Genomic DNA, 52,237 nt, shown 5'->3' with positions numbered 1-52,237 from the left:
TCGCCAAAGACGCTTATGTCCTTGGACGAGGCGAGCGAGTTAGTGTGGATTTTTATAACGAGCTTTTCCATCCCCGCTATCGGGTCGTCCCTTATTGCAACGATATCTATTCCCCACCGGTTTTGGTCGCTGACGCGCTCGTAGTTCTTAAACCCCATCCTCCCAAGGGCCTCTATGATGTAATCGATGAGCGTCTCGCGGGGGAGCTTTCTCGCAAGCTCAGGTGTCCACTTCATGCCGTCCACCTTCCGAGGGAATGTTTTCACTTCCCCTTAAGAACTTACTTGAGCCCGATTATTCACTGAGAGTGTCCAAATAAGCTTTATTAATGGCCATATTTAACACTTTCCCGGTGATGGAATGTTCAGGCTCACCGATTTCAACTTTCACGGAAAAACCGTGTTTCTGAGGGCTGACCTGAACTCCCCGGTGGAGGACGGGCGGATTACGAGCGACGCGCGCTTCAGGGCAGTTCTGCCGACGGTTAGGCACCTCGTCGAGGACGGGGCAAAGGTGGTCGTCGGCACCCACCAGAGCAGGCCCTACAAGGGCGACTACATAACCACCGAGCAGCACGCTCAGATTCTCGGTGAGCTCCTCGGCCAGGAGGTTGAATACGTCGAGGACATCTTTGGGAAGCTTGCGAGGGACAGAATAAAGTCCCTGGAACCGGGCGAAGTCCTTATGCTCGAAAACCTCCGCTTCTCAGCCGAGGAAGTCTTCTACAAGCCGCTTGAAGAGTGCGAGAAAACGTTTTTCGTGAGGAAGCTCGCCCCGGTAATCGATTACGTTGTCAACGACGCCTTCGCCGCCGCCCACAGGAGCCAGCCCTCGCTCGTGGGGTTCGCGAGACTGAAGCCGATGGTGATGGGCTATTTGATGGAGAACGAGGTCACGGCCCTGAGCAGTGCCTACGAGAGCGACGAGAGGCCGAGGGTCTACGTCCTTGGTGGTTCAAAAGTTGACGACTCGCTGAGGGTCGCCGAGAACGTCTTGAAGAAGGGGAAGACCGACCTCATTCTCACTGGCGGCCTCGTGGGCCAGGTCTTCACGCTCGCCAAGGGCTTCAACCTCGGCGATGCTAACATCGAGTTCATGGAGCGAAAGGGTCTGCTTGACCTCGTGGACTGGGCCGAAAAAATTCTCGACGAGTTCTACCCCTACGTGAGAACCCCTGTGGACTTTGCCGTTGACCGGGACGGGAAGAGGGTGGAGGTTGACCTCCTCAGCGATGAGAAGTGGCTCTTTGACCGCTACCCAATTCTCGACATCGGCTCCAGGACGGTGGAGAAGTACCGTGAAATCCTTCTGGGGGCGAAAATTATAGTCGCCAACGGGCCGATGGGCGTCTTCGAGCGCGAAGAGTTTGCCGTAGGAACTGTCGGCGTTTTCAGGGCGATAGGTGAGAGCCCGGCCTTCAGCGTCGTGGGAGGGGGCCACTCGATAGCGAGCATCTACCGCTACGGTATAACGGGCATAAGCCACGTATCCACCGGCGGCGGTGCGATGCTGAGCTTCTTCGCGGGCGAGAAGCTCCCTGTTCTTGAGGCGTTCAGAATAAGCTATGAGACCTTCAAAGATAGAGTAAAAGAAGAGAAAGCTCCATGATGCCTTTCTCGCGGGATTTTCTGATTTTTTCGCTTCTCTGTCCTTTATCCAATCGTGGCCCTCTCGAACTCGACCATCGCCAGCCCGACGAGTATGGCAGCCAAAACGGCAAGCACGCCGATATCAATGCCGAGCGAGAACCTTGCCACGCTCGCCCCCACGAGGAAGTGCCTCGCCCCGTCCACCGCGTATGTGAGCGGGTTCACGTAGGCGAGCGCCTTCATCCACCCCGGCATTGTCTCTATTGGATAGATTGCGCCGCTCAGGAAGGTCAGCGGGAGCATTAGAACCATCATTATCATCTGGAAGCCCTCCATGCTCTCCATCCTCAGGGCGAGGCTGACGCCGAAGCCGGAGAATGCCATAGCTAAAAGGAAGCCAACTCCGAGGGCGGGAATGAAGCCGCTGGGTTTTAAGTTCTCCGCGAGGAGGAAGGTTAGCGCGAGGATTATGGCGCCCTGCGTGAGCGTGACGAGTGAGTCCCCGATTATGCGCCCCAAGATGGTCTCCTTCCTCGACGCCGGTGCTACAAGAACCTCCTTGAGGAAGCCGAACTGCTTGTCCCAGATGACGCTTACTCCCGCAACGAAGCTCTGGTTGAAGACGGTCATAGCGAAGATACCCGGGGCCAGGAACGTGAGGTAGTCAACGCCCCCGAAGACCGTCCTCGCCATGGGGTTGTCGAAGACCTTGCTCCAGCCCATTCCGAAGAAGACGAGCCAGAGGAGAGGGTTGATTATCATGCCCGCGACCCTCGACTTCGCCCTCGCGAACCTCTTCAGCTGCCTGTATGCCATAGTGGTAAGCGCCTCCATGCCGTCACCTCCTCATCCTCATTCTCACGAAGGCAGCCATCGGGTTCTCAGCGCCCTCGTCCCTTATCTCTCTCCCCGTCAGGTGGAGGAAGACGTCATTGAGCGTCGGCCTGTGGTATGTCACTTCAAGGATTTTGATGCCCTTCTCAGCGACCAGCTCGAAGAGCCTTGGGAGGGCCTCCGCGGCGTTCTCGACTTCGAGAGCCACTCGACCGTCCGCGAGAACCCTGCACCCCCTTATGAACTCGGCCTTGATGCACCTCAGCTCCTTGGGCGCTTCGAGCTTGAGGTAAATCACATCGTTGCCCACGAGCTTCTTCAGCTCCTCCGCGGTACCCTCAGCGATTATCTTCCCGTGGTCTATTATCGCTATTCTGTCGGCCAGCTGTTCCGCCTCGTCCATGTAGTGCGTCGTGAGGAAGATGGTCATGTTGTGCTCCTCCTTCATCGCCTTTATGTAGTCCCAGATGTGGGCCCTCGTCTGCGGGTCGAGGCCTATCGTCGGCTCGTCGAGGAAAAGAACCTCCGGCTCGTGGAGGAGGGAGCGCGCTATCTCAAGCCTCCTCTGCATACCGCCCGAGAACGTTTTGACGGGCTTATCTTTGAACTCCCATAACTCAACGAACTTGAGGAGGTGCTCTATCTTCTCTTTCAGCTCGCTCCCCTTCAGCCCGTATATCCTCCCGTGGATGAGCATGTTCTCGTAGGCGGTCAGCTCCCTGTCGAGGCTCGGGTCCTGAAACACGATGCCTATCCGCTTCCTCACTTCCACCGGCTCCTCGACGATGTCGTGGCCCGCAACTACCGCCCTGCCTGAGGTCGGCCTCAGCAGAGTGGTGAGCATGTGAACCGTGGTGGTCTTTCCGGCTCCGTTCGGCCCGAGGAAGGCGAATATCTCGCCCCGCTTCACCTTGAATGATACTCCCTTGACTGCCTCAAAGTCCCCATACCTCTTCACGAGGTTCTCAACGAGGATTGCCTCACTCATTTCCATCCCCTCTGGGTATTTCGCCGAGGAGAATCAGCCTGACCCTCTTCGTGAACTCGGAGAACTCCCTTGCAAGTGCGGTTTTCTGCTCGTCGCTCAGCCTGTCAAGCGAGAGGAAGACCTCCTTAAGAAGTGCCGCGAGCTCCTTTCCACCGAGCCTCGCGAACTCCCTGAAGAGGGCCGCCATGCGGAGTACCTCTTCCAGCTCCTCCGCGTGTTCTTCAAGGTACTGTTTGCCCCTCTCCGTCGCCCGGTAAAGGCGTTTGTCCCTCTTTCCTTCGCCGACGGTCTCTATCAAACCACTGCGCTTTAGAGATGAGAGTATCGGGTAAATCGTTCCGGGGCTGGGGTGGGGTATGCCGTAAGAGCGCTCCAGCTCGGCCATTATGCCGTAGCCGTGCATCGGCTTCTCCGACAGTATCTTGAGGACGAGGAGTTTGAGGTGTCCCTTATACTTCGGCCTCTCCAAATTCACCACCAATATATCGAGCGATATATCAGCTTAAAAGGGTTGCGGTGGGAAGGCTTAATTACTCTGCCCGAGAAAGGGAACTGGGTGGTAAGATGAGGGTGGTTCTAAAGCCCCTCTTCGAGGCCGAGCTTCCTCCTGACTTCAGCGAGGTCATAAAAAACAAGCTCATGGGAAAGGAAGTCCGCACGGGCGAGGAAATAGGTATTGAGATACTTGGAAAACCGCTACGCTTCAAGGTCGTTCTGGCCGAGCCGTCACCGCTGGAAGTTGGGAAGGAAACGAGAGTAGAGTTCTCTCACGGTGAGATTGAGGTTCTCGATTTTGAGTTTGATGAGCCGGTGAAAGAAGTACTCCCCTTCGAGAAGGGGTTCGTCGTCGTGCTCAACAACAAGGTTCTGATTCTGAACCACGACGGGCAAAAGGTTTATAGCGATGAGTTCGAGGAGCTTAACGAAGTTAGGGCTTCCAAAGGGGCAGTGGTGATAGTCCATGACAAAAACAAGCTCAGGCTCGTTAAGCCTTGAGGGCTTCACTTTCAAGGAGAGCTTGGAGGAAAAGAGGAAGAGGGCAGAGAAAATAGTTGAAATCCTCATGAAGACCCACCCGAGGGAAAAGCTCCTCATAGGTGACCCCTACAGGACGCTGATCCACTGCATAATATCCCAGAGGATGCGCGACGAGGTGACATACAAGGTCTGGGAAAAGCTCTTTGAGAAGTACAGGGGCATCGAGACGATAGCCAGCACGCCGGTTGAAGAGATGCAGGCATTCCTCCGGGAGAACGGCGTCGGCCTCTGGAAGACGAAGGGCGAGTGGATTGTCAAGGCCTCCCGGATAATCCTTGAGAAGTATGGCGGAAAGGTTCCGGACGAGGTAAACGAGCTGATGAAGCTCCCCGGCATCGGGAGGAAGTGTGCCAACATTGTCTTGGCTTACGGTTTCGGCAGGCAGGCTATTCCAGTAGATACTCACGTGAACAGGATAAGCAAGCGCCTCGGCCTCGCTCCGCCGAGGGTTCCCCCGGAGAAAGTCGAGGAGTACCTGATGGAGCTGATTCCGAAGGACAGGTGGATTTACGTTAACCACGCGATGGTCGACCACGGAAGAACAATATGCAAACCTATAAGACCTAAATGTAACGAGTGCCCGCTGGGGGAGCTCTGCCCCTATGCGAAGGGGCTGGTGACAGATGAGGATATAAAGGGGAAGGCTTAGGGCTCGCACTCGTAGGGGCAGTCCTCAAACCCATACAGGCGGTAAACGGCAGGTATCTCTATTCTGAGCTTTCTTTTCTTCGACCTGAAGGGGTCAGTCCTCACGAGGTACTCAACTTCTATTCTAAACCTCACCTTTGCCTCGATAGTGGCTCCGTCATTTTTCCTATCGATGTCGAGTGGGATAATGGGCGTTAGCTCGAGGGGCTCTCCCCACGCTGGTCTCAGGGCCTTGGCCCGGATTGCCTGCCATACTTCGAGGCCCGGCACGCGAGCTTCAGTGACCTCAAAATTGCCGTCCGGAGTTTTGAAGTACATGACTCCTTCCTGGTTGGGAAATATCGGGTCAACGGAAACCTCACTCAGGTTCTCCACCACGAAGAGGACTTCCCTTATTGCGACCGAATCGTTAACCGGTCGAAGGTACAGACGAAAGCGGCCTGTTATCATGAAATAGTTGCACCCAACGTTTCTCATGCCCTCCGGGGAGTAGGACATCCTTATGAAAACGTCGCTCTGGTTTTTGAAAGAGTAGACGCCGAGGAGCTTCCAGTGTCCCATAATGCAGGAGAGGTCGCTTGCGTTGACATCGAAAGTCCAGGGGCCTAACGTGCTTTCATTTGTCTGTCCCGGGAAGGAGACAGTCCTCTCATGGAGCCAAGATGCCGAATAGGCAAGAAGCACCGCGATTAGTATCCCGTACAGGAATGCTTTATCTCTCCGAGTTGGCATCAAACTAAGAACATTCAAAAGGATAAAAAGTTTTCGAGCGGCAGGAGTCAGTTCTCCTCTTCCTCAACTTCTTCCCCGGCGAGCTTCCTGAGCTTGTCAAGGTCGGGACTTACCGCTATGAGCACGTCGCCCTCCTCTATGACGTCGTCCTTGCCCGGGTTGTAGATGTACCTGCTCCCGCGCTTTATGGCAAGGATGCGCGTCCCTATCTTGCTCGGGAGCTTGAGCTGCTTGAGGCTCTTTCCGATGAGGACTGAGCCCGGCCGGACGGTTACCCTGCCGAGTTCTTCCTCGGTGTCCTCCATAATCTTCTGGATTATCGGGTGGGGTTCGATATCGCGGAGGATTATGTCTGCTATGGCGTAGGCCGCATCGCTGATGCGCTCGTTGATGTCGGCCAGGTCTATTATGCTGAGAAGACTCTCGGGGTCCTCCTCGGTCTTCGCCGCGCGGAGGGCGAGCTTCTTGACCTTAAGGGTCAAATCGTCCATCTTCTCTTCAAGGAGGTATACCTCCTCCGCTATGTCCTCGCTGTTGTAGAGAACCGATGAAAACGCGAGGTCTACCATGAGCGCCGATACGTCCTTCATCTCGATCAGGCAGTTCCTGATTTCGTCGAGCTCACTCATTCCGCATCACCTTGAGGATTCCACGCGCTATCTCCTTCAGGTAGTCGAGGGCCGTCCTCGTGCCCCTGCCGATGATTATGTCTCCGGGCATGATTTTGGTGTCCTCGTCAGGGTCGAATATCCAGCGCTTGCCCCTCCTTATGGCCGACACCCAGACGCCGGTGTTCGTGGCCAGGTCGAGCTCTTCGAGGGTCTTGCCGACGAGGATTGAGTCAGGGGACACTTCAACCTTGCCTATTGTCTCCTCGCTCTCAAGGATGACGTCCCTTACCACTGGGTGGAGCTTCTCCTCAAGAACCATCTTGGCGAGGTCTGCCGCGGCGTTGGATATCTCGTCTATTGCCCTCCCCATCTGCAGAATAGCCGTTATCTGCTCGGCCTCTTTTGGACTTCTTGCCGCGAGGACTGCCTTGACCATCAGGTGGTAGTTGAGCAGGTCGAGGTATTCCTCAAGCTCAAGGACCTCCTCAGCTATCTCCTTTTCCTGGAACAGGAGGGAGGAATACGCGAGGTCAACCATGAGCTCCGCGGTGTTTTTCATCTCTATGAAGATGTCCTTAACGTTATTCGGAACGTCTATCTCGTCCCATTCTTCCACTCCTCTCTCACCGAAGGGGGAAGGGGGAAAACTCTTATTTAGTTTTCGCAAAAGAAAAAGGTTTAATACCAAAGACGCCAACGCCTTGGGGGGTGAAATGATGGAGAGTGATACCAGTGATCGGCAGGGAAGTCGGAAGAGAGCTGGGAAAGAAAGTCAGAGAAGCCTATCGGGTTACGCTACCGTCTCTGCTAACCTCTGAGGTGTTTGGGCTTTTCGGGGGCACTTTTCTGGGTAAGTACTTTGAGTCGATAAGAACCCAGCTCCCCGGTCTCCTTGTGGTTCTGCCGGGCATAATGGGGCTCCGCGGGAACGTTTTCGGGTCAATGGCGTCCCGCTTCTCCACGATGCTCTACCTCGGTGAGCTCAGCCCGTCGGTCAGGGACAGGAAAGTCCTCAAGGAGATAGTCCTAAGGATGCTCCTCTCCCTAATCCCTGTCTTTCTGCTCTGGGCGGTCGGTGTGCTGACCGGCATCAAGAAGAACGCCTTCGAAGTCCTGTTAATCGTGATAACCTCCACGATACTCGTCTCGTTTATCCTCGGGTACTTCACTTCCGCGGTTACAATCCTCTCCTTCCGCAGGGGCATCGACCCGGACAGCGTTGCGGCCCCGCTCGTGGCCTCGATGGGGGACTTCCTCACAGTTCCGTCGCTGGTTCTCTTCATCCTCCTCATCGAGCGCTCGCCCGAGGGGTTCAGGGCCTTCAACTACGCCACGATTGCGCTCTTCCTGTTCGTGACTGCCCTCAGCAGGGTGCGGCTCAAAGAGCTCGCCGAGCTCAAACAGGTGTTCGTAACGGTGACTGCTTTAGCGCTCCTCTCAACGGTATCCGGCTCGCTCCTCGCCAGGTTCAGCGGGATAATCCAGGCCTCGGTCATACTGGGCTTCATCTACCCCGCTATCTTAAGCTCGTTCGGAAACTACGGTTCAATAGTGGCGGCAAAAACCTCAACGAAGCTCCACCTCGGTGAGATTGAGGGCTTTATCTGCCCCAAGGCGTTCACCGATATCCTGGCCCTCTTCACCACGACCCCCGTTGTCGGTGCCGTGAAGCTCTTACTGGGCATCGCGCTTGTGAGCCTGACAACAGGTATGGGGGTTCCCGGCTCCGTGTGGGTAATAGCCCTCACTTACCCGTTCATGGCGCTCTTCATAATGCTCTACTCGTACTCCCTCTCCTACCTGCTGTTCCGCCATAACATTGACCCCGACAGCGTGGCGATTCCTCTCATCTCGAACAACAGCGACATATTTGGAACCCTCTACGTCGTATTAATGGCCAAGCTGATGGTGGGAGCATGATAGGGCTTTCCATGACATCTTACAATGGGAGAACGCCTGGGGACTTCGAAAGGTGGCTTGGGAAAGTTGAAAGCCTCGGCTTTGACTTCGTGGAGCTCGTGAGCGAGTGGCCGAACTTCCTGACGAGGGAAAACTGGAAACCCTACGCTGATGTTCTGGCGAGTTTTAAGCTCGAAGTCACAATCCACGCTCCCTTCAGCGACGTGAACATCGGCTCTCTAAACGAGAGAATCAGGGGGGCTTCCCTTGAAGTCCTGAGGGAGGCTCTGGAGGTTGCATCTCACTTGAATGCCCTCGTTGTAACCGTTCACCCCGGCCACTGCTCCCCCGCGAGCAGGAGATTCCACGACGACTACAACCGGGTTCACAAGGCCTCTCTACGGGAACTGGAGCGCTGTTCTGAGGAGTTTGGAATTAAGGTAGGCGTCGAGAACATGCCAAGGTTTCCAATCCTTGACGCCCAGACACCGGAGAGGCTGAGCGAGTTGCTCGAAGGAACCCGGCTGGGAGTTACCCTCGATGTCGGCCACCTCAACACGGTCGGCTTCCCGTTTGAGCGGTTCTTTGAGTTGCTGGGCAAAAGGATAGTCCACGCCCACCTGCACGACAACAACGGCGGGAGGGACGAACACCTCCCTCTGGGTGCCGGCACGGTTCCCTGGCGGGAAGTTCTTTCCCGTATCGGGGACGTTACGATGGCCCTTGAGGTATCGAGCCTTGACGATGCGCGCGCTAGTCTGGCCTTTCTCAGGGACATTGGTGAACTTTGAAGTCCATTAAAGCTCGTTTTTACAAAACGCAACCCTTTTATACATCTCAGGGAAACTTTAACTGAAATTAAGATTTCTGGAGGGACAGCGATGGTGGAAAAAATAGTTGAAGAACTCAGGCCGTTTTTCGACCCGAAGGCTGTTGCTATCATCGGTGCAACGAACAAGAAGGGAAAGGTCGGCAACGTCATTTTTGAGAACTTCAAAACGAACAAGGAGCGCGGGATTTTCAAGGGCAATATCTACCCGGTGAACCCCAAGCTCGACGAGATTGACGGCTACAAGGTCTATCACAGCGTCGAGGAGCTCCCGGACGACACCGAGCTGGCGGTCATATCTATCCCAGCCCCCTTCGTGCCGGACACGATGAGGCAGATAGCGAAGAAGGGCATCAAGGCGGTTATCATCATTACGGGCGGTTTTGGTGAGCTCGGTGAGGAAGGCAAGAAGATGGAGCGCGAAATCCTTGAGATAGCCAGGGAGAACGGAATAAGGGTCATCGGCCCGAACTGTGTCGGTGTTTACGTCCCCGACACCGGTGTTGACACGGTCTTCCTGCCAGAGGAGAAAATGGACAGGCCGAAGAGCGGGCCCATAGCGTTCGTCAGCCAGAGCGGTGCCTTTGCCGCTGCGATGCTCGACTGGGCGGCCGGCGCTGGCATAGGAATAGGAAAGATGGTCAGCTACGGCAACAAGCTCGACGTTGACGATGCAGACCTTATGGAGTACTTCATCCACGATGAGGGCATAAACGTCGTCACCTTCTACATTGAGGGTGTGAAGGACGGAAGGAAGTTCATGGAGGCCGCGAAGAAGATAACCAAGGTCAAGCCGGTCATAGCCCTCAAGAGCGGAAGGAGCGAGTACGGAGCAAAGGCGGCATCCTCTCACACCGGTTCTCTTGCCGGTGCCGATACAATCTACGACGCCGTCTTCAAGCAGACCGGAATCATACGTGCCGAGGACTTCGAGCACATGTTCGACCTCGCCAAGGCCTTCGCCGCCCTCAAGGACAAGCTCCCGAAGGGCGACAGAATAGGAATAATCACCGACGGCGGTGGTGCTGGAGTTATGGCTAGTGATGCCGTCGCAAGGTTCGGCCTCAAGATGGCCGACCTCAGCGAGGAGACCCTCAGGTACCTGAAGGAGAACTTCCCGCCGCACGCCGTGGCAGGAAACCCGACCGACGTCGTAGGCGACACCGACGCCGAGAGGTACAGGATAGCCATTGAGGGCTTCGTGAACGACCCGAACGTCGACGCGATAGTCGTCATAGTCCTCTTCCAGGTTCCGCTCCTTGAGGAGGAGAAGATAATCGAAATCCTTGCAGAGTACCAGAAGAAGAGCGACAAGCCTATTGTTGCCGTTGCAATGGGCGGTGAGAAGACCGAGCGCTACGCCAGAATGCTCGAAGAGAGGGGCGTTCCCGTTTATCCGACCCCTGAGAGGGGAGTCAGGGCCATGGCAGGCCTTGTTAAGTACGCTGAATATCTGAGAAAGGGGGCGTGACCCCCTTAATTTTTCGGGTGGTGGTACCATGAAGGAGGAAGCCCTTAAAGTTATCGAGTCCGTCCTGTCCCAGGGCAGGACGGCTATGGTTGAGTACGAGGCAAAGCAGGTTCTTAAAGCCTACGGCCTCCCCGTCCCGGAGGAAAAGCTCGCCAGGACCCTTGACGAGGCACTCAAGTATGCTGAGGAAATCGGCTACCCCGTTGCCCTGAAGCTGATGTCGCCCCAGATTCTCCACAAGAGCGACGCCAGGGTTGTTCTTCTCAACATAAAGAGCCCGGAGGAGCTCAAGCAGAAGTGGGAGGAGATACACGAGAACGCGCGCAGGTACCGCCCGGACGCGGAAATCCTCGGTGTTCTCGTTGCCCCGATGCTGAAGCCAGGCAGGGAGATTATCATCGGTGTTACCGAAGACCCGCAGTTCGGCCACGCTATAATGTTCGGTCTCGGAGGAATCTTCGTCGAAGTCCTCAAGGACGTCACCTTCCGCATAATCCCGATAACCGAGCGCGACGCCAGGAAGATGGTTCGGGAGATAAAGGGCTACCCGATTCTGGCCGGCGCCCGCGGTGAAGAACCAGCGGACATAGACGCAATAGTCAGCATGCTCCTCAAGGTCAGCGAGCTTGTTGACGACCTCAGGGACTACATCAAGGAGATGGACCTCAACCCGGTCTTCGTCTACGAGAAGGGCAAGGGCGCCGTTGTCGTCGACGCCAGGATAATCCTCAAGGAGCCGAAGAAGGAAAACTGAAGCAGTTCCTCGGAACTGACTGCTAATCGGCGCCTTTTGTTTTTCACTGTTTTCTGCAATTTTAGTGCTCTTGTGGCAATGACCTTTTGTGACCAATTCTTTGTCTCCACTAGCCGTTGGGCCCGATAAAGCTACCCTCCAACCCTGTCCGCCCTATAATCGTACGGGATTATGGCATTAACATCTCTGCCGTTACTGTAGCCCCCTATTATGTACACCCACCTTCCGTTCCAAACGGCCGGGGCCTGAGCAACGCCGAATGGGAGCTCACTCTTCATTTTCTCCACTAAACCCTTCTCTGGAACGAATTTGAAAATTTCCCTGCTGAAGTCGTCCCACGTGAGGAAGCCGCCGAATATGAAAATGCCCTCCTCCGTGGCCACGGCACTGCGGGCGTAGTACTCCGTGGGCAAAGTTGCGTTGGACCACCTGAACGAGAGTGAACTGGGGTCAAACACTGCAATTTTATCCCTGAAGACCAGATAGCCGAGGCCCTTATACCACACCGCCGAGTAGAGACATGTCCCGGGGTTGCCGAATCCCTCCGGATACGTGACGTTTAACTTTTCAAACCTCCCCGTTTCCGGCTCAAACCTGTAAACGAACTTTTCCTCCGACCTGTCAGGTTGTATGAAGAGATAACCATATCTCCCGTCCCACAGGGCCGCTTTGCCAGAATTTGGGTAAGGTATTGAAGCGTTCAAAAGCCTGAGCTGATTCGTGTCCGGACTGTATGAATACACATCGGGCGTTTGATACGCGGTTCCTTCATTTTCAGTCCCTCCGAAAATCAGGATTTCCTTTCCAGTCCAAACGGCAGTATCGCCGGGAATTGGCCTATCCCCGATTGGGATTCTCAAAGCGACCTCTTTCTTATCCCCTGAGATTCTGTAAATCCGGAACTCATGGGCATCTTCTTCCTCCACGAAAAGAACTGCCCCAACGATAATTTCTTTCCCAGTCCACACTGCAAAGCGCACGTTGAGAGAAACGCTGTCATCTATTTTTTGGGCTTCTTTGAGAGTGCCATTCTCCGAAAACCCGATAACCGCGATGCCAACCAGAATGACGGCCAGAACTGGAAGAACTAGGAGAGACTTCTTCATTCTTCGTCCTCCTGGCTACCGCTGTTTGTTATCTATTGGACAATTTACCCTTATAAACATGTCCCTATTGAAAGGAGGAATTTTCTGATGCCTTCTCGACACCTGCAAAGGCTCGAAAATTCAAAACGTCGGTTTGTTGGTGTGGTTTAAGGTTGTGCTCCGGGGCATTGCAAGGCGTTTAATCAACGTCTTCGGTCTCTTCTTCGCCCGCAACTTCCTTGATGTACCCCATGATGTCGTGCAGTATGAAGAAGCTCACTGCGGCATCGACGGCAGAGAATACGTTGCCTGCCATCAGGAACAGCAATGCAAAGAAGAACTCCGCCGCGGCGTAGATGAGGGCGACCTTTATCGCGGTTCTGTTCTCGAGCCCAACGCCGTAGGCGAGCAGAAGGCTCAGGAGGGCGAATGTCAGGTAAACGGGCGAGCTCAGGGCGTAGGCGTAGTACAGGAGCATTATTCCGTTGACCGAAAGAAGGAGAGTGGCGAGGGCAAGTCTCTTCATGTTATCCCCAGGTAGCCCTCAAAGGCCTCGACGTATTTAAACCCATCGTCTGGGAATATGAGGACGTAGGTCTTCTCGCCGAGCTCTTCCGCGAGCTTCTCGTACGCCCTGAACACTGCCCCCGAGCTGAGGCCTATGAGAAGGCCGTCCCTTCTGGCGACGCGGATTGCCCCCTCTATGGCCTCGTTCCTCGTTATTTCCACCACGCGGTCTATCTCTGTCTGGAAGTACCACTTGGGCTTCGTTTCCAGCCTCTTGATTCCCGGTATCTTCTCTCCCTTCGCTGGGACAACGCCGATGACCTCCGTGTCGTAGCGCTCCTTCAGGTAGCTCGCTATGCCCGCTATGTGGCCCGAAGTCCCTATGCCCGCTATCAGCACGTCCGGCTTCTTGCCTATGCTCCTCAGCTGTTCCTCGATTTCTCTGGCCGTGGAGCGGTAGTGCGCCTCAAAGTTATCGTCGTTTTCGTACTGGTTGAGGTTCACCGCACCGGCTTTTCTGGCCTCCTCCTGCACAAAGCGCACCATGGTCTGGTCTATCGTCTCGAAGTCCGTCCTGACGACCTCTGCACCGAGAACCTTTAAGAGAACCTGCGTGGCCTTGGGAGTCGGCTTCGGCAGGTATGCTCTGAACCTGACGCCAAAAACGTTGCTCAGGGCCGCCATGGCGATTCCGACGTTGCCGGAGGTCGCCTCAAAAAGGGCGGTGCCGTTGACCTCCCCGCGCTCCCTGGCCTTTGTAAGCATGTTAAAAACGGTTCTGTCCTTTATGCTCCTGCTGAACGGGTTAAAGAACTCTAACTTGGCAAAAGACATCCCCCCGCTCGGCCGAGAGCCTGACCAGGGGGGTCGGCTTGTACTTCTCGAACAGTTCGAGAGTGCCCTTAAACACGTTCATTGCCGTCACCGGAAAGGAATCCGGAGAAGGCCTTAAAAACTTTCCTAGAGCGTACAGTTGGGAACAAAATTGGGTAATCAAAGAACGCCTTCCCTAATCAGCGCTTCCTTTATCTTCTCGAACTCGCCGAGGGAGCCTCTGACTATCGGGTACTTCGGCACGAAGGGGCACGGCTCCTCAGGCTCGATGCTTATCTCGAAAGTTCCTATCTCCTTCGCTATTCTCACTATCTCTTCCTTGTCGAGGCCTATCAGCGGCCGCAGAATCGGTAAATCGCTGGCGGTGCTTATCACGAGAAGGTTGTCGAGGGTCTGGCTTGCAACCTGGCCGAGGCTGTCGCCCGTGATTAATGCCCTCGCCCCGATTTCGTGTCCTATCCTGCAGGCCTTCCTTATCATCGTCCACTTGCAGAAGAGGCACGTCCACTTCCCTTTTCCTATCTCCGCCAGTTTCGAGAAGACTGGGGCCTGCTCCTCATAGGCATCAACGATTACAGGCTCGTTCAGCTTTCCGTACTTGTTAAGGACTTCGTAGAGCTCCCGGACTTTGGACTCCTTTTTGTCGCTCTGCCTGAAGTGCACGGGGGTCACTTCAACGCCCTTCGTGAGCATCAAATAAATCGCGACCGGTGAGTCTATGCCTGAGCTGAGCAGTGCAACGGCTTTCATGGTTGGAAGAAGGAAAGGGCCGTATATGAAGCTTTCCTCAACTTAGAGTTTGAAACCGTTCTGGTTACCCGCTACTTTTGGACATGCGAGACCATCGTAGCGGATAACCTTCCCCACTCCCATCTTCATTGTGGGACTTTCGGGGGGAACGGGGACTCCCCACATCTTCGGGAGTTTCAGCAGTCTCCATTCGGGCTTACAAAACTCCCACATACCGGAGACTACCACATCACTGAAAACTACCCCACAAGGCTATAATAAAAATTACGGAAAACAAAAGCCAGCAAATGTCCCGCTTGTTGTTATCTATGGAACAGCCCTGAGCTGGAGCAGGCCGATGTAGACGAACCACGCCAGTATCGTTGCCGCACCGATGAGCTCCGGAATCGCGATCCCTTTAAACACCTTGGCTTTAACGAGGTAGACCATCAGGACAAATGTCACGACTGCCAAGGCGCTCCAGATGTAGCCGGCGGAAACTCCTCTTCTGGCGAGCTTTATTCCGACGAGCGCTATATCGGCTAAAGCGAGGACGTAAAACAGAATTGCTGAAGGGCTGTGATAGGGGAGCTCCTCCGGAAACACTCCAACGAGGAAGAGGAAGACCGTTGCGAGGGGCATGAGATAGGAAAGCCCGTTCTTGACTGCGACTACAGAAGGAATCATTACAATTGCCGCGAAAACCATCAAGAAACCGTTGAAGAGCCAGCGGTTGGGGTTGTGGAGCGAACCCATGTCGCTCAGGGCGTTGTCTGTGAAGGAAAACCATGGGTTGGCGTGGACGACTATGCTCAGGCCTATTATGAAAATAACTGGTAGGGAAAGGGCGACGTAGGCCCCAAGGCGCCCGAATTCCATGCCACCACCTCAGCACTCCCTCTTCTTCGGCTCTTCTCCAAAGACTGCCCTGTAGAGCTTCTTGAACTCCTCCCATGAGCCCCTTATCACAGGGTGCTTCGGGATGAATGGAATCTCGTCCTCTGGGAGGGTGGAGAGCTCGAAGGTGCCTATCCTCTTGGCTATGCCCACTATTTCCTCCTTGTCGAGGCCTATGAGCGGTCTGTAAATCGGCAGGTCGCTCGCCTGGCTGACGATGTACATGTTTTCAAGGGTCTGTGAAGCTACCTGGCCGAGGGAGTCGCCCATGACGATGCCCTTCGCCCCGAACTCTTTAGCTAACTTGTCGGCGTGCTTTACCATCATGAACTTGCAGAATACGCAGGTGTATTTCTCCTTCTTCATCTCGCGGAGCTTTTCAAGGATTTTCTCCCTCTCCTTCGGCTTGACGACTATCAGCTCGGCCTTCCCGCCGTAGTGGTACTTCTTCAGCTGGTTCCAGATTTTGCGCACCTTTTCAAGGGTCTTCTCGCCCATGTAGATGTGGACGGGAACTACCTCCACACCGCGCTTCATCATTAGGAAAGCGGCCACGGGTGAGTCTATGCCCCCACTGAGGAGCGCAACAACTTTGCCCTGAGTGCCAATGGGGAGCCCTCCCCAGGCGCGGATTTTGTCAACGAAAATGTAGGCTTTCCCTTCCATCAGCTCGACGCCGACCTCGATGTCGTAGTCCTGCAGGTGAACTTCGCTCTCCTCGTTCTCAAGGATGTACTCCCCGACCTTCGCCTGGAGCTCCGGACTCTTCAGGGGGAACTCCTTGGTGATTCTCCTCGCGGTGACGCGGAACTTCGGCTTTTCAAGGCCGAGTTCCCTCTTTTTTCTCCTGAAGAGCTTGAGGGCAGTCTTGTTGATTTTTTCGAGGTCGGCATCAACTTCCATCGCCGGTGAGAGCGAGACTATTCCAAAGACGCGCGTGAGGACTTCAACGGCCTCCTTGGCCCTGTTCGTCCTTACGAGGACTCTGCCGTGCTTTGCCTCGACCTTCTTGAACTCAATTCCCTCGCTAACGAGGGCCTCGCGGATGTTGTTCATGAGGATGTTCTCAAACCATCTCCTCGTCTGCCTGGACTTAGTTCCTATCTCGCCGTATCTTACGATGACAACGTTCATTCAATCACCCCACCGCTGGGAACTTAACAACAATCTCAATGTACTTCTGGATGACCGTGTAGAGGATGAGGGACATTATGTAGGACGACAGCAGGATTAACTCGTTCATTTCAAAGATGTGCCTCGCCAGCTCTTTGGCCCTCGGGGTCGCGTCCATGATGGTCCTCATGTACCTGACCTTCCAGCGCTGGTTAATCACGATGAACCCCACGAGGAAGATAACCCCTAACAGGCCCCACATTTTCCCGAAGGCCAGCATGAGGAACAGCGTTGACGTCATCACGAGCCAGCCGCCGATGAGACCGAGCAGGATTACAAACTCTATCATACCTATCGTCCCTGGTTCAGACAAAGGGAATAAAAAAGTTTAGATGGATAACTGAATTTGGATTAAATAAACTTGGTGACGTCCTCGACGCCCTTCTTCCTTTTCGATGGCCTGGGCTCGTCCCTGGGGTAGCCCACCGGAATGACCCCAACGAGGTAGTGGTTCTTGTCGAGGCCCGCAAGCTCACGCACCTTCTCCTCTATGCCCCTGAGGTTCGTGACGCCTATGTAGACCGTCCCAAGGCCGAGCTCAACTGCCTTGAGCATGAGGTTCTGAATGGCAATCGCGGCGCTCTCGACGCTCCAGATGAACTCAGGCTCGTCGTACTCCGCCCCCTTGAGGAAGCGGATGCGTTTGTCAATGAAAACGGCTATGTAAACCGGTGCCTTGTACATACCCATCTCGTAGATGCGCTTCTTGAGCTTCTCTATCTTGTCTTCCGGAAGGTTCACGGCGCGGTAGTACTGAACCATGCCCTCTCCTATCAGGTCGTATATCTTTTCCCTCGCGTCTTCGCTCACGAAGACCACGAACTTCCAGTTCTCAAGCCCGCTCGCGGTCGGGGCCCTTATAGCGGCCTCGATGAGCTTTTTAATGTCTTCCTCCGGTACGGGCTTCTCCAAAAAGTAGCGTACGGAACTCCTCTTCATGATGGCATCATCAAGCTCCATGTTTTCACCCCTTAATCTCTTCACATGGGTTATTTGTTAATCCTTTCCCAAACCAAAGGTTTAATAGAACCCTCCGAGAAACCTCTAAGGGTGAAACCATGTACGGATGGAGAGGAAGGCTCGGCCTTATAGTTCCCTCCTCAAACACGACGATGGAGATGGAGCTTCACGATTACCTGCCCGAGGGCGTTTCGCTCCACACAACGAGGATTCCGCTGAAGAACGTCACGGAAGAGGAGCTCGTAAAGATGAACACACTGGCCGTTGAGGGGGCCAAGCTCCTCCGCGATGCCGGTGTCGAGCTGATTCTCTACGGGTGCACGAGCGGCTCGCTGATCGGCGGAAAGGACTACGAGAAAAAGCTTGAGATGGAGATAGAGGAGGAAGTGAACGTCCCGGTAATAAGCACCAGCACCGCCGTGATAGAGGCCCTCAAGATGCTCGATGCAAGGGAGATAATAGTCATAACCCCCTACACCGACGAGATTAACGTGAGGGAGAAGGAGTTCCTCGAGGCCAACGACTTCACGGTTCTCGACATCAGGGGCCTCGGCATTGAGGACAACCAGGACATAGGCAAACTTGAGCCATATTCCGCCTACCGCCTCGCCAAGGCGAGCTTCATGGACGAAGCGGAGGCGATTTTCATCAGCTGCACCAACTGGAGGACTTTTGAAATCATCGAGGCCCTCGAAAACGACCTCGGTGTCCCCGTTGTCACGAGCAACCAGGCTTCTCTGTGGCTTGCCCTCCGGGAAATGGACGTTATGGAGCGCATTCCTGGCCTTGGGAGACTCTTCACAGAGTACTGACTCGTTTTTCCCTGCTCTTTGTTTTTGCTCCGGGACGAAACCCTTTTAAGATTTTGACCTTTGTACTCACGGAGGGTGATACATTATGATAGGGCTTCTCGACGAGGCAAGGGAGCTGTCAATCTTCACAGCTTACAACACGAACGTTGACGCGATAGTCTATCTCAACGGCGAGATAGTCCAGAGGCTCATTGACGAGTTCGGGGCTGATGCAGTCAAGAGGAGAATGGAAGAGTACCCGAGGGAGATAAACGAGCCGCTGGACTTCGTCGCGAGGCTCGTTCACGCCCTCAAGACCGGCAAGCCGATGGCCGTCCCGCTTGTGAACGAAGAGCTCCAGGCCTGGTTCGACTCCCACTTCAAGTACGATGTGGAGAGGATGGGCGGCCAGGCGGGAATAATAGCCAACCTCCTTGCCAACCTCGACTTCAGGAAGGTAATCGTTTACACTCCCCACCTAGCTAAGAAGCAGGCCGAGATGTTTGTGAACAAGCCTAATCTGTTCTACCCCGTCGTCGAGGACGGGAAGCTCGTTCTGAAGCACCCCCGCGAGGCCTACCGCGAGAACGACCCGATTAAGGTGAACCGCATCTTCGAGTTCCGCGCCGGGACGACCTTTAAACTGGGCAACGAGACGATTACCGTCCCTTACTCGGGCCGTTTCATCGTATCGGCCCGCTTCGAGAGCATAAGGATTTACACCGAGCCAGAGCTCAAGCCGTTTTTGCCTGAGATTGGCCTGGGGGTTGACGGTGCAATCCTCTCCGGCTACCAGGGCATAAGGCCCCGCTATTCCGACGGAAAGGACGCGAACTACTACTTCCGCGAGGCCAAGAAGGACATAATGCTCCTCAAGCGTGAGAAGGACGTCAAGGTGCACCTTGAGTTCGCTTCAATACAGAACCGCGAGCTCAGAAAGAAGGTCATCTACAACCTCTTCCCGCTCGTGGACAGCGTCGGCATGGACGAGTCCGAGATAGCCTACGTCCTTAACGCCCTCGGCTACTCCAAGCTCGCCGAGAGGATATTCACCTACAACCGCATCGAGGACACCGTCATGGGTGGAAAAATCCTCATAGACGAGATGAACCTTGAAGTGCTTCAAATCCACACGATTTACTACCTCATGTACATCACCCACGCGGACAACCCGCTGAGCGAGGAGGAGCTGAGGCAGAGCCTTGAGCTCGGAACAACCCTGGCCGCTGCGAGGGCATCTCTCGGAGACATTCGCTCGCCGGAGGACTTCAAGGTCGGCCTGAGCGTCCCCTACAACGAGCGCGGCGAGTACGTCAAGCTCCGCTTTGAGGAGGCCAAGAGGCGCCTGAGGACAAGGGAGTACAAGGTCGTGATAATCCCCACGAGGCTCGTCAGCAACCCGGTCTCGACCGTGGGGCTGGGAGATACCATCTCAACGGGAGCGTTCACGAGCTACCTTGCCCTTCTCAGGAGGAAGGGGGCGCTTTGAACACTCGAATCTTTTTTATTTTGACCTGCCAATTGGTACGGTATAGTGTACCAAACATTTTTAAAGATTGGTACGGTATAGTGTACCATGCGGTCTGATGACGTTAAACGCTATATCCGCCTCTTTCATGAAAGAGACCTGCCGGAAGTTTTGAAGCGGGAGCTGGAGGTTTCCTTGAACCCTTGGAAAGCTACTGTAATAATCGGCCCTAGACGCTCGGGGAAAACTTATCTCCTCTATTCGCTGGTCGGCGAAGAGCGGGAACGCTATGTGTACCTAAACTTCGAGAATCCCCTTCTGTTCGGGATAACCGGTAGGGACTTTCCGAAAGTTGTAGATGCTTACTTTGACCTCTATCCAGAGAACGTTGGAAAAGAAGTCTTCTTCCTTCTCGACGAAATTCAGAACGTCCCTGACTGGGAGATAGGCGTGCGGTATCTCCTTGATGAGGGATTCATGGTTGCCGTTACCGGCTCTTCTTCCAAGCTCCTCTCAAGGGAGGTTGCCACCCAGCTAAGGGGGCGTGGAATTTCCTACACTCTCCTTCCGCTCTCGTTCCGGGAGTTCCTCCAGTTTAATGGAGTTGAGCTTAAACGGCACGACGTCTATGGCAGAAAGGTTCACAGGATAAAGGAGCTCTTGGGGGAGTATCTGCGGTACGGCGCCTTTCCTGAGGTAGTTTTGCTCGACGATAAGGTCAGAATCCTTGAAGAGTACTTCTCTGTGATGATAACAAAGGATGTTGTAGAGCGGCACGGAATACGGAACGTGGCCCTAATTGAGGCCCTTGTTAAGCTTCTGCTATCGAACTACGCGAAATACACTTCCTACAGCTCAATCCACCGCTTCCTCCAGTCGGAGTTCGGGACATCTAAAACAACCGCCCTTGAATACCTCAGGGCACTTGAAGACTCTTTCTTTGTCTTCTTCCTTCCGAAGTTTGCCCGTTCCGAAAAGGAATCTATCAGGGCCCCCAAAAAGGTATACCTTATTGACACCGGCTTTGCCCTCTTTTCAAGAAAAGACCCTGCGCGAGATATGGAAAATGCCGTCTTTCTTGAACTTCTTAGAAGAAAGCACTACCAGAACCCGCTCCTCAACATCTGCTACTACGGTGGCTCCGGTGAAAAAGAAGTTGATTTCGTTGTGTCAGAATCAGGGAAAGTCGTGGAGCTTATTCAGGTAACCCTAAGCCTCAGTGATGCCGAAGAAAGAGAGCTATCCGCCCTTACCGAGGCAGGCAGGAACCTCGGCTGTAAGAACCTCACAGTGGTGACTCTCGATGAAGAAGAAACCATTGAAAGGGATAACCTTAGGATAAACGTTGTTCCCCTCTGGAAGTTCCTGCTGGGACTCACTCCACCAGCCCTTCCATGAGCCTTGCCTTCTCCTGCGCCTTCTTGAGGTGTTCGACTGTAACTTTTGTGTAAATCTGCGTCGTTGAGAGGTTTGAGTGTCCCAGCAGCTCCTGAATTGCCCTTATGTCCACCCCGCGCTCGAGCATGTGCGTTGCGAAGCTGTGACGTAGCTTATGCGGTGTGACCTCCACCCCGGCTTTTTCCCCATATTTCCTCAGTAGGTACCAGACGGTCTTTGGTGAGAGCCGGTCTTTGTTCTTTCTCCGCTCCTCGACGAGGAGGTACTCGCTCGAATCGGAGCGCGTTTCGAGGTACGAGCGGATTTCCTTAGCCAGAAACTCGGGAATGGGCACGACTCTGTCCTTTGCTCCCTTTCCACCGCGGACGACGATGATGCCCCTGTCGAGGTCTATATCTCCTTTCTTCAGGTTGCAGAGCTCGCTGACTCGGAGGCCCGCGCCGTAGAGGAGGAGAACGATGAGCCTGTCCCTCTTCCGGGTCGGCGGGATAACGGAGAGCAGTCGCTTGACTTCCTCGCGGGTTAGGGCCTTCGGCAGGCTCCTCGGCACTTTTGGGGGCTTGAGCTTTTCGGCTTCATCGTCGTATCCCTCAAAGCGGAAGTAGGCCCTCAAAGCCTGGACGACGAGGTTCAGGCTCCTGTTTGAGTAGCCCTCGCGCCTCAGCCTTGCCAAGAAGCGGAGGGCGGAGCGCGCGTTGATGGCTCCACCCCACTCCAGGTATCGCCTGACGTAGTAGGAGTACATTCTAATCGTGTTAGGGCTCTTGCCCTCCAGGTCGAGGTATGTCTCGAACTCTTCAAGGACTTCGGTGCTCATCGCTCAGCCCTTAGAGCAGTTCGTCTGGCTTTAATCCGGCGTCTATGATTTCAAAGTCTTCCCCAGATTCGGGTTTTTCACCTTCTTTTTTCTGCTCTCCAGTATTGGTGGGTTTTTCGGCCTTTGACTCTATGTCCTCTTTTATGGCGAGGCTTAGGTAAACGGTCTTCATGAGCTCCTCCACGAGCTCCTGCTCCTCTGCGAAGACGTATCCCTGGCCGACGACCACTTTTCCGGCAAGGCCGAGCTTTTCAACCGCTATTGCGAGAACCCTCTCGTCCGGGACGGGCTCAGCCGGGAACAGGTTGGTCCAGGCGTCCTCGATCTTGACGGGCTTGCTCTTCTTGCCGAGGAGCTCCTTCAGTCCCTCGTTCTCGTTCCTAATCCTGGTGTATTCGGAGTGGAGCTCCTCGTACTTCTTCCTGAGCTCTTCGTGCTCCTTGTAAAGGCTCTCATACTCGTTCGCAAGCTGGTCGTACTTCCCCTTCACGTCAAGGAGCTGTTTTCTGAGCTCCATGTACTCAGGGAGAACCTGCAGGCTCTTCAGTCCTGCCCTGACGAGGGTGTTCTTGAGCTCCTTCCTGACGAGCTCGACATCAACGTGCTCCAGGTCGTGGCCGAGAGGAAGCTTCATCCTCTCGATGTGCCCGACCATTTCGCCGAGCTCGTTGAAGAGCCTCTCTGCCAGCTCCCTTCCAACGCGGTCGGCGTCTGTAGCTATAATGAGTAGGTCTGCACCGGCCGCGGCGCTCTTGGCTATCTCCACGTTGGTTGTCGGAATTATCGCGGAAATCGTTATGTTGTACTCGCTTCCCAAGGCCAAACCTTGGAGGGCTTTGCTTACAACTTCAACGTCGCTCGCTCCTTCCACAAGAATCCTAACGTCAACTATGGCCATTCCCATCACCTCATGGGGTCGTTACCCCTCTGGAAATACGGCAAGGCCTTTAAAAATCCTCTCTAAGCTCGACCTCAAGGCTCGGCCTCTCAAGAATCACCCTGCCGTCCGGCAGGAGTGAGATGCTCAGCGCGTGCACTTCAACACCTGTTTTTCTGGCTTCAGCCAGGAGGCGCGCTATCTCCGGGTCTCCCTTCTCGTAGGGGCTGAACTTCTCAACGCCCGGCATAGCGCCGATGAAGAATATCATTGCCCTCTTTCCGGAGCGGGCCAGTTCGATGAGCTCCCTTATGTGCCTCTGTCCCCTGACGCTCGGGCAGTCTGGATACATTGCGTATTCGCCCTTATCCCCACCGCGCAGGACGGCGCTCTTCATCTCTGCGTAGATTTCACCGCTCGGGCACTCAAGGAGGTAGTCGAGGCGTGAGTTCCCAACGCGGACTTCCTTCCTCTTTATCCTGCAGTCTCTCAGCCAAGGTACAAGGTTCAGCTCAACGGCCCTCTCAAACGCCCTTGCCTGGGTTCGGGTGTCTATTATTGCTCCCTTTCCGTTGAGGTCTTCAAAGGCTACAAGAACGAAATCAGTCTTCCCACCGTCCTTAGGCGTGCAGAAGGCCTTCCTTCCAGGAATCATAAATTCCTCCAGCCGTCCCGTGTTGGTAACTAGCGCCTTTCTAACATCACCGCCCACTTCCACCAGCGCCACGAAGCGGTTGAGCCTCTCTATGAACCTGCAGGGGACTACGTTAAGCTTAAGCAGCTCCATAATGGGAACGGTCCCCTGAAGGCTAAAAACCTTTGGGAGGAGACCTAAAACCTTAAATATTCCAGCCATGAGCATTTAGATGAAAATCTTAACGAAAGAGGTGGTTGTGATGGTGGACTTTGAACTGCTCAAGAAGATTGTTGAGGCCCCTGGTGTTTCCGGCTACGAGTTCCTCGGCGTCAGGGACGTTGTAATCGAGGCTTTCAAGCCCTACGTCGACGAGATTAAGGTTGACAAGCTCGGCAACGTTATAGCACACAAGAAGGGTAAGGGCCCGAAGGTCATGCTCGCGGGGCACATGGACCAGATTGGCCTCATGGTGACCCACATCGAGAAGAACGGCTTCCTCCGCGTTGCGCCCGTTGGAGGTGTTGACCCGAGGACGCTCATCGCCCAGCGCTTCAAGGTCTGGGTCGGCCCGAACGAGTTCATCTACGGTGTCGGTGGAAGCGTCCCGCCACACATCCAGAAGCCAGAGGAGAGGAGCAAGGCTCCAACCTGGGAGCAGGTATTCATAGACATAGGCGCCGAGAGCAAGGAAGAGGCCGAGGAGATGGGCGTAAAGATAGGCACCGTCATCACCTGGGACGGAAGGCTTGAGAGGCTCGGAAAGCACAGGCTCGTCAGCATAGCCCACGACGACAGGATAGCGGTTTACATCCTCGTCGAGGCCGCGAGACAGTTGGCCGAGACTGACGCAGATGTCTACTTCGTCGCGACCGTTCAGGAGGAGGTCGGCCTCCGCGGTGCAAAGGTTTCAGCGTTCGGCATTGACCCCGACTATGGCTTCGCCCTCGACGTTACCATCGCCGCCGACGTTCCGGGAACGCCGGAGCACAAGCAGATAACCCAGCTCGGAAAGGGCGTCGCGATTAAGATAATGGACCGCTCCGTCATCTGCCACCCGACCATAGTTAGGTGGATGGAGGAGCTTGCCAAGAAGCACGAGATTCCGTACCAGTGGGACATCCTTACCGGTGGAGGAACGGACGCAGGAGCCATACACCTCAACAAGGCCGGCGTCCCAAGCGGAGGAATAAGCATCCCGGCGCGCTACATTCACTCCAACACGGAGGTCGTTGACGAGCGCGACGTCGATGCCGCGGTCAAGCTGACCGTCAAGGTTCTTGAAGAGATTCCGGAGCTCAAGCTCTGATTTTCACCTCTTTTCTTCCGCCAACTTTAAAAATGGATTTTGGATATTCTACAGGTAGCGGACGCCCAAAGGTGTCCAGCGATGGAATCAAGAGTGGCAGAGATGCCCTTCTCAGCGGACTGGGAAGCCGTGAAGTGGGTTGTATCACGACCGGGGGAGCTCTTCTTGTCACTGCCATTCGAGGCGGAGATTTCGGGGGAAGAACCCTTCGATGTCAGGATACACCTGAGAAAACGGCTGTTCAGCTTTGAGTTCCGGGGAAAGATGAACATTGCCTTCGCCGATTCGACTGCCACCTACATAATGAAGGGCACGAAGGGACTCCTCATCCTCTCGATCTCTGCTGGGGAGGGCAGGCTTGTGTCAAGGGCCTCTGCCGACCTCGTCGAGCGCTTTCTCGGCCGGAAGCTTGAGGAGCTTGCAAAGGGGTTTGGGCTGTCCATCTGCCGCTTCTCTGAGAGCTACCGGAGAATCGTTGGAAAAATCCTTCCAACGGGGAAGGGGGAGTTCTACGTGCGGGACTTGGCCTCTGAGGATCTCCCCCACCTCCTCAGATACCTCCGCTTCAGCCTTGGAAACGGGAGTTTTTCCCTCGCGGGACGTGGAGAGGGCGAGGAGTTCAGGATAACCGTCGAGAACGACGTGGTTAAAAACCTCGAGCACGAGAGCTCGGGTGGAAGCGCGATAGTCGAGGTTAATAAGCCCCTGCTTGACGTCGGTGAGGAGGACTTCTCAGGCCTCGAGCTCGGGGGAGAGTACTTCCTCAGTGTTCTCCGTCGGTGACTTCTTCTCAAGCTTCCACATCTCGTAGAGCAGAAAAGCCAGCCCCATTGCGATTCCCCCCAGGGCAAAGGGCCACTTCTCTGGCAGTGGGAGCCCCCTGTGCCACTTGTGGAGCAGGTAGTTCTGGTAGAGGAACAGGTAGCCAAGCCACGCTACAATCAGGGCTTCGATGCCGTATTCGACCAGCTTCTTCTCTCGCTCCTCCATCTCCACCACGGGAAAGGTTAAAAGTGGCCCGTTAAAAACTCTTCCCATGCAGCCAGACCTCCAGTACTTTCCCTACGACACCCTCAGGCCCAATCAGGCTGAGTTCATCGAGCTCGTGCGCGAAACTGCCGAGAGGGGAGAGAACGCCATAATCGAGGCACCTACCGGCTTCGGTAAGACAGTGAGCGTTCTGGCGGGAGTTCTTCCAATAGCCAAAGAGCTCGGCCTCAAGGTTCTCTACTTGGCCCGAACGCACAGGCAGATGGACCGCGTTATAGAGGAACTCAAGGCGATAAACAGGAAGGCAAGGGTTTCCGGGGTTGAGCTCAGGAGCAGGAAGGAGCTGTGCCTCCACAACTACCTCACCCAGTTCACGAGCGACGCCTACACCGCCATGGTCGTCTGCAAGAACCTGAAGAAGCTTGGAAAGTGCCCCTTCTACGAGAACGAGAAGAAGAAAAAGGCCGAGTTCAACGAGCTTATCAACTTCTTCCTCGAGAGTCCGTCTCACCCCTCTGAAATCCTGAGCTACGCGGAGACGCTCGAGCTCTGCCCCTACGACCTCACGAAAAAAATAGCCGAGAAGGCGGACGTCATCGTTGCCAGCTACCTCTACGCGATAAGCCCCAGCATAAGGGAGAGTCTGATAAGCTCGCTCGGCGTGGATTACTCAGACCTGATAATCGTCTTCGACGAGGCTCACAATTTGCCGGACCAGGCCATCTCGGCTTTGAGCGACAGGCTGAGCATACACACCCTCAACAGGGCCATCAAGGAGGCCGACGAGTACAGGGAGAACGAGATAGCCAACTTCCTGAGCATACTCGGCAGGGGCCTTGAGTTGCTCTTCCGTGAGAAGCTCGCCGACCGGGAAATCCAGGAAACGCCGATTCAGCCAGAGCTGGTCTTCGTTCACCTGATGAGAACACTCGGGATAAGCGAGCGCTGGCTCGTCAAAACGCTGAACGAGATGGTCTCAATCGGCGAGGCAATTAGGGAAGACCGAATCGAGAAGGGCAAGCCGCCGAGGAGCTACATCGGCCGCGTCGGCGAGTTTCTGCTCCTATGGTTCTCGCTCATCGGCAGGGACGACTACCTCTTCCTGCTCAGCAGGGAGAAGGGTTTGAGCCTTGAGCTAGTTGCCCTTGACCCGTCGAAAGCTCTAACCTTCCTGCGTGACGTCCACAGCGCCTTCTTCATTTCCGGAACCCTTACGCCCCTCGAGGCCTTCAGGGACGTCATGGGCATCGAGAATGCCAGGCTGAAGAAGTTTCCGAGGATGGTGAAGCGTGAAAACGCGCAGGTTCTGGTCGCCAAAGACGTCTCGACGCGCGGTGAGGAGCGCTCGCTCCAGGTCTACAGGAAGATGGTGGACTACATAGTTGAGGCGGTCAAGCTAATCCCCAAGAACGTCGGCGTGTTTACGGCCTCGTATGAGGTTCTCCAGGGCCTTCTCTCGGCCAACCTTGAGGTTAGACTTGAGGGAACCGGAAAGGCCGTCTTCATCGAGAGGCAGGGAGTAAGCTCGGCCGAGAACGACGCGATGGTGGCGAGCTTTAAGGCCCACGCAAAGGGCAACGGGGCGGTTCTGCTCGGTGTCATGGGTGGGAGGAACAGTGAGGGACAGGATTACTCTGGCGACGAGATGAACGGGGTCATCCTGGTCGGGATTCCATACGCGAGGCCAACTCCGCGCGTTCAGGCCCAGATAAGGTACTTCGAGTGGAAGTTTCCTGGGAAGGGCCGTTACTACGGCTACTACCTCCCCGCTCACAGGAAACTGGTTCAGGCGGCAGGAAGGGTTCACCGCTCGGCGGAGGAGAAGGGCTCGATAATAATCCTCGACTACCGCGTTCTCTGGAGGAACGTCAGGAAGGACTTTCCGGACTGGATGGTGGAAACCATGAGGCCCGTTGACCTGGCGAGGATGAGGCTTTACTTGAAACGCTTCTGGCTCAGCGGACTGTGAACTCCTTTTCAACTCTAACCTTGGCCCCGTTCACGTAGGCCACCTTGACGACCTTGTATCTCCCTGGCGTGAGCTCCACCGGTAACTTTTGCTCTATCGTTTCACCGGGGATTAGGACGATTTTGCGGTTTAGAAACACTATCCCTGGGTCAAGCCTCTGCCAGAAACCGACGTACTCGTAGAGCTCAATCTCGTTGTCCGTCTCGACCTTGAAGGTGTTTGGGTTCGTTATCCAGACGACGAGTTCTCCCTTCCGGGGCTTGACGTCGATGTCGAGCTCGACCTCCGGTGGTGCGCCGACGTTTATGATCCCAACCCTGTCCTTGGAGGGAACTTTTACTATCTTCATCAAGCCGATTTTGGCGTTTTTCCAGAAAAACTTTCCGGTTGCGGGGTGTTTTGGCTGGTTTCGATATCTGGGTGTGCTCGGGAAGGCTTTTTTATCCAAACGGGAAACTTGCTCAAATTGAACTTTCAAGAATGAGCTGTCAACTTTGATGAAACCTTTGCTTGGCAACAAACTTTTGAGAAAAGTTTAATCTGTTTGATCTAAAGAATTCCCTTTCGTATCAACGGGTAAAAGTCAGTCGTGCACTAATTGGTTTGGCAGTTCTCAAGTGAGTTTAACCTCAAAAATCCACTTTCAAGCACTTTCAAACTTACTCTGGCGCCCTCCGGGCGCCTTCTCATAGTGAAATACTTGCAAAAGAGCAAATCCAATAGAAACTCACTCTAAAATTCTAAAATTTAGCAATTCAAAAGGCACTTAATCTTCCGCCAGCGCTGAAACTTTGCCCGGCAAAGTTTCATCAAAGTTTGTGATTCCTTTTGAAGGAGCTACGGGTTTTGATGAAACTTTTCGCCAGAAAAGTTTCTTATGGTGCCGGGGCGGGGCTTTGAACCCCGGACCTCTCGGTTTCTCAGGCTCCCCCGAAGGGGAGCGGCCCTATGAGCCGAGCGCTCTGACCAGGCTAAGCTACCCCGGCACGACCCGAGCGCTCGACCTATACCTTTCGGTGGGCGTTTTTAAATCTTTCGCTGGTGGTTGCCTAATAGTAGTCGTACGTGTAGGCCCAGGTGAGCCTTCTCTTTATGGCCTTTCCGTAGTAGTAGCCCATCAGGATGCCCACTACCATGCCGCCGAAGTGGGCTATGGCGTTGACCCTTGGCAGGATGCTGTTGACGAGGAAGAGCACGAAGGCGTTCAAGAGGGCCAGTTGCATGTTCCCGCCAATGACGCCGGTTATTGCTATCAGCGTCCCCGCGATACCGAACAGCGCCCCGCTGGCACCTGCGCTGACGAGGTTGGGTGGCGTGAGGAACAGTGTTAGCAGGTTTCCAGTCAGGCCCGAGACAATGTAAACGATCACGACCCGCTTGGGTCCAATGAGTCTTTCGAGCTGGCTGCCCAGTGAGAGTAGGAAATAGGCGTTGAAGAGGATGTGGATTATGTTGACGTGGACGAACATCGCCGTGAACGGCTGCCACCATGCCCCGAGGTGAAGAATGGCGTAGTTCCACTGACCTAGTGTAGCCAGGACGTCCCCACTAATCCAGAAAGGATTTTTACTCATAACTGCCTCCACTGCATAGACCGCGACGTTTATCAGGAAGAGGGTAAATGTCGCCCGCCCGTAGCGGTGGAGGTAGTGCTCAAGGCTCATTCTCCAGCGCCTCCAGGATTATTCTGAGTATTCTCTCGTTTGCGGCGGCTATAACGTTCGTGTTCACCTCTGCGCTCAGCTCAAGCTCAAGGGGCTTGCCACCTTCGTCCGTCACGATGCCCCCAGCTTCCCTCACGAGCATTACTCCGGCGGCTATGTCCGTCGGCCTCACGTAGTTTCTGATGTCAAAGACGCCGTCGAGAGAGCCTTTGGCCGTGTAGGCCATCTCCACCGCTATTGCTCCCAGGACTCGGACTCTCTTGACCTTATTTACCAGCCCAAGGGCCCTACCGCGCGTGTAGAAGCTTATCGCTTCCTTTCCTGGTTGGGGGTCGCTGACGTGGATTGGTCTTCCGTTAAGGTACGCCCCCTTTCTTGGAATCGCTTCGTAGAATGCTTTTGGGAAGAACTCGTAGATCGCCCCATAGACGGGCTCCTTTTCCTTGAAGACCGCAAAGCTGAACGCGAATATCGGAATGCCGACTGAGAAGTTGTAGGAGCCGTCCAGGGGGTCAACTACCACTGTGTAGTCGCTCCCGTTGTCAATCTCGCCGACTTCTTCGCTCACTATGTTAACGCTGAGGGGCTTGAGGTGCCTTATGATGATGTCTTCCGCAACCCTGTCTATGTACTTGGTCACGTCACCGCTCACGTTGGTTCCTACGTTTTCACCCGCTTTTTTCGTGCCGAACAGCGGCATTATTGTCTTCTCCAAGTCCTTTGCCATAGTAAATGCGATTTCGTTCCAGGCAAACTCCATACGTATCACCCCAGGAGAGTTATGAGCACGTTCCTCGTCCCGGGCCCGAACCCGAGAATGAAGACTGTCAGCTTGACGAAGTTAATAAGCTCGGGGTCTTCGTCAGTCATAAATTTATCGAGGACGTAAACGACGATGGTTATTACGGCGAGCTTCTCCAGGTACATAACGGCGGGCGTTCCAAGCAGGTTCATCAAGGTCCTCGCGAGGACGTGCTGTTCCCAGAACCCGAAGAACTGGATTCCAACAAACGTGGTTGTTGCGTCGTAGAAGTGGGTGTAGAAGAGAGTCCTGTTTTTCCTAACTAGCTCAAACTTCTTTGAAAGGGCCCATATAACGGCCTCGGAGACGAGGGGGGCTGGGAGGAAGTACTTGAAGTATTCCCACCTAACCGAGACCCTGTTCCAGTTGATTACCATTATGAAGAGCAGTCCCGCGACGAGCACCCACCCGAAGTCGCGGTAGATTGGGTAGAGCTTCTCATCGGGCCCGAGGTGCCTCCAGACAGTCAGGAGGGACGCTATGGCAAAGCCCGCTATGACGAAATAACCACCGGGGCTGACTGTTAGGTACGTCCTCGGGAGCAGGCCTATGTCCGTTATGCTCCTCATCAGCGGGCCAAGGATTATGTAGGGCATGAGGGCGACGAAGAAGCGCTCGTCAACTTTTATACCCATTCTCTTGAGCATCTTGTGGAGGAGCAGGACGGCGATGCCGAGGATTATGGAATAGACGAGCGTGTTCACGGCGTTGTAGCCCTGATTGTACTTTATTGGGTCAATGAAATAGCGCTGAAAAAACTCTTCAAGGCCCATTCGACCACCAAAGACGGTACTTCCGATAGCCTTAAAGCTTTTCCGTGAGGAAGCCCCAGAGCGGAACGAAGCGGATTCCATCTTTCTCGTCTCTGTAGTCCCACGTTATCACAGTCAGGTTCTTCACGCCCAGTTTTCTGCCGGCAGACTTCAGGGCCTCGACTTCCCTCGACCTTACGTCTCCAGAGTCCAGCGCGTATGTGACTTGAATCAGCTCGACGGGCTGGCCTCTCTTAGTTATCACGAAGTCAACCTCCCTGTGGTTCTTGTAGTGGTAAACCTCCGCTTCCCGTCTCTTCAGTTCGAGGAACACCGCGAGTTCCATGAGCCTGCCAGTGTCCGGTGTGAACGAGAAGAGCCGTGAAAAGCCGGCATCAACCGGGTAAACCTTTGGAATTGAAAGCTCCGAGGTTTTTAGGGAGTAGCTGAACTTCTTCACCAAAAAGACGCTCATGGAATCCTCAAGGTAACTGAGGTACTCGTAGAGAACTCCCTTGCTGACCTTTATTCCCTGGGACTTGAGGGCGTTGTAGAAGGCATGAACGCTGAACTCCTTGGCGAAGGAGCGCATCAGCGAGCGGAGGAGGAGCTTCATCACGTGGAGGTTTCTAACGCCGTAGCGCTCCACGACGTCCTTGTAGAGAACCATGTCAAGGTACTCTTCGAGGAGCTTCTCCCTAATCGTCTCGTTATCCTCAAGAACGACCCTTGGAAAGCCTCCCCACTCGAGGTACTCCCTGAGGAGGGCCTTAAGCTCGGCCTCCCGCTTTGAGCTCAGAGGTCGTCTCATGTGGTATCCCCTCGCCCTCAGGAATTCCCGAAACGAGAAGGGGAGCATAGTGTAGGTCAGCGTTCTTCCCCTCAGCCTTGAGGCTATCTCCATAGAGAGGAGCTTTGAGGAGGAGCCGGTTACGAAAACTGAATACCCCTCGTCGTGGAGATACCTGACCATTCGTTCCCAGTCCTTGACAGCTTGAACTTCGTCGAGAAAGATGTAAACCGGCTCGCCAAAGGCCTCACGATGGAGTTTAAGAACGTCCATGATGTCCTTTGGCTCGAATCCCTCAAAGATGGGATGCTCGAAGTCTATGTAGAGAACGTCCTCGCGCGGAAGTTCTTTAATGAGCTGGTAGAAGTAGAAGGTCTTCCCGCTCCGCCGCGGCCCGATTAGGGTTATGATTTGCTCGCTCTTTAGGGGAACTCTCAATTCACGCTCAACGGTTTCTGGGAGCTTCTTCTCTTGGAAGTCCGCCAGGTACTGGAGGGTTAAATCTTTGTCAATCATAGTCTTTTATGAGAGGAAATATTATTTAAATATTTCCCTATTTAAAAGACCAAAATTGAACCCCTTGAGTTAAGCCATGCTGGCTCTCCAAAGAACCCAGGAAGTCTCCGGACTTTTTAAGGTCGCCATAGACGGTCCTTCCGATAGCCTTAAAGCTTTTCCTTCCGAGAGGTTAGGGGTGGGAGAATGAAAGGATTGCACCTAATGCAGCTTCCCCGCGAGGTTCTGCTCGGCGAGAACCTAAAGGGCGAGGTCGTAAACGTTGCGAGACGGCTCGGCCTTGGGGAGAGGGCTCTAATCCTGTACGGGCCTAAAACAAAGGAGATAGCTGGCAAAGACGTTGAGAACAACCTTAAATCGGAGTATGAAGTTGTTTCGCTCACTGTTAAAAAGGGCGCGACGATGGAGGAAGTCGAGAAGACTATCGGCGTGATAAGGGACGAGAGTATTGACTGGGTCATCGCTGTTGGGGGCGGGAGCATAATAGACGTCGCCAAGCTCGCTTCTTTTAAAACGGGAATTCCTTTCATAAGCTTTCCCACAACGGCGTCTCACGACGGCATAGCGAGCGCAAACGCTTCAATAAGGGACTTGGGCACGAAAACTTCGGTTAAGGCGGTGCCCCCAATAGCCGTCATAGCAGATGTCAAGGTCATAAAAACGGCACCCTACCGCTACCTCGCGGCTGGAGTTGGGGACACAATAAGCAACCTGACTGCCGTTAGGGACTGGCAGCTGGCCCACAGGATAAAAGGGGAATACTACAGCGAGTACGCGGCCTCGCTGAGCCTCATGAGCGCCAAGATGGTTATGAAAAATGCCGACATAATCAGACTCGGCAACGAGGAGAGCGTGAGGAAGGTCATAAAGGCCCTAATCTCGACGGGCGTTGCGATGAGCATTGCCGGCTCTTCACGGCCCGCGAGCGGTGCGGAACACCTCTTCAGCCACGCGCTCGACATGCTCCTCGACAAACCAGCCCTACACGGCGAGCAGACCGGACTGGGTACCATCATAATGGCATACCTCCACGGCATGAAGTGGGAGCGCGTTAGGGAAACCTTAAAGAGGGTTGGCGCCCCAACTACTGCATATGAGCTTGGGATTGACCCAGAGATTGTTATCGAGGCCCTCACGATTGCCCACACGATAAGGCCCGAGCGCTACACAATCCTTGGGAAGGACGGCCTTACCCGCGAGGCGGCCGAGAAAGCCGCTAAAATCACGGGGGTTATCTGACTATCATTCCTCATAACTTCAGGAGGTGTTTGAGATGGCCATAATCACGTTAGTCGGTGAAAAGCTTGCGAAACCGGGTGTTGAGTTCATATTCTATGGACCTGCCGAGCCGTGCAAAACCTGCAAGCTGGCAGGGGTGTGCGTTGGAAACCTCGAACCTGGCAGGAGGTACAAGATTCTGCGCGTGAGGAGCATGCCGTCGCACTCTTGTCCACTACACGAGGGCAAGGTTCGCGTCGTTGAGGTCGTCGAGCCGAGCGTCGAGGTGGCGATAGAGCCAAGGTTGGCGATAGTCGGCTCGATAGTCCAGCTGAAGTTCGAGGAGTGCAGTGACCCGGAAAAGAAGGAGCTCTTCAGGCCAGAGGGACTCTTCGAGGGCGACCAGGTGAAGATAATTGAGATAACCGGAGAAGTCGAGTGCGACGGAAAGACGTACAAGGTCGCAAAGGTAATGAGAAAGAAGGACTAACCGACGAAGACTATTTCTTCCTCTTCTCCGATTTTCATCCGGTACGCCCTCATTTTTCCCTCAAGGAGGAGCCTTATCGCCTCGAGCGTTTTCTCTTTCCTCAGCAGTTCTTTCCTGGCTTCTTCGACGCTGACTTCCCTGAAGCGCACCCTGAAACCGGGCCTGAGCTGGGCAAGTCTGTGGCGGTGTGCGCTTATCACGACCCCGATTTTGGAGTAGCCGCCGGTGGTCTGGGCGTCGCGCATCATCACGATTGGCTTTCCGTTGGGGGGAACTTGAACGGAGCAGGGGACGAGCGGACTCGTAACGATTCCCGCACCCTTCTCGGAGTGCTCTATTGTCTTCCCATCGAGGCGGTAGCCCATCCTGTCCGATTCAGGCGTCACAGTGTAGGCCTCGCTCAGGAAAGTGCTCACGCCCTCCTCCGTGAAGTGCTCCAGGTCTGGGCCAAGGATGACGCCCACCGTTATCTCCTGGGCGGAATAGTCCGGCCTCAGCTCTTCTGGAAGGCGCTTCCCTTCTCTGCCCGTCAGTATCGCGTAGCCGAGGTTCAGGACATCGCCAGCTTTTAGTGGCCTTCCAAGGCCCGCCTTGGCATACGTTGAGCAGCTCCCGAGGAGGGGCTTGCACTTTATTCCTCCGGCGAAGGCGATGTAGCCGTAGAGCCCGCTCCTCAGCGCCCCGACTTCGAGTATATCCCCCCTCTTCGCCCAGTGGCTTGTCCAGGGTTCAACTGGAACGCCGTTTAGCCTGACCTCCACATCCCCCGCAATGGCAAAGACTGCTGAGGCGTTGAACCTGATTGTCGGCCCCATCAGGAGGAACTCCAGGAGGGGAGCGTCTCCAGAATTGCCGACGAGGTAGTTGGCTATTCTGGCCGAGTAGTCGTCCATGTAACCAGAAGTGGGAACTCCGAGCTTTCTATAGCCCTTCCTGCCGGAGTCCTGGATGGTGAGGAGTGAAGGGACGCTGATGAGCTCAATCATTTTCATTCCCCCATTCGGCCCTGTAGAGCTCGTCGAACTCTTCCTTATCAATCGGCACGAACTTTACCCTGTCTCCCGGTCTGAGCAGTGTTGGTGGCTCTCTTGGGGGGTTGAAGAGCCTTAGGGGAGTCCTACCTATAATCCTCCACCCTCCAGGGCTTTCTAGGGGATAGATGCCGGTCTGCTTCCCTGCTATCCCTACAGAGCCGGCCGGAACCTTCAGGCGGGGCTTCTCAAGGCGGGGCGTCGCTACCCTCTCGTCCATTCCTCCCAGGTAGGCAAAGCCTGGCAGGAATCCGAGGAAATAGACGCGGTAGATGGGTTTTGAGTGGATTTCAATGACCTCTTCAGGAGTCAGGCCGTTGTACTGGGCCACGAACTCCAGGTCGGGGCCGTATTCGCCCCCGTAGAGAACCGGGATTTCTATGAGTCTCCCCCCGACCTTCTCTGCTTGGACATCAAGCCCTTCTACCGCGCGCTTGACTCCCTCAAAGTCAATGAGCTTGGGATTATAGATTACCGCGAGGGAAGAATAGGCTGGAACAACCTCGACGAGCCACTCGAAGCCGGCCCCTGCTATGGCCTTCGTGAGTGCGTGGACGCGGTCGTTCACTTCCTCGTCTATGACCTCGCCAAAGGATATGAGCAAAGCCGAGTCGCCGAGGGGTTTAAAGTTCATTGTCTCCCGCTTGCGATCCCACTCCTTTCGAAGCTTCTTAAGGTCAATTTTCTCCTCAAATATCCCGAACGCCAGCTCAAGGTCTTTAATAAACGCCTCCTGATTTTCGTTGCCCCATGACTTTCGAAAGGCCCTCATTTTATGAGCTCCCCCATCGGCACTATCTTAACGCCCTCCCTCTCAAGGATTTCCCTGATGTGCCTCGCTATCTCCACAGCCTTCGGGTTGTCGCCGTGGACACAGATTGTGTCCGCTTTGAGCTCGACCCACTCGCCGTTTATCGCCTTGACACCGCCGTCCTTGACCATTGAGACAACGCGCTCCGCTATCTCGTCCTTATCATGGATTACAGCTCCGGGCCTCGAGCGCGGGACGAGGGTTCCGTCCGGGTTGTAGGCCCTGTCCGCAAAGACCTCGTGGGCGACTTTGACGCCCATCTCTTCCGCTATCTCCGCCGGCCTTGAGCCGGAGAGAGTCACGAATATCAGGTTCCTGTCGAAGTCAGCAATTCCCTCTATAACTGCCCTCGCGAGTTCCTCTTCCTTGACAAGAGCATTGTAAAGTGCTCCGTGTGGCTTAACGTGCTGGAGCTCAAGCCCCTCCGCCCTCGTGAAGGCGTAGAGGGCTCCAATCTGGTAGAGGATGTAGTTCCTCGCCTCCTCCGGTGTGAGCTTCATGTACCTCCTGCCGAAGCCGAGAAGGTCTGGATAGCCTGGGTGGGCACCCACAGAAACGCCCTTTCCCTTCGCGAGCCTCACGGTCTTCCTCATCACGAGCGGGTCTCCGGCATGCCAGCCGGTCGCGACGTTGGCGCTCGTGATGTAGTTCATGACCTCCTCATCGAGGCCGAGTTTATACCTTCCAAAGCTCTCGCCGAGGTCAGAGTTTAGGTCAACCTTCATCCCTACCACCGCCCTCATTTCGACGGAAATCTAAAAAAGGGTTTCTCCGAGTTAATGCCATGAAGGCTCATGTCATTGATGCTGCGGTCTTCATCCAGGGGTTTGATGTTGAAGGGGTTACAACACCAAAGGTCGTTGAGGAAGTCAAAGACCCGGAATCTCGGCTCTTCCTAGAGGGACTGATAAGCGCTGGAAAGGTAAAAGTCCTCGTCCCCTCCCTGGAGAGCGTTGAAGCCGTTAAGGAGGCCGCCCGGAAAACCGGGGAGCTGGGAGAGCTCAGCGAGGCGGATATAGAAGTCCTCGCCCTCGCCTATGAGCTCAAGGGGACGCTCTTCACAGACGACTACAACCTCCAGAACATAGCGAAGACTCTGGGAATAGAGTTCAGAACGCTCAAGCGCGGGATAAAGCGCGTAATCCGCTGGAACTACGTCTGCATCGGCTGTGGGAAGAAGTTCTCCGAGATGCCTCCTGAGGGAATGTGTCCCGACTGCGGGAGTCCTGTGAGACTGCTGCCGAAAAGAAAGAGGCGTCAGAGGCGGAGGTAAGGGATTACCTCATCATAAACCTCGCTCCAGTCAACAAGGCCGACGCGCTTCTTGACCCCCTTCTCAATCAGCTCCAGAATCTCATCCACGGCTTCTTCGGGCGTCTTTCCAGTCGTGTCTACCTCTATGACGTTCTCGTTCTCTTCGAGCGCTTCGACCAGGATCACGTCAACGAGCTCGGCCTCGACGTTCTCTCCGATTTTTTCCTTTGAATAGCCCCTCTCAGTCAGCCTCTCGCCAACCAGCCTGGGGTGGGCCCTCAGGACTATCACGATGTCCGCTGGCAGGAAATGGCTCAGATGCCCGTCAACGACGACGTCCTTTCCCTTGAAGTCCCGCTCGAAGTTGTAGGCCAGCTCGTCCACCTCGACCTCAAGCTCGTCGCCCTTCATTTCACCTATGTCATTCTCAAGCGCGTAGTCCCTCAGGTTGACGTACTCGTAGCCGAGCCTTTCCGCTAAAAGCTTTGAAACCGTCGTTTTTCCAACTCCCGGTGTCCCGGTTATTGCTATTATCATGTCACCACCATCCTCCATTTACCTCAAGCTTTTAAAAGCCTGGCCGTAGTTTCGGGCATGTACGAGTTCACCGAGGACTTCAGGCTCAGGAAAATTACGAAGTACGAGCTGGACGGTGTCGATGAGAGGGAAGACTTGGTGGTAATTCCTCCGTCCAGCAAGGCCGGGCCGTGCGGGAGCAACTGCCTGTTCTGTTACCTCAGACAGAACCCTCCGGAGATGATTTACAAGGTTTCCTTCCACGACACGCTGAACGACCCCGAGCTGGAGAAGAGGATTGCCTACGTTAGCGAACACTACCCAGAGCTGTGGATTAGGGTCACTGACACCGCTGGAAACGTCGGGCTGGACGAGAAGAGAATCGAGAGTCTCCACGAAGCCGGCCTCGATGAGATGCAGATTTCTCTCCACACAACGAAGAAGGAGAAGAGAATCGCTCTCATGAGGAGCCCGCTCGCGGGCAGGTTGATAGACCTCCTCCCGCTGGCTGCCGAGACGTTCAGGATTATTGCGGACATAATCCTGACGCCGGGCTACAACGTGGACGACGTCGGCGAGATAATAGAAGACCTGGCCTCGGTGGGCGTTGCCGAAGTGAGACTTTTCCCTGTCGGCGTGACAAGGTACAACACGAACGTCAGGCCTCTGACGAAGGAAGAACTTATCTTCGTCAAGGAAACTGCCCTTGACGTGGGAAAAGAGGTTGGAATAAAGGTCGTCATTCCCCCAATCTTCAAGGCCCTCCTCGACGAGTTCCGACTTGATATTAAGCCCTTTGAGATTGAGCCTGAGATACCCACGTACATACTGACCGGCGAGCTGGCCTATCCGGAGCTCAGGAGAGTCTTCCCGAGAATCCCCGTTGTGGCGGTCAAGAACGAGTTCTTCGGCGGGAACATAGGTACTGCTGGACTGCTCACGGGTAGAGATGTGCTGAGAACCGTTGAGAGGCTTCCAGAGGTGGATCTGGGAGTTGTTCTCCTCCCCGAGTTGATGTTCTATGGGGACAGAACACTCGACGGCTTCACGAGGGGAGAACTTGTTTCGAGAATCCTCGTGGAGAAGGGATATATGGTCGAGAGTGCCCTTGAACCGGCTGAGATACCGCGCCTTCTGGAAAAAGTCGGGGCGTTATAACGCCCCGGACCGGCTCGGCGCTCATAGGGTATATCATCGCCTTCGCTCATCCCGTCTTGGATTCCTCACGGCCGGCCCGGGACGGCGTCAGGGCCAGTCCTCGTCATCACAAAAGCTCGGTGCAATTCGCTGTCATCATCCGCGGTTCAACCTTGAAGGTAGTAGGATATAAGCTTTCTCAGTTCGGAGTTTCTGTTAAGAGGCTGTCTCAGGAAGCGCCTGAGCCCGTTGTTCTCGGCCATTAGACCTGATAACTCAATCGCTAGAAGCTTGTTGTCCTCGCTCACCCCGTACGCCTTAAAGCGGAGCGGGGCATACTCTTTTTCAAGCTCCCAGACTTTCCCTTCGAGTTCTTTGGCCTTTCCCTCAAGCTTTTCGAGATCTCCCTTTGGCTCCTTGAACTCCCCGGTGAGGGCGAGGGTAATGACTCTCTCAGGAGGAACACCGTACCTCTCGCTAAGGCGCACTATCTCGCTCCATATCTCCGCGCTTATCTCGACCTCGATTTTTCCAAGACCCTTTTCGGGGTTGATGACGATCTTCATTCCGTTCACGCTCCATGAACGAACCGTTCACGATCTGTGAACTTTCTCAAGCTCTTTCTTTTTCTCTTCAACTCTCTTCCTGAGCTCCTCGTTCTCCTTCCTTAACCTGTCCCTCTCCGCCATCATGAGTTCCTTGTCCCTCAGCGCTTTCTCGTAGAACTCCCTGAGCTCCTCAATCTCACCTTCCATCTCGCGGAGCTTCTCTTCGAGCTTTGAAATTTTCTCCCGGAGGAACTCCTCGCGCTCGGCCTTGAGGGTTTCTTCAACCTTCGGTAGGTTCTCGCGGAGGAGGGCGTTGATATCACGGCCTTTTAAGGATTTGAACTTTTCGCGGGGGAGGGTGAGTTCAATCTTCATTGTCACCACGCTTTGAAAGCCATTTAAGGAACTCTTCGGGTGTTAGAGTCGTTATCTGCTTCTGTGCCTTCTTTTTGAAGCTTTCATCTCTTGTCACAAGCACGTCGCACCTTGATGCTATTGCAGATGCTAGTGCTACCAAATCATAGGGGTCGGTGCCCAGCTTCAATTGGAAAGAAAACGCATCAATCAGTACGAGCTCGTTAGGAATATAAACTTCAATCCCAACGTCTTCAATCTCCTTGACTCGTTCTGGGTCTAATCCACTCCTTTTAAAGACGTGGGCGCTCTCCATGAGGGTGAAGATCGAGATGACCCCATCGATTTTTTCCGCTTCAATAGCTTTCAAAATCTGAAGTGGGGCTTTCCATAGTTTGGCCCCCGTTTTTGGGTCTTCCTCCTTGAACCAGACGTTCAGGAGGACGTTTGTGTCCAGATATGCCCTAATCATACTCATCCTCCCTCATCTTCCTGATTAACTCTACACTGCTCATTCCCTTGGGAAGTTTCCCCTCCAATATGCCGAGCATTCTCTCTGCGGCGCCTTTTTTGGCCCTCTTCCGTGTTCTCATGTCCATCAGGAAGGAGAGGGTCTTCATGTCCACGAGCATACTACCACCTTTAGTCTCTCCGTCGGTTTCTTATTTTAACCTTCCTCTCCATCTCCGTTTAACCTTCCTCTCCATCTCCGTCTTCCGGTCGTAGCAGGTGACGTAGAACGCCAAGAGGCCCTTCCACTTCCCGTAGGGCTCAAGCGTTTCCCTCACGTCCCTCTCGCGGACTTCCTTAACCCGTTTCCCGAAAATCTTCGCTATGCCCCTCCTAAGGCCGAGGTCTCCCGCTGGGTAGACGTTCTTCCTGAGGCCATAGGCGAGGAAGAGCTCCGCCGTCCACTTCCCTATCCCCCTGAACTTCGTGAGGTATTTAATGGCATCATCGACTTCCCAGTCCCGAAGTTCGAGGTTCAGCTGGCCTTTGAGGTAGAGCTGGGTGAGGGACTCTATGTAGTCAGCCCTGTAGCCGAGCCTCGCCTCCCTGAGCTTCTCTCCGCCGAGGTTAAAAATCCGCTTGGCGGTCGGGAAGACGTGGAGGTCACCGATTTTCTCTCCAGCCAGTCTGACGAGGTTTTCTATCGTCTTTTGTGCGAAGTCAAAGTTCACCTGTTGCTGGGCCACAGTCTCGACCAGTGCCTGATAGGGGTCAGGTGCGGCGGGGGCAACGAGGCCGTAGAACTCGTCTATGAGGAAAGCGAAGGGTGAGTCGCTAATCTCGGCGTAGAAGGAGTCAAGGTCTGTATCAAGACCCAGGATAAAGGCTATCTTTTCCCTGGCTTCTTTCCGCTCGCTTCGTCCCCACTCCTCGGGGAAGTTGAACTCCCCGTCATAGACAACAATTCCGGTCTTCCCGTCGCTGAGCCTTATCGCCTGGTAAAACGTCCCGTCCCTGAAAGCCCACGTGCCGTTCCGTATCATTTCTCTTGCCGTTTTTTCAACGCTAACCATCGGTCGAGCTTTACGGGGTTGCGCTTTATATCCCTTAGGGTCAGAACCCAGAGCCTCCTCCCGTCAGAGGAACGCTTTATTTCGATCTCGCCCCTCTCCTCAAGGGATAACATTACTTCCTTGACTTTGTCGGGAGTCAGACCGAGCTTTTTCACTTCGTCCCAGAACGGCTCCTGGCTTGAGTGTCTCGCAAGCTCCATTATAAGCTCGTGGGCGAGCTTTTTCTTCTCTTCCCCTTTCGCCACGCGGTAGCGCCTGTACATTTCGGCGAGCATGCTACCAGTTGGGGCCGAACATATAAATGGATTTCTTAACTTTTCTATGCAGACAAAAGTTTTAAACGTTTAAGTGGTATTTCTTATGATGAGGGCTATGAAGCGCGCTGTGCTTGTGATGCTGTTCGTTTTAATGCTGTTCATTCCCGGCGTTTCGGCGGGAGGAAATGTTGTTTACGTTGGAACCATCGAGGGCACTATCACCCAGTACACCGCAGACCAGTTCGCGAGCTACATAAAGACCGCCGAGGAAAACAACGCAGAGGCGCTGATTATAGAGCTCAACACCCCCGGAGGCCAGGGGGACGCCATGATGCGCATCGTTTCCATGATTCAGGATTCTACGGTGCCAGTGATTATATACGTTTATCCGAGGGGTGCTATAGCGGCTTCGGCCGGCACGTACATAGCGATGGGCTCCCACCTGATAGCAATGGCCCCCGGGACGAGCATAGGTGCCTGTGAGCCAATACTTGGCTACGCCCCCAACGGGACGATAGCGCGTGCCCCTGAGAAAATCAGGAACTTCTACGCCGCCTACCTGCGCTCCCTCGCAGAGGGGAGCGGCAGAAACGTCACCGCCGCCGAGAAGTTCGTTACGGAGGACTTAAGCCTGACCCCGGAGGAGGCCCTGAAAGCCAACGTAATCGAGGTTATAGCGAATGACGTCCCGGACCTCCTCAGAAAGGCCAACGGCATGAGGACGAAGATTCCCGTCGCCGGGAAGGGGTACGTAACCCTCAACTTCACCGACGTTGAGGTCAGGGAGCTCAGCCCCTCGCTCAGCTACCGTATAGTCACGTTTCTCGCGAACCCTGCTGTTTCGTACCTCCTTTTCACGGTCGGAATGCTCGGCCTCGTCTTTGGCTTTCTGACGCCCGGCTGGCACGTTCCCGAGACCCTCGGTGCAATCCTGCTCGTCCTCGGCGTTATCGGCATGGGCTACTTCGGCTACAACGAGGCTGGGCTCGTGCTGGTAATCCTTGGCATGGTCTTCTTCATAGCGGAAGCGCTAACGCCAACGTTCGGACTCTTCACCCTTGCAGGACTCGTCAGTTTCGTTCTGGGGGGCCTAATACTCTTTGGCAAAGGTGGTAGTGGGGGTGTTTATCTCGTGGAGTCATCAACCTTTGAAACGCTTAGGATTGCTATAATAGTCATGGGAGTCCTGCTCGCGCTGTTCTTCCTCTTCGGAATGGCGGCTGTCGTCAGGGCCCACCGCAGGAAACCTGAGACTGGCAGAGAAGAGCTAATAGGGGAGATTGGGACAGTGGTTGAGGACCTTAGCCCTGAGGGCCTCATCAAAGTCAGGGGTGAGCTCTGGAAGGCCGTCTCGAAGGACGGTTCGACCGTTAAGGTAGGTGAAAAGGTGAAGGTAGTTGACGTCAAAGGGCTTACTCTTATCGTTGAAAAGGCTGGAGGTGGTAGTTGATGGCCATAGGAACGATGGTGTTGGGACTAATTTTGCTTTTTGTTTTGATTATACTGGCCAGCGCCATAAAGATTGTGAAGGAGTACGAGAGGGCGGTTATCTTCCGCCTTGGTAGGGTCGTCGGTGCCAGGGGTCCGGGACTGTTCTTCATCATACCGATTTTCGAAAAGGCGGTCATCGTTGACCTCCGTACGAGGGTTCTCGACGTCCCCGTCCAGGAGACCATAACCAAGGACAACGTCCCCGTCAGGGTCAACGCCGTCGTTTACTTCCGCGTGGTCGACCCGGTTAAGGCGGTAACGCAGGTTGCCAACTACATAATGGCGACCAGCCAGATAGCCCAGACGACGCTCAGGAGCGTCATCGGTCAGGCTCACCTTGACGAGCTGCTTAGCGAGAGGGAGAAGCTCAACATTCAGCTTCAGAAGATTATAGACGAGGCAACAGACCCGTGGGGCATCAAGGTAACCACGGTGGAGATAAAGGACGTTGAGCTCCCGAGCGGAATGCAGAAGGCGATGGCCAGGCAGGCCGAGGCCGAGCGTGAGAGGAGGGCAAGGATTCTCCTCGCCGAGGCCGAAAGACAGGCGGCTGAGAAGCTCCGTGAAGCGGCGCAGATAATAAGCGAGCACCCGATGGCCCTTCAGCTCAGGACGCTTCAGACCATAAGCGACGTTGCTAACGACAAGAGCAACGTGATAGTCCTTCCGCTCCCGATGGAGATGCTGAAGCTGTTCCAGGCCGCTGGCGAGGCGGCAAGGGTGTACGCGGCAAAGGAGAAGGAAAAAACGGAAGAGAGCTCCGAGTGAACACATCTGGCGATTACCTCTTTTTATTTTCACCGCAAAAGCTAAAAGCATTTCTTCACAAACTTACACTCGCAGTGAGCAGTAGGTCTCAAATTAGGGATAGCACTCATGATTTTACCGGAGGTGTTGGGTTTGGAAGGGCGTTCGATAGTTTTTGCATCCGGAAAGGGTGGAACTGGTAAAACCACAACAGTGGCAAACTTAGGTGTTGCATTGGCCCAGTTTGGCAAGGAAGTGATTCTCCTTGATGCGGATCTGACAATGGCCAACCTCAGCCTCGTCCTTGGAATGGAGGACATACCGATTACGCTCCATGACGTTCTCGCGAAGGAAGCAGACCTCAAAGATGCAATATACGAGGGTCCTGCGGGAGTCAAGGTTATCCCAGGTGGCCTCAGCCTTGAGAAAGTCAAGAAGGCAAAGCCCGAGAGGCTCAGGGAGCTCATGAGGGAAATCGCCCAGATGGCGGACTTCGTGCTTATAGACGCCCCGGCTGGACTTGAGATGACATCTGTTACCGCCCTCCTTATCGGTAGGGAGCTCATCATCGTCACCAACCCGGAAATCTCGGCCATAACCGACTCCCTCAAGACCAAGCTCATAGCAGAGAAGCTCGGAACGCTCCCGCTCGGTGTTGTCCTCAACAGGGTTACCAACGAGAAGACCGAGCTCAGCAAGGAGGAAATCGAGGCTATACTCGAAGTCCCCGTTCTGGCGATGATTCCAGAAGACCCGGAGGTTAAGAGAGCCAGTGCCTACGGTGTCCCGCTCGTCATCAAGAACCCGACCAGCCCCGCGGCCATAGCAATCAAACAGCTCGCCGCAAAGCTTGCGGGAATCAGGTGGCAGCCACCTGAGCCGGAGAGCCCCATCAAGAGGGTCTTCAAGGCCATCTTCGGGGGGAAGAAGTGATGGCAGCAGTCTTCCTGTACGGACTGGTTGTAATCCTGTTGATACTGGTCGTAGTGCTGGCGATCCTCTACATTTCAGCGAGGAACAACCCGTACTACGTTGTCTATGACGAAGAGACCAAGACCGCCCTCAAGAGGCGTGTCATGAACCTCAAGGAAGAGCTTGAGGGCGAGCTCGAGCAGTTTGACATTGACGACTGGGAGAGGACTCTTGAGGAGTCCATAGACGAGGAAGTTAGGAGCCTCTGACTTTATTCTATCTATCTGTTATTAAACTTTTTGGGGCCGTTAAATTTTAAAACCTCTATTGTACTTTCTATTCTGGGGGTGGGGGGCAATGAGAGCCAAGTTGGGATATAAAGACAAACTCGTAGAGATAGCCGGGAGCGAGGTCTTGGTCTTTGACGGAAAGCTTTACACCGCCCCCCTCGAAGAAGTCGTCAGGTACTATCTCCATGGTTCAGCAGTTCTGCCCCCCGCCGTCAGGGAAGTGAGCAACGACGTCGTCAGGTTTCTCCTGAGAACAGGAGATCTTGAGACTTTTGTCCAATCAAGGATTCAGTACGGGGAGAGCCTCTCGGACTGATTTTTCCTTCTCCAAACTCGTTCTTTAAGGTGAGCTCAGTCTACAAGTCCTTGCCTATTGTCTTTATTTTTGCCCCCCTCTTTTGGCGTGCTTTTCTCGAAAACATTTAAATAAACTTTGACAAAGAATATTAATTCAACCAAAACAGATTTGCTGGAGGTGAGAAAATGAGGGCGAAGGTTAGAATCCTTGATTTCTACAGCGGTAGGTACTCGGTTCTCATAAACGAAGAGGACGCAAAGGAGGCCAAGCTCCACCCTGACGACCTCGTGAAGCTGGAGGCCGGTAAGAAGACCGTCTACGGGAGCGTTGTCATCAGCAACCTCGTGGAGCGTGGAGAAGTCGGCGTGAGCAGGGACGTCCTTGAGCTTCACAGCTTTTCAGAGGGCGAGACTGTGGGGGTCATTCCGGCTGGAACCCCTGAGAGCGTCCGCTACATAAAGAAGAAGATGCGCGGCGAGAAGCTCAGGAAGGTCGAGATTGAGGCCATAGTCAGGGACATCGTTGACAGGAAGCTCAGGGACATCGAGATAAGCTCCTTCGTCACATCGCTCGAAATAAACGGCCTTGACATGGACGAGATAGCCGCGCTTACGATAGCGATGGCCGAGACTGGAGACATGCTCGACATAGACAGGAAGCCCATAATGGACGTCCACAGTATCGGCGGTGTTCCCGGCAACAAGACCAACATCCTCGTGGTTCCGATCGTGGCCGCCGCTGGCCTGACGATCCCGAAGACCAGCTCGAGGGCAATAACCAGCGCCGCTGGAACGGCCGATGTCGTCGAGGTGTTTGCCAACGTCAGCTTCTCGCTCGACGAAATCAAGAGGATAGTAGAGAAGGTCGGCGCGTGCCTCGTCTGGGGAGGGGCTTTAAACCTCGCTCCCGCCGACGACATCACAATTAAGGCCGAGCGCGCGCTCAGCATTGACCCAACCGGGCTCATGCTCGCGAGTATAATGTCCAAGAAGTACGCCATGGGAAGCCAGTACGTTCTCATTGACATTCCAACCGGAAAGGGCGTCAAGGTCGAGACCGTCGAGCAGGCGAGGGCCCTCGCGAGGGACTTCATAGAGCTCGGCAAGAGGCTCGGCCAGTACGTCGAGGTCGCGATAACCTACGGTGGCCAGCCGATTGGACACACCGTCGGTCCGGCCCTCGAGGCGAGGGAGGCGCTCTCAGCCCTCATGACCGGCAAGGGGCCGGGAAGCCTCATCGAGAAGGCGACCGGGCTGGCAGGAATACTGCTTGAGATGGGCGGTGTTGCCCCCGCCGGAATGGGCAAGAAGATGGCCAGGGAAATCCTTGAGAGCGGAAAGGCCTGGGAGAAGATGAAGGAGATTATAGCGGAGCAGGGCGGAGACCCCAACATCAAGCCCGAGGAGATTCCGATTGGAGACAAGACCTACACCTTCACCGCCCCAACGAGCGGCTACGTCACCGCGATAGACAACAGGGCGATAACTGCCATAGCCAGGGCCGCGGGAGCGCCGGAGGACAAGGGTGCCGGCCTGGAGCTCTACGTCAAGGTCGGTGAGAAAGTCAAGGAAGGCGACCCGCTCTTCACCATCCACGCCGAGCACGAGGCGAGGCTCGACCAGGCGATAGTTCTAGCCAGGAGAACTGAGCCGATAAGAATAGAGGGAATGGTCCTCCAGCGAATCGGAAACATCTGAGCCTTTCATTCTTTCAGTTTTTCAAGTTCTTTTTTGAACTCCTCCCTGCTCATGCATGGCCCGTTCCTCTTCAGCCTGACCGCGGCAATCTTGTAGTTGCCCTTTCCGACGAACCTGCAGACCTTTTCCGGCTCGTCCACGAGTCTCGCGACCGCGTAAGTTACCCCGTCCCTCTCAACGTAGTCTATAACCGTGTCCTGGAAGCCTGTGAAGATTACGACGCACTTCCTGTTCGGGTTGAAGGGCTTCAAATCCTCGTCTATTGGTGGCAGTCTCTTTACCACGCACTCGTTCGGAAAATCATGGGCCTTTACGCGCCTTATCAGTTCGGGCATTTCCTCGGTTTCTTCGAAGCGTTCGAGCTCCTCCCTCGAAATCTCGACGGGCTTCATTGAGTAGCAGAGGAACTCCTCGTCGTGAAACATCATGTAGGTTCCGTCCTTCAGGAACATGAAGGCTATCCTCTCCCTCGGAAGGTCGAAGACGTAGCCTGACTTGCTCTTTTTGACCTCGTACATTTTCCTCACCGGGTCAACTCTGCAGGTGTCATTTATAACCCTTGCTGGTCATTTCTGTTTAACCTTCTCCACAACGTGTATTCCCTCGATTCTTGTCACAGGATACTGGCCGTTCTCGTCCTTCTCAACGGCTTTCACCATGTCCCATATCGTGAGTAACGCGACGGTCACGCCGGTTAAGGCCTCCATCTCGACGCCGGTCTTGTAATAGGCGCGAACCTCGCAGGTGGCCTCGATGTAATCTTCTCCGAACTCGAAGGTTATGTCAACGCCGGTCAGAGGTATCGGGTGGCAGAGGGGAATTAACTCGGGCGTCTTCTTAACCGCTAAAATCCCGGCAATCTGGGCCGTCGCTATGACGTTGCCCTTCTTGGTCTTTCCCGCCTTGATGAGCTCTATCGTCTCCGGTTTGAGTTTAATCCTGCCCCTGGCAACGGCCTTTCGAAAAACAACGTCCTTGTGGCCGACCTCAACCATCTTGACGCCCCTCTCATCAACGTGGGTCAGCTCCATGGTATCACCATGTCCCATTCTCTTGAGGGAATAAAAAGTGTATCGGCAACCGCCGCGTTATTCCTCGGGAGCCAATTTGATGGCGAGCAACACCCCTGCCATAACAAGTGCAAGCCCGCTCATTACCAAGGGAATCACGTCCCTCTCGGAGTCTTTTAGGAGTAGTATCCCCGCAGTCAACCAGAGGACTCCTCCAAGGACAACTGCTATAGAAGCAACGGTTTTTGATTGCATGTTAATCACCCCCGTAACGTTTCCATATGATTATTGCACCGATAAAGTAGACTGCCAAAACTGGCAAGAGAGTCATTAGAGTCACTCTCAGCTAATCCTCTGGGGTGTAGCCTTTGATTCTTGTTAGGTACAGAAAAATCACTATCGCCATAATTATGCAAATCGTGTAAAGCACCAAGACCGCTTTCTTCTCCTCACTAATCTTCCCGTTGTTCGCGCTCATCTCCAACCACCTAGGGGTTTCTGTCCATAATTAGAGATAAATCCTCAGATTCATAGACATCACTAATTCTAAGTTAAATAAACCACCAGTGCGAATATTCTTCTGCATTTGCTTTTTCTCGTTTCCTTCTTCCCTTCCAAAGCCTGCCGGTATAATTCTCATGTATTCGTGGTATTTCTTTATTCTTCTTCTCTGCTGGATTGACAGCAGGATTATAATCCCACAGAAAAGGGATAGTAGCACGTACTCATCCAGCATTTCCCTCCCCCCTATAAGCGTTGCCGTGCTCTCTTTCTCAACATATCCAATATCATGCGGGAAGTTGCGAATCCTACTCCTATTCCAATTCCCACCGCAATTGCGCTACTCGCTGCTTTGGGTAGTATAATGCTGAGGATTTTGTAAGCTATGAAGGCTGCAAGCCCCCCTGCAACCACTGCCGATGGATACGAAATGAGATACTATTTTACTGGCACTCTCATACACTTTCCTTGTTATTATTGATGTTTTTAATTTTACTGCCACATGATGCTAAGGCCAGTGAGCCCGGGGAGTGCCGCCGTGGGGGCCGAGTTCAGGTCGTCAAAGGCATAATACAATGCAGGCAGTGGGAGAAGGTACGCTATCGTGTCAAGGGCTATGAACTTCACGTTTATACGCCCGTCCTTAATTGGGCGCTCCTTCTTCTCCAGGATTATTGCACTGCTCACTGAGAGGGAGGTCAGTACTATTAAGACGTTTTTAAGGTGCTCTCTCGAGAAAGTTGTAACCGAAAACCACATACAGGCTGATGAGCAAATTATTGAGAGCATTCCGAGCCCGAGCCATCCTAGAGCCTTCGCAAGCTCTTTCCTCATGGTTTCCTCATTTATGTTACCTCCCACCCGACTATCCTTAAGAAAAGAAAATTAAAAAATTGTCCCTGTCATAACCATCCAGCTATTGTTGATGCTGCAAAAAATGCTATTCCCGCTGGACCTCCTACTGCAGCATCAACTGCTGCTTCCCAAGGGGCTGTAGCAATCGCCATCAACACCAAACCCAACGCCAAGGCCTTCCTCCACATTTGGGAACCTTTAGGTTCCTAATTGCAGGACGCTACAAACGTTTGAAAATGTCATTATATTGCTCTAAAAGATAGTGGGCATCAATTCCAAATTTTTTGGCATTTTTAATCATCATTTTGTCATTTGAAACTAAAAGTGAACCCGTTATTTTTGCCGTTGCAATGAAGTATGCATCAATAGCCCTGCATCCTGTTTGAAGGGACACTGAAAACGCTACTTCATTCGGATTTTCAACTAGTCTTATCTTTGATAGGAGTTCCTCAATAAAGTTTAGGACGTCTTCCTTTTTAAATTTCCTCGCCAAAACACCCGCCAGCTCTACCTTAAAGACCTCTGGCTCATAAATCTGAAGCTCTTTTTCTTCAACAAGTCTGATCAGGTTCTCAGCTAAGCTCCTTCTATGCTGATTTTCTAAAAACAAATCCAGCCAGACCGAGGTGTCTATCACAATCACCTTCTCTCCTCCAAAAATTTCTCGATGTCTTCCTCGCTAAATTTGAATACATTTTGATATTTTTTTACTATCCCTAACAACCCTTTTCTCTCTATCTTGACGATGACCTTCTCTCCTTCTTCGAGTTTCAGTGGCTTTAAAGGCCTCAGCACGCCTTTCTCATAAACTGCTTCGGTAACTTCCATGGCCTTCACCATTTCCCATCTCTGTTTTAATCCTTAAATCCTTTCCGCTATCTTTGCCGTTACCGTGCTCTCAATTAGGGCGGCAATGAATATTAAGACTATCGAAATAGCCACGAGCTTGAAGAACTCTTTAGCGTCTTCCTCGCTAATAATATCTTCTTTCTTGCCCAAAGCAAATCTTAACAGCTCATACGGGATTTTAAAACCTGCCGCTCCTGCAATGATGATAGCAGGGATTTCAAAGATGCCGTGGGGGAGGAGTAAGAGGAAGAATGCCTTAATGTCTTCCATGATTAGAAAATCGTAAAATAGTGTTCCTATATTAATTCCATTTAGGATTAAATTTAAAAAAGTTAATCCACCAAAAGTCAGAGCACCACCGAAAGAAAGCAACAAGACGACCTTGAGATTGTTAATGAAGATATAGGTAAATGTAATATGGTTCATATTGAATTCTTGTTCTGAAAACTCTAAAATTGATTTGGGATTTGTATCTTCTGAGATGTTGTAGTGAGATGATAAAGAAACTCCAAGAATAGATCCGATGAAGAATAGAGAAAATGAAAAAAGAATTAAATTGTGTTTCATGGTTTTTGTCCCCATATAGCTATATTTTAACACAATCTGAATTCTTTTCGATTTTTTCAAAGTGTTTTTCAATATTTTTAATTTCTTGCTTGGCTTCGGTTATCACTATGTATGCATAGAGCAGTACTCCGTATATCAAGCTTGATACAAAAGTTGCCTCAAGAAAATCGGTCACTGATCTGACTGGAATTATTTGGGTGTAAGTTATGGTCATGGCTGTCAAAAGGCTCATTATTATCAAAGGCATTACAATGACCGATAGGAAATCTTGCAGATCTTCCTTGATTTTCATTGCGATCACCTGTTACATGGCGAGACCTACACCGATACCTGGGATTAACCTTGCAGCGAACTTTGCGGCCGTTCGAATGGCAACTCTCCTTATGATTCTTTTCGTGGCATATCTGGCTAAAGTCTTTCCAGCCTCTTTAGAGACCTTTAATGTTATCCCTCCCGTTACAGCTCCATAAAAAGCTTGCCTCCAATCTCTGGTCTTATACCACAGATAAGCTCCATGAATTAAATCATACCTTCCTTCTTCACAGAGCACCCCCATGCCGGAAGTCATGCTGACAGTCTCATCAGCTCTGTTTTCTGTTGCTCCTCCTACCACCATCCCTATGGCCATTAACACCAACCCTATAACCAAAGCCTTCCTCCACATTGGGAACACCTCCGGGTTTTCATTACATGAATGTCATTAATACTACTTAAGGTTTTCTTTGCAATTTTCGTCATTATGTTTTTTTTTCTTATAGCTTTATTGAACAAGCAACAACGCATGGATGGCAATTGTTTTAAAATGGATGGCAATTGTTTTAAACAAATTAATCGCTATCCAAGAACCGGTGATGAGTATGAAGGTCGTCAACATTGCCGTAAAGGATTTTGAGGTCGGCATAAGAACGAAAAAATTCCAAATAATAATAGTTCTCTTTGCAGTAATCTCCTTGGGAATGATCTATAATTCAAAAAGACTTGGCATAAGCGCAAGCTTGTATAAAACGTCCTTCCAGATGCTTTTCCTCTCGAGCTTTTCCAATGCTTTCAACTACTCAATAGCCCTGCTGGGAATCCTCCTTGGGGCGACCGCAATAAACGAGGAAATTGAAAAGGGAACGTTGAAGTTAGTAGCTTCAAAGCCAGTATACAGGGACGAAATAATCGCCGGCAAGCTCTTGGGTGGCCTTTTAACCCTTGGCCTGGCCCTGGTGTTGTTTTACATTTCAACGGTTGCCTTTGCCCTAGTCCTAGGGGTTCCAATAACCGGGGACGACGTGATGAAGTTTTTGGTTACTTTTCCCTTCAGCATGCTCTACGGCTTGGTCTTCCTGAGCCTAGGCCTGTTAGTTTCAACGCTCATCAAGAGGCCCAAGAACGCCCTGATAACCTCGGTCTTCCTGTTTGTCTTCTTTGGCTTTTTGCTATCGATAATAGCCGGGGTAGTGGCTTTCGCGGTAGCTGGCTTGCCACCAGTTCCCAACATTCCGGAGAACGCCACGAACCTAACTGAAGAGCAGCTTCAA

General features: G+C 53.6%; 70 protein-coding genes and 1 tRNA gene (2 of these 71 only partly in view). 24 read left to right on the top strand and 47 right to left on the bottom strand.

The features are described from left to right. Positions 1-236, bottom strand: partial view of a restriction endonuclease gene (locus ACZ5ER_RS10285; protein ID WP_464934389.1) — the start only. The gene continues 1,888 nt to the left of window position 1, outside the view; the window shows 236 of its 2,124 coding nt (coding positions 1-236); it begins with the start codon at positions 234-236; its stop codon lies beyond the left edge, outside the window. A gap of 124 nt (positions 237-360) precedes the next feature. Between ACZ5ER_RS10285 and ACZ5ER_RS10280 the strand changes: the two genes are divergently transcribed. Continuing rightward, complete coding sequence (locus ACZ5ER_RS10280) at positions 361-1,608, top strand: phosphoglycerate kinase (RefSeq protein WP_464934388.1); 1,248 nt, start codon at positions 361-363, stop codon at positions 1,606-1,608. A gap of 44 nt (positions 1,609-1,652) precedes the next feature. Here ACZ5ER_RS10280 and ACZ5ER_RS10275 read toward each other — a convergent pair whose 3' ends face one another. Genes ACZ5ER_RS10275 through ACZ5ER_RS10265 form a run of 3 tightly spaced genes read right to left on the bottom strand, consistent with a single transcriptional unit; the run spans position 1,653 to position 3,880 of the window. Beyond that, entirely contained in the window at positions 1,653-2,423 is a 771-nt protein-coding gene (locus tag ACZ5ER_RS10275) for an ABC transporter permease (RefSeq protein ID WP_464934387.1), read from the bottom strand. A 4-nt stretch (positions 2,424-2,427) separates the two neighbouring features. Further along, positions 2,428-3,411, bottom strand: coding sequence for an ATP-binding cassette domain-containing protein (locus ACZ5ER_RS10270; protein ID WP_464934386.1), 984 nt, complete (start codon positions 3,409-3,411; stop codon positions 2,428-2,430). Further along, positions 3,404-3,880: a PadR family transcriptional regulator gene (locus tag ACZ5ER_RS10265; RefSeq protein WP_050003809.1), complete on the bottom strand. Its 477-nt coding sequence runs from the start codon at positions 3,878-3,880 to the stop codon at positions 3,404-3,406. Before ACZ5ER_RS10265 ends, ACZ5ER_RS10270 begins: the two co-directional genes overlap by 8 nt. A gap of 95 nt (positions 3,881-3,975) precedes the next feature. Between ACZ5ER_RS10265 and ACZ5ER_RS10260 the strand changes: the two genes are divergently transcribed. Then, positions 3,976-4,407, top strand: coding sequence for a DUF6849 domain-containing protein (locus ACZ5ER_RS10260; RefSeq protein WP_464934385.1), 432 nt, complete (start codon positions 3,976-3,978; stop codon positions 4,405-4,407). Further along, positions 4,373-5,098 (top strand): endonuclease III domain-containing protein, encoded by a 726-nt coding sequence (locus ACZ5ER_RS10255; protein ID WP_464934384.1) that lies wholly within the window; start codon positions 4,373-4,375, stop codon positions 5,096-5,098. Before ACZ5ER_RS10260 ends, ACZ5ER_RS10255 begins: the two co-directional genes overlap by 35 nt. Here the strand turns inward: ACZ5ER_RS10255 and ACZ5ER_RS10250 are convergent. The 3 genes from ACZ5ER_RS10250 to ACZ5ER_RS10240 are packed head-to-tail and all read right to left on the bottom strand — an operon-like array spanning position 5,095 to position 7,056. Beyond that, a complete protein-coding gene (locus ACZ5ER_RS10250; protein WP_464934383.1) occupies positions 5,095-5,829 on the bottom strand; it encodes a hypothetical protein in 735 nt (244 codons plus the stop codon). The two genes, ACZ5ER_RS10255 and ACZ5ER_RS10250, sit on opposite strands and share 4 nt — an antisense overlap. 47 nt (positions 5,830-5,876) lie before the next feature. Next, complete coding sequence (locus ACZ5ER_RS10245; protein ID WP_464934382.1) at positions 5,877-6,458, bottom strand: potassium channel family protein; 582 nt, start codon at positions 6,456-6,458, stop codon at positions 5,877-5,879. Then, positions 6,451-7,056, bottom strand: a complete 606-nt coding sequence (locus ACZ5ER_RS10240) for a potassium channel family protein (RefSeq protein WP_050003804.1) — start codon at positions 7,054-7,056, stop codon at positions 6,451-6,453. The genes ACZ5ER_RS10245 and ACZ5ER_RS10240 overlap by 8 nt, the downstream gene beginning before the upstream one ends. A gap of 110 nt (positions 7,057-7,166) precedes the next feature. On the opposite strand from ACZ5ER_RS10240, the gene ACZ5ER_RS10235 reads away from it, so the two are divergent. The 4 genes from ACZ5ER_RS10235 (at position 7,167) to ACZ5ER_RS10220 (ending at position 11,393) form a co-directional block, all read left to right on the top strand. Next, a complete protein-coding gene (locus ACZ5ER_RS10235; RefSeq protein WP_464935204.1) occupies positions 7,167-8,360 on the top strand; it encodes a magnesium transporter in 1,194 nt (397 codons plus the stop codon). Next, a complete protein-coding gene (locus ACZ5ER_RS10230) occupies positions 8,357-9,130 on the top strand; it encodes a sugar phosphate isomerase/epimerase family protein (RefSeq protein WP_464934381.1) in 774 nt (257 codons plus the stop codon). The genes ACZ5ER_RS10235 and ACZ5ER_RS10230 overlap by 4 nt, the downstream gene beginning before the upstream one ends. Before the next feature lie 90 nt (positions 9,131-9,220). Further along, positions 9,221-10,639 (top strand): acetate--CoA ligase family protein, encoded by a 1,419-nt coding sequence (locus ACZ5ER_RS10225; protein WP_050003802.1) that lies wholly within the window; start codon positions 9,221-9,223, stop codon positions 10,637-10,639. 28 nt (positions 10,640-10,667) lie between these two features. Beyond that, entirely contained in the window at positions 10,668-11,393 is a 726-nt protein-coding gene (locus ACZ5ER_RS10220) for an acetate--CoA ligase family protein (RefSeq protein WP_464934380.1), read from the top strand. Positions 11,394-11,524: 131 nt separating this feature from the next. Here the strand turns inward: ACZ5ER_RS10220 and ACZ5ER_RS10215 are convergent, their stop codons facing one another. The 8 genes from ACZ5ER_RS10215 to ACZ5ER_RS10180 form a co-directional block, all read right to left on the bottom strand. Further along, positions 11,525-12,499, bottom strand: coding sequence for a Kelch repeat-containing protein (locus tag ACZ5ER_RS10215; RefSeq protein ID WP_464934379.1), 975 nt, complete (start codon positions 12,497-12,499; stop codon positions 11,525-11,527). Between the two features lie 178 nt (positions 12,500-12,677). Then, positions 12,678-13,004, bottom strand: coding sequence for a hypothetical protein (locus ACZ5ER_RS10210; protein WP_050003799.1), 327 nt, complete (start codon positions 13,002-13,004; stop codon positions 12,678-12,680). Next, a complete protein-coding gene (locus ACZ5ER_RS10205) occupies positions 13,001-13,819 on the bottom strand; it encodes a cysteine synthase family protein (RefSeq protein ID WP_464934378.1) in 819 nt (272 codons plus the stop codon). The genes ACZ5ER_RS10210 and ACZ5ER_RS10205 overlap by 4 nt, the downstream gene beginning before the upstream one ends. Before the next feature lie 159 nt (positions 13,820-13,978). Beyond that, complete coding sequence (locus tag ACZ5ER_RS10200; RefSeq protein WP_050003797.1) at positions 13,979-14,569, bottom strand: adenine nucleotide alpha hydrolase family protein; 591 nt, start codon at positions 14,567-14,569, stop codon at positions 13,979-13,981. A gap of 306 nt (positions 14,570-14,875) precedes the next feature. Next, positions 14,876-15,427: a DUF998 domain-containing protein gene (locus ACZ5ER_RS10195; protein WP_050003796.1), complete on the bottom strand. Its 552-nt coding sequence runs from the start codon at positions 15,425-15,427 to the stop codon at positions 14,876-14,878. Between the two features lie 9 nt (positions 15,428-15,436). Then, positions 15,437-16,579: a tRNA uracil 4-sulfurtransferase ThiI gene (thiI, locus tag ACZ5ER_RS10190; protein ID WP_464934377.1), complete on the bottom strand. Its 1,143-nt coding sequence runs from the start codon at positions 16,577-16,579 to the stop codon at positions 15,437-15,439. 4 nt (positions 16,580-16,583) lie between these two features. Further along, complete coding sequence (locus tag ACZ5ER_RS10185) at positions 16,584-16,907, bottom strand: hypothetical protein (protein ID WP_464934376.1); 324 nt, start codon at positions 16,905-16,907, stop codon at positions 16,584-16,586. A 62-nt stretch (positions 16,908-16,969) separates the two neighbouring features. Further along, positions 16,970-17,578 carry a nitroreductase family protein gene (locus tag ACZ5ER_RS10180; RefSeq protein WP_464934375.1) on the bottom strand — a complete coding sequence of 203 codons (609 nt, stop codon included), beginning with the start codon at positions 17,576-17,578 and terminating at the stop codon, positions 16,970-16,972. Positions 17,579-17,676: 98 nt separating this feature from the next. Between ACZ5ER_RS10180 and ACZ5ER_RS10175 the strand changes: the two genes are divergently transcribed. The 3 genes from ACZ5ER_RS10175 (at position 17,677) to ACZ5ER_RS10165 (ending at position 21,235) form a co-directional block, all read left to right on the top strand. Beyond that, positions 17,677-18,390: a maleate cis-trans isomerase family protein gene (locus tag ACZ5ER_RS10175; RefSeq protein ID WP_464934374.1), complete on the top strand. Its 714-nt coding sequence runs from the start codon at positions 17,677-17,679 to the stop codon at positions 18,388-18,390. Between the two features lie 85 nt (positions 18,391-18,475). Further along, complete coding sequence (gene pfkC / locus ACZ5ER_RS10170; protein WP_464934373.1) at positions 18,476-19,858, top strand: ADP-specific phosphofructokinase; 1,383 nt, start codon at positions 18,476-18,478, stop codon at positions 19,856-19,858. A gap of 87 nt (positions 19,859-19,945) precedes the next feature. Continuing rightward, positions 19,946-21,235, top strand: coding sequence for an ATP-binding protein (locus ACZ5ER_RS10165; protein WP_464934372.1), 1,290 nt, complete (start codon positions 19,946-19,948; stop codon positions 21,233-21,235). Here ACZ5ER_RS10165 and xerA read toward each other — a convergent pair. From xerA to sfsA, 3 genes are read right to left on the bottom strand one after another with little or no spacing between them, the layout of a single operon-like run. Further along, a complete protein-coding gene (gene xerA, locus ACZ5ER_RS10160) occupies positions 21,213-22,052 on the bottom strand; it encodes a site-specific tyrosine recombinase/integron integrase (protein ID WP_464934371.1) in 840 nt (279 codons plus the stop codon). The two genes, ACZ5ER_RS10165 and xerA, sit on opposite strands and share 23 nt — an antisense overlap. A gap of 10 nt (positions 22,053-22,062) precedes the next feature. Then, positions 22,063-22,950: a toprim domain-containing protein gene (locus tag ACZ5ER_RS10155; protein WP_464935202.1), complete on the bottom strand. Its 888-nt coding sequence runs from the start codon at positions 22,948-22,950 to the stop codon at positions 22,063-22,065. A gap of 49 nt (positions 22,951-22,999) precedes the next feature. Further along, positions 23,000-23,716: a DNA/RNA nuclease SfsA gene (gene sfsA / locus ACZ5ER_RS10150; protein WP_464934370.1), complete on the bottom strand. Its 717-nt coding sequence runs from the start codon at positions 23,714-23,716 to the stop codon at positions 23,000-23,002. Positions 23,717-23,825: 109 nt separating this feature from the next. Here sfsA and ACZ5ER_RS10145 point away from each other — a divergent pair, with 109 nt between their 5' ends. Both ACZ5ER_RS10145 and ACZ5ER_RS10140 read left to right on the top strand, forming a co-directional pair. Continuing rightward, positions 23,826-24,872: a M42 family metallopeptidase gene (locus tag ACZ5ER_RS10145; protein WP_050003787.1), complete on the top strand. Its 1,047-nt coding sequence runs from the start codon at positions 23,826-23,828 to the stop codon at positions 24,870-24,872. An 81-nt stretch (positions 24,873-24,953) separates the two neighbouring features. Beyond that, entirely contained in the window at positions 24,954-25,655 is a 702-nt protein-coding gene (locus ACZ5ER_RS10140) for a hypothetical protein (protein ID WP_464934369.1), read from the top strand. Here the strand turns inward: ACZ5ER_RS10140 and ACZ5ER_RS10135 are convergent. After that, positions 25,605-25,862, bottom strand: coding sequence for a hypothetical protein (locus ACZ5ER_RS10135; protein ID WP_050003988.1), 258 nt, complete (start codon positions 25,860-25,862; stop codon positions 25,605-25,607). The two genes, ACZ5ER_RS10140 and ACZ5ER_RS10135, sit on opposite strands and share 51 nt — an antisense overlap. A 46-nt stretch (positions 25,863-25,908) precedes the next feature. On the opposite strand from ACZ5ER_RS10135, the gene ACZ5ER_RS10130 reads away from it, so the two are divergent. Then, positions 25,909-27,831, top strand: a complete 1,923-nt coding sequence (locus tag ACZ5ER_RS10130; protein ID WP_050003785.1) for a helicase C-terminal domain-containing protein — start codon at positions 25,909-25,911, stop codon at positions 27,829-27,831. On the opposite strand, the gene ACZ5ER_RS10125 is transcribed toward ACZ5ER_RS10130, so the two are convergent. The 6 genes from ACZ5ER_RS10125 to ACZ5ER_RS10100 all read right to left on the bottom strand — a co-directional run bounded on the left by ACZ5ER_RS10125 (position 27,818) and on the right by ACZ5ER_RS10100 (position 32,355). After that, complete coding sequence (locus ACZ5ER_RS10125; RefSeq protein WP_050003784.1) at positions 27,818-28,180, bottom strand: hypothetical protein; 363 nt, start codon at positions 28,178-28,180, stop codon at positions 27,818-27,820. The genes ACZ5ER_RS10130 and ACZ5ER_RS10125 overlap by 14 nt on opposite strands. A 529-nt stretch (positions 28,181-28,709) precedes the next feature. After that, positions 28,710-28,817 (bottom strand) — tRNA-Met (locus tag ACZ5ER_RS10120). 63 nt (positions 28,818-28,880) lie between these two features. Further along, positions 28,881-29,495, bottom strand: a complete 615-nt coding sequence (locus ACZ5ER_RS10115) for a rhomboid family intramembrane serine protease (RefSeq protein WP_464934368.1) — start codon at positions 29,493-29,495, stop codon at positions 28,881-28,883. Then, the gene (locus ACZ5ER_RS10110) at positions 29,485-30,255 is read right to left on the bottom strand and encodes a bifunctional fructose-bisphosphatase/inositol-phosphate phosphatase (RefSeq protein WP_050003782.1); all 771 of its coding nucleotides are present in this window, start codon (positions 30,253-30,255) and stop codon (positions 29,485-29,487) included. Before ACZ5ER_RS10110 ends, ACZ5ER_RS10115 begins: the two co-directional genes overlap by 11 nt. Before the next feature lie 5 nt (positions 30,256-30,260). Next, entirely contained in the window at positions 30,261-31,070 is an 810-nt protein-coding gene (locus ACZ5ER_RS10105; protein ID WP_464934367.1) for a DUF63 family protein, read from the bottom strand. A gap of 31 nt (positions 31,071-31,101) precedes the next feature. Further along, positions 31,102-32,355 (bottom strand): ATP-binding protein, encoded by a 1,254-nt coding sequence (locus tag ACZ5ER_RS10100; RefSeq protein ID WP_050003780.1) that lies wholly within the window; start codon positions 32,353-32,355, stop codon positions 31,102-31,104. Between the two features lie 195 nt (positions 32,356-32,550). On the opposite strand from ACZ5ER_RS10100, the gene ACZ5ER_RS10095 reads away from it, so the two are divergent. Together ACZ5ER_RS10095 and ACZ5ER_RS10090 are read left to right on the top strand one after the other, a co-directional pair. After that, positions 32,551-33,594 carry an NAD(P)-dependent glycerol-1-phosphate dehydrogenase gene (locus ACZ5ER_RS10095; protein ID WP_464935200.1) on the top strand — a complete coding sequence of 348 codons (1,044 nt, stop codon included), beginning with the start codon at positions 32,551-32,553 and terminating at the stop codon, positions 33,592-33,594. Between the two features lie 34 nt (positions 33,595-33,628). Continuing rightward, positions 33,629-34,063, top strand: a complete 435-nt coding sequence (locus ACZ5ER_RS10090) for a UPF0179 family protein (RefSeq protein ID WP_464934366.1) — start codon at positions 33,629-33,631, stop codon at positions 34,061-34,063. Here ACZ5ER_RS10090 and ACZ5ER_RS10085 read toward each other — a convergent pair. The 3 genes from ACZ5ER_RS10085 to ACZ5ER_RS10075 all read right to left on the bottom strand — a co-directional run bounded on the left by ACZ5ER_RS10085 (position 34,060) and on the right by ACZ5ER_RS10075 (position 36,630). Beyond that, a complete protein-coding gene (locus tag ACZ5ER_RS10085) occupies positions 34,060-35,049 on the bottom strand; it encodes a 5-oxoprolinase subunit C family protein (RefSeq protein ID WP_464934365.1) in 990 nt (329 codons plus the stop codon). The genes ACZ5ER_RS10090 and ACZ5ER_RS10085 overlap by 4 nt on opposite strands. Next, entirely contained in the window at positions 35,042-35,728 is a 687-nt protein-coding gene (gene pxpB / locus ACZ5ER_RS10080) for a 5-oxoprolinase subunit PxpB (RefSeq protein WP_464935198.1), read from the bottom strand. The genes ACZ5ER_RS10085 and pxpB overlap by 8 nt, the downstream gene beginning before the upstream one ends. A 134-nt stretch (positions 35,729-35,862) precedes the next feature. Then, positions 35,863-36,630 carry a LamB/YcsF family protein gene (locus ACZ5ER_RS10075; protein ID WP_050003777.1) on the bottom strand — a complete coding sequence of 256 codons (768 nt, stop codon included), beginning with the start codon at positions 36,628-36,630 and terminating at the stop codon, positions 35,863-35,865. 59 nt (positions 36,631-36,689) lie between these two features. Here ACZ5ER_RS10075 and ACZ5ER_RS10070 point away from each other — a divergent pair, with 59 nt between their 5' ends. Next, complete coding sequence (locus ACZ5ER_RS10070) at positions 36,690-37,178, top strand: type II toxin-antitoxin system VapC family toxin (protein ID WP_050003776.1); 489 nt, start codon at positions 36,690-36,692, stop codon at positions 37,176-37,178. Here the strand turns inward: ACZ5ER_RS10070 and ACZ5ER_RS10065 are convergent. Further along, positions 37,163-37,696 (bottom strand): adenylate kinase family protein, encoded by a 534-nt coding sequence (locus ACZ5ER_RS10065; protein WP_464935197.1) that lies wholly within the window; start codon positions 37,694-37,696, stop codon positions 37,163-37,165. The genes ACZ5ER_RS10070 and ACZ5ER_RS10065 overlap by 16 nt on opposite strands. 57 nt (positions 37,697-37,753) lie before the next feature. Here ACZ5ER_RS10065 and ACZ5ER_RS10060 point away from each other — a divergent pair, with 57 nt between their 5' ends. Next, complete coding sequence (locus ACZ5ER_RS10060) at positions 37,754-38,833, top strand: DUF512 domain-containing protein (protein ID WP_464934364.1); 1,080 nt, start codon at positions 37,754-37,756, stop codon at positions 38,831-38,833. 146 nt (positions 38,834-38,979) lie between these two features. On the opposite strand, the gene ACZ5ER_RS10055 is transcribed toward ACZ5ER_RS10060, so the two are convergent. From ACZ5ER_RS10055 to ACZ5ER_RS10030, 6 genes are read right to left on the bottom strand one after another with little or no spacing between them, the layout of a single operon-like run. Then, entirely contained in the window at positions 38,980-39,378 is a 399-nt protein-coding gene (locus ACZ5ER_RS10055) for a hypothetical protein (RefSeq protein ID WP_464935196.1), read from the bottom strand. 27 nt (positions 39,379-39,405) lie between these two features. Continuing rightward, positions 39,406-39,735 carry a hypothetical protein gene (locus ACZ5ER_RS10050; RefSeq protein ID WP_050003772.1) on the bottom strand — a complete coding sequence of 110 codons (330 nt, stop codon included), beginning with the start codon at positions 39,733-39,735 and terminating at the stop codon, positions 39,406-39,408. Further along, entirely contained in the window at positions 39,725-40,186 is a 462-nt protein-coding gene (locus tag ACZ5ER_RS10045; protein ID WP_464934363.1) for a type II toxin-antitoxin system VapC family toxin, read from the bottom strand. The genes ACZ5ER_RS10050 and ACZ5ER_RS10045 overlap by 11 nt, the downstream gene beginning before the upstream one ends. Beyond that, on the bottom strand, positions 40,179-40,346 hold the full coding sequence (locus ACZ5ER_RS10040) for a hypothetical protein (protein WP_169741393.1): 168 nt from the start codon (positions 40,344-40,346) through the stop codon (positions 40,179-40,181). The genes ACZ5ER_RS10045 and ACZ5ER_RS10040 overlap by 8 nt, the downstream gene beginning before the upstream one ends. Before the next feature lie 30 nt (positions 40,347-40,376). Continuing rightward, on the bottom strand, positions 40,377-41,237 hold the full coding sequence (locus ACZ5ER_RS10035; protein WP_464934362.1) for a DNA-3-methyladenine glycosylase family protein: 861 nt from the start codon (positions 41,235-41,237) through the stop codon (positions 40,377-40,379). Continuing rightward, the gene (locus ACZ5ER_RS10030; RefSeq protein ID WP_050003769.1) at positions 41,204-41,512 is read right to left on the bottom strand and encodes a hypothetical protein; all 309 of its coding nucleotides are present in this window, start codon (positions 41,510-41,512) and stop codon (positions 41,204-41,206) included. Before ACZ5ER_RS10030 ends, ACZ5ER_RS10035 begins: the two co-directional genes overlap by 34 nt. Positions 41,513-41,600: 88 nt before the next feature. On the opposite strand from ACZ5ER_RS10030, the gene ACZ5ER_RS10025 reads away from it, so the two are divergent. The 6 genes from ACZ5ER_RS10025 (at position 41,601) to ACZ5ER_RS10000 (ending at position 46,929) form a co-directional block, all read left to right on the top strand. Beyond that, positions 41,601-42,944 (top strand): NfeD family protein, encoded by a 1,344-nt coding sequence (locus ACZ5ER_RS10025; protein WP_464934361.1) that lies wholly within the window; start codon positions 41,601-41,603, stop codon positions 42,942-42,944. Continuing rightward, the gene (locus ACZ5ER_RS10020; protein WP_050003768.1) at positions 42,944-43,753 is read left to right on the top strand and encodes a slipin family protein; all 810 of its coding nucleotides are present in this window, start codon (positions 42,944-42,946) and stop codon (positions 43,751-43,753) included. The genes ACZ5ER_RS10025 and ACZ5ER_RS10020 overlap by 1 nt, the downstream gene beginning before the upstream one ends. Before the next feature lie 132 nt (positions 43,754-43,885). Beyond that, positions 43,886-44,665: a cell division ATPase MinD gene (minD, locus tag ACZ5ER_RS10015; RefSeq protein ID WP_050003767.1), complete on the top strand. Its 780-nt coding sequence runs from the start codon at positions 43,886-43,888 to the stop codon at positions 44,663-44,665. Next, entirely contained in the window at positions 44,665-44,913 is a 249-nt protein-coding gene (locus ACZ5ER_RS10010) for a hypothetical protein (protein ID WP_174412706.1), read from the top strand. Before minD ends, ACZ5ER_RS10010 begins: the two co-directional genes overlap by 1 nt. Positions 44,914-45,001: 88 nt before the next feature. Then, positions 45,002-45,250 (top strand): hypothetical protein, encoded by a 249-nt coding sequence (locus tag ACZ5ER_RS10005; RefSeq protein ID WP_464934360.1) that lies wholly within the window; start codon positions 45,002-45,004, stop codon positions 45,248-45,250. Between the two features lie 167 nt (positions 45,251-45,417). Beyond that, positions 45,418-46,929, top strand: coding sequence for an AMP phosphorylase (locus ACZ5ER_RS10000; RefSeq protein WP_464934359.1), 1,512 nt, complete (start codon positions 45,418-45,420; stop codon positions 46,927-46,929). 5 nt (positions 46,930-46,934) lie between these two features. On the opposite strand, the gene ACZ5ER_RS09995 is transcribed toward ACZ5ER_RS10000, so the two are convergent. The 12 genes from ACZ5ER_RS09995 to ACZ5ER_RS09940 form a co-directional block, all read right to left on the bottom strand. Beyond that, positions 46,935-47,447: a hypothetical protein gene (locus ACZ5ER_RS09995; RefSeq protein ID WP_464935195.1), complete on the bottom strand. Its 513-nt coding sequence runs from the start codon at positions 47,445-47,447 to the stop codon at positions 46,935-46,937. A gap of 48 nt (positions 47,448-47,495) precedes the next feature. Beyond that, a complete protein-coding gene (moaC, locus tag ACZ5ER_RS09990) occupies positions 47,496-47,960 on the bottom strand; it encodes a cyclic pyranopterin monophosphate synthase MoaC (protein WP_464934358.1) in 465 nt (154 codons plus the stop codon). A 57-nt stretch (positions 47,961-48,017) separates the two neighbouring features. Next, a complete protein-coding gene (locus ACZ5ER_RS09985) occupies positions 48,018-48,194 on the bottom strand; it encodes a hypothetical protein (protein ID WP_464934357.1) in 177 nt (58 codons plus the stop codon). Positions 48,195-48,285: 91 nt separating this feature from the next. Beyond that, positions 48,286-48,417, bottom strand: coding sequence for a hypothetical protein (locus tag ACZ5ER_RS09980; protein WP_464934356.1), 132 nt, complete (start codon positions 48,415-48,417; stop codon positions 48,286-48,288). A gap of 30 nt (positions 48,418-48,447) precedes the next feature. Further along, positions 48,448-48,675, bottom strand: coding sequence for a hypothetical protein (locus ACZ5ER_RS09975; protein ID WP_464934355.1), 228 nt, complete (start codon positions 48,673-48,675; stop codon positions 48,448-48,450). A 257-nt stretch (positions 48,676-48,932) separates the two neighbouring features. Then, a complete protein-coding gene (locus ACZ5ER_RS09970; protein ID WP_464934354.1) occupies positions 48,933-49,127 on the bottom strand; it encodes a hypothetical protein in 195 nt (64 codons plus the stop codon). A 215-nt stretch (positions 49,128-49,342) separates the two neighbouring features. Continuing rightward, positions 49,343-49,483: a hypothetical protein gene (locus ACZ5ER_RS09965; protein WP_464934353.1), complete on the bottom strand. Its 141-nt coding sequence runs from the start codon at positions 49,481-49,483 to the stop codon at positions 49,343-49,345. Between the two features lie 32 nt (positions 49,484-49,515). Continuing rightward, positions 49,516-49,938 (bottom strand): type II toxin-antitoxin system VapC family toxin, encoded by a 423-nt coding sequence (locus ACZ5ER_RS09960; protein ID WP_464934352.1) that lies wholly within the window; start codon positions 49,936-49,938, stop codon positions 49,516-49,518. After that, positions 49,935-50,135, bottom strand: coding sequence for an antitoxin family protein (locus tag ACZ5ER_RS09955; protein ID WP_464934351.1), 201 nt, complete (start codon positions 50,133-50,135; stop codon positions 49,935-49,937). Before ACZ5ER_RS09955 ends, ACZ5ER_RS09960 begins: the two co-directional genes overlap by 4 nt. A 21-nt stretch (positions 50,136-50,156) precedes the next feature. Then, entirely contained in the window at positions 50,157-50,744 is a 588-nt protein-coding gene (locus ACZ5ER_RS09950; protein ID WP_464934350.1) for a stage II sporulation protein M, read from the bottom strand. Further along, entirely contained in the window at positions 50,731-51,003 is a 273-nt protein-coding gene (locus ACZ5ER_RS09945; protein WP_464934349.1) for a hypothetical protein, read from the bottom strand. Before ACZ5ER_RS09945 ends, ACZ5ER_RS09950 begins: the two co-directional genes overlap by 14 nt. A gap of 12 nt (positions 51,004-51,015) precedes the next feature. Beyond that, positions 51,016-51,375: a hypothetical protein gene (locus ACZ5ER_RS09940; RefSeq protein ID WP_464934348.1), complete on the bottom strand. Its 360-nt coding sequence runs from the start codon at positions 51,373-51,375 to the stop codon at positions 51,016-51,018. A gap of 187 nt (positions 51,376-51,562) precedes the next feature. Here ACZ5ER_RS09940 and ACZ5ER_RS09935 point away from each other — a divergent pair, with 187 nt between their 5' ends. Then, positions 51,563-52,237 carry the 5' portion of an ABC transporter permease gene (locus ACZ5ER_RS09935; RefSeq protein WP_464934347.1) on the top strand. It continues 303 nt past the right edge of the window, so only the first 675 of its 978 coding nucleotides appear in the window; the start codon lies at positions 51,563-51,565; the stop codon falls past the right edge of the window.

This window comes from Thermococcus marinus, from assembly GCF_055389025.1.
This window is presented reverse-complemented; position numbering and strand designations above follow the sequence as displayed.

Coding starts and splice junctions, on each gene's coding strand:
- ACZ5ER_RS10280 (WP_464934388.1), top strand. CDS start 361: ATGTTCAGGCTCACCGATTTCAACTTTCACGGAAAAACCGTGTTTCTG.
- ACZ5ER_RS10275 (WP_464934387.1), bottom strand. CDS start 2,423: ATGGAGGCGCTTACCACTATGGCATACAGGCAGCTGAAGAGGTTCGCG.
- ACZ5ER_RS10270 (WP_464934386.1), bottom strand. CDS start 3,411: ATGAGTGAGGCAATCCTCGTTGAGAACCTCGTGAAGAGGTATGGGGAC.
- ACZ5ER_RS10260 (WP_464934385.1), top strand. CDS start 3,976: ATGAGGGTGGTTCTAAAGCCCCTCTTCGAGGCCGAGCTTCCTCCTGAC.
- ACZ5ER_RS10255 (WP_464934384.1), top strand. CDS start 4,373: ATGACAAAAACAAGCTCAGGCTCGTTAAGCCTTGAGGGCTTCACTTTC.
- ACZ5ER_RS10250 (WP_464934383.1), bottom strand. CDS start 5,829: ATGCCAACTCGGAGAGATAAAGCATTCCTGTACGGGATACTAATCGCG.
- ACZ5ER_RS10245 (WP_464934382.1), bottom strand. CDS start 6,458: ATGAGTGAGCTCGACGAAATCAGGAACTGCCTGATCGAGATGAAGGAC.
- ACZ5ER_RS10230 (WP_464934381.1), top strand. CDS start 8,357: ATGATAGGGCTTTCCATGACATCTTACAATGGGAGAACGCCTGGGGAC.
- ACZ5ER_RS10225 (WP_050003802.1), top strand. CDS start 9,221: ATGGTGGAAAAAATAGTTGAAGAACTCAGGCCGTTTTTCGACCCGAAG.
- ACZ5ER_RS10220 (WP_464934380.1), top strand. CDS start 10,668: ATGAAGGAGGAAGCCCTTAAAGTTATCGAGTCCGTCCTGTCCCAGGGC.
- ACZ5ER_RS10215 (WP_464934379.1), bottom strand. CDS start 12,499: ATGAAGAAGTCTCTCCTAGTTCTTCCAGTTCTGGCCGTCATTCTGGTT.
- ACZ5ER_RS10210 (WP_050003799.1), bottom strand. CDS start 13,004: ATGAAGAGACTTGCCCTCGCCACTCTCCTTCTTTCGGTCAACGGAATA.
- ACZ5ER_RS10205 (WP_464934378.1), bottom strand. CDS start 13,819: ATGTCTTTTGCCAAGTTAGAGTTCTTTAACCCGTTCAGCAGGAGCATA.
- ACZ5ER_RS10200 (WP_050003797.1), bottom strand. CDS start 14,569: ATGAAAGCCGTTGCACTGCTCAGCTCAGGCATAGACTCACCGGTCGCG.
- ACZ5ER_RS10195 (WP_050003796.1), bottom strand. CDS start 15,427: ATGGAATTCGGGCGCCTTGGGGCCTACGTCGCCCTTTCCCTACCAGTT.
- thiI (WP_464934377.1), bottom strand. CDS start 16,579: ATGAACGTTGTCATCGTAAGATACGGCGAGATAGGAACTAAGTCCAGG.
- ACZ5ER_RS10185 (WP_464934376.1), bottom strand. CDS start 16,907: ATGATAGAGTTTGTAATCCTGCTCGGTCTCATCGGCGGCTGGCTCGTG.
- ACZ5ER_RS10180 (WP_464934375.1), bottom strand. CDS start 17,578: ATGGAGCTTGATGATGCCATCATGAAGAGGAGTTCCGTACGCTACTTT.
- ACZ5ER_RS10175 (WP_464934374.1), top strand. CDS start 17,677: ATGTACGGATGGAGAGGAAGGCTCGGCCTTATAGTTCCCTCCTCAAAC.
- pfkC (WP_464934373.1), top strand. CDS start 18,476: ATGATAGGGCTTCTCGACGAGGCAAGGGAGCTGTCAATCTTCACAGCT.
- ACZ5ER_RS10165 (WP_464934372.1), top strand. CDS start 19,946: ATGCGGTCTGATGACGTTAAACGCTATATCCGCCTCTTTCATGAAAGA.
- xerA (WP_464934371.1), bottom strand. CDS start 22,052: ATGAGCACCGAAGTCCTTGAAGAGTTCGAGACATACCTCGACCTGGAG.
- ACZ5ER_RS10155 (WP_464935202.1), bottom strand. CDS start 22,950: ATGGCCATAGTTGACGTTAGGATTCTTGTGGAAGGAGCGAGCGACGTT.
- sfsA (WP_464934370.1), bottom strand. CDS start 23,716: ATGGAGCTGCTTAAGCTTAACGTAGTCCCCTGCAGGTTCATAGAGAGG.
- ACZ5ER_RS10145 (WP_050003787.1), top strand. CDS start 23,826: ATGGTGGACTTTGAACTGCTCAAGAAGATTGTTGAGGCCCCTGGTGTT.
- ACZ5ER_RS10140 (WP_464934369.1), top strand. CDS start 24,954: ATGGAATCAAGAGTGGCAGAGATGCCCTTCTCAGCGGACTGGGAAGCC.
- ACZ5ER_RS10135 (WP_050003988.1), bottom strand. CDS start 25,862: ATGGAGGAGCGAGAGAAGAAGCTGGTCGAATACGGCATCGAAGCCCTG.
- ACZ5ER_RS10130 (WP_050003785.1), top strand. CDS start 25,909: ATGCAGCCAGACCTCCAGTACTTTCCCTACGACACCCTCAGGCCCAAT.
- ACZ5ER_RS10125 (WP_050003784.1), bottom strand. CDS start 28,180: ATGAAGATAGTAAAAGTTCCCTCCAAGGACAGGGTTGGGATCATAAAC.
- ACZ5ER_RS10115 (WP_464934368.1), bottom strand. CDS start 29,495: ATGAGCCTTGAGCACTACCTCCACCGCTACGGGCGGGCGACATTTACC.
- ACZ5ER_RS10110 (WP_050003782.1), bottom strand. CDS start 30,255: ATGGAGTTTGCCTGGAACGAAATCGCATTTACTATGGCAAAGGACTTG.
- ACZ5ER_RS10105 (WP_464934367.1), bottom strand. CDS start 31,070: ATGGGCCTTGAAGAGTTTTTTCAGCGCTATTTCATTGACCCAATAAAG.
- ACZ5ER_RS10100 (WP_050003780.1), bottom strand. CDS start 32,355: ATGATTGACAAAGATTTAACCCTCCAGTACCTGGCGGACTTCCAAGAG.
- ACZ5ER_RS10090 (WP_464934366.1), top strand. CDS start 33,629: ATGGCCATAATCACGTTAGTCGGTGAAAAGCTTGCGAAACCGGGTGTT.
- ACZ5ER_RS10085 (WP_464934365.1), bottom strand. CDS start 35,049: ATGATTGAGCTCATCAGCGTCCCTTCACTCCTCACCATCCAGGACTCC.
- pxpB (WP_464935198.1), bottom strand. CDS start 35,728: ATGAACTTTAAACCCCTCGGCGACTCGGCTTTGCTCATATCCTTTGGC.
- ACZ5ER_RS10075 (WP_050003777.1), bottom strand. CDS start 36,630: ATGAAGGTTGACCTAAACTCTGACCTCGGCGAGAGCTTTGGAAGGTAT.
- ACZ5ER_RS10070 (WP_050003776.1), top strand. CDS start 36,690: ATGAAGGCTCATGTCATTGATGCTGCGGTCTTCATCCAGGGGTTTGAT.
- ACZ5ER_RS10065 (WP_464935197.1), bottom strand. CDS start 37,696: ATGATAATAGCAATAACCGGGACACCGGGAGTTGGAAAAACGACGGTT.
- ACZ5ER_RS10060 (WP_464934364.1), top strand. CDS start 37,754: ATGTACGAGTTCACCGAGGACTTCAGGCTCAGGAAAATTACGAAGTAC.
- ACZ5ER_RS10055 (WP_464935196.1), bottom strand. CDS start 39,378: ATGAAGATCGTCATCAACCCCGAAAAGGGTCTTGGAAAAATCGAGGTC.
- ACZ5ER_RS10050 (WP_050003772.1), bottom strand. CDS start 39,735: ATGAAGATTGAACTCACCCTCCCCCGCGAAAAGTTCAAATCCTTAAAA.
- ACZ5ER_RS10045 (WP_464934363.1), bottom strand. CDS start 40,186: ATGATTAGGGCATATCTGGACACAAACGTCCTCCTGAACGTCTGGTTC.
- ACZ5ER_RS10040 (WP_169741393.1), bottom strand. CDS start 40,346: ATGCTCGTGGACATGAAGACCCTCTCCTTCCTGATGGACATGAGAACA.
- ACZ5ER_RS10035 (WP_464934362.1), bottom strand. CDS start 41,237: ATGGTTAGCGTTGAAAAAACGGCAAGAGAAATGATACGGAACGGCACG.
- ACZ5ER_RS10030 (WP_050003769.1), bottom strand. CDS start 41,512: ATGCTCGCCGAAATGTACAGGCGCTACCGCGTGGCGAAAGGGGAAGAG.
- ACZ5ER_RS10025 (WP_464934361.1), top strand. CDS start 41,601: ATGAGGGCTATGAAGCGCGCTGTGCTTGTGATGCTGTTCGTTTTAATG.
- ACZ5ER_RS10020 (WP_050003768.1), top strand. CDS start 42,944: ATGGCCATAGGAACGATGGTGTTGGGACTAATTTTGCTTTTTGTTTTG.
- ACZ5ER_RS10010 (WP_174412706.1), top strand. CDS start 44,665: ATGGCAGCAGTCTTCCTGTACGGACTGGTTGTAATCCTGTTGATACTG.
- ACZ5ER_RS10005 (WP_464934360.1), top strand. CDS start 45,002: ATGAGAGCCAAGTTGGGATATAAAGACAAACTCGTAGAGATAGCCGGG.
- ACZ5ER_RS10000 (WP_464934359.1), top strand. CDS start 45,418: ATGAGGGCGAAGGTTAGAATCCTTGATTTCTACAGCGGTAGGTACTCG.
- ACZ5ER_RS09995 (WP_464935195.1), bottom strand. CDS start 47,447: ATGTACGAGGTCAAAAAGAGCAAGTCAGGCTACGTCTTCGACCTTCCG.
- moaC (WP_464934358.1), bottom strand. CDS start 47,960: ATGGAGCTGACCCACGTTGATGAGAGGGGCGTCAAGATGGTTGAGGTC.
- ACZ5ER_RS09985 (WP_464934357.1), bottom strand. CDS start 48,194: ATGCAATCAAAAACCGTTGCTTCTATAGCAGTTGTCCTTGGAGGAGTC.
- ACZ5ER_RS09980 (WP_464934356.1), bottom strand. CDS start 48,417: ATGAGCGCGAACAACGGGAAGATTAGTGAGGAGAAGAAAGCGGTCTTG.
- ACZ5ER_RS09975 (WP_464934355.1), bottom strand. CDS start 48,675: ATGCTGGATGAGTACGTGCTACTATCCCTTTTCTGTGGGATTATAATC.
- ACZ5ER_RS09965 (WP_464934353.1), bottom strand. CDS start 49,483: ATGTGGAGGAAGGCCTTGGCGTTGGGTTTGGTGTTGATGGCGATTGCT.
- ACZ5ER_RS09955 (WP_464934351.1), bottom strand. CDS start 50,135: ATGGTGAAGGCCATGGAAGTTACCGAAGCAGTTTATGAGAAAGGCGTG.
- ACZ5ER_RS09945 (WP_464934349.1), bottom strand. CDS start 51,003: ATGAAAATCAAGGAAGATCTGCAAGATTTCCTATCGGTCATTGTAATG.
- ACZ5ER_RS09940 (WP_464934348.1), bottom strand. CDS start 51,375: ATGTGGAGGAAGGCTTTGGTTATAGGGTTGGTGTTAATGGCCATAGGG.